Annotated in this window: 47 protein-coding genes (1 of these 47 cut by a window edge); 30 read left to right on the plus strand and 17 right to left on the minus strand. The window is 71.1% G+C overall.

Annotated elements, in window-relative coordinates; all coding sequences use genetic code 11:
- From ACH4MY_RS32415 to ACH4MY_RS32430, 4 genes are all read left to right on the plus strand, one after another.
- On the plus strand, positions 1–1,046 hold the final stretch of the coding sequence (locus ACH4MY_RS32415) for a GNAT family N-acetyltransferase (protein ID WP_398007569.1). It extends 2,062 nt beyond the left edge of the window; only the last 1,046 of its 3,108 coding nucleotides appear in the window; its start codon lies beyond the left edge, outside the window; it ends in the stop codon at positions 1,044–1,046.
- A 40-nt stretch (positions 1,047–1,086) separates the two neighbouring features.
- Positions 1,087–1,683 carry a DUF5998 family protein gene (locus tag ACH4MY_RS32420; RefSeq protein ID WP_030325407.1) on the plus strand — a complete coding sequence of 199 codons (597 nt, stop codon included), beginning with the start codon at positions 1,087–1,089 and terminating at the stop codon, positions 1,681–1,683.
- The gene (locus ACH4MY_RS32425) at positions 1,683–2,888 is read left to right on the plus strand and encodes an alkaline phosphatase family protein (protein WP_398007571.1); all 1,206 of its coding nucleotides are present in this window, start codon (positions 1,683–1,685) and stop codon (positions 2,886–2,888) included. Before ACH4MY_RS32420 ends, ACH4MY_RS32425 begins: the two co-directional genes overlap by 1 nt.
- A gap of 64 nt (positions 2,889–2,952) precedes the next feature.
- A complete protein-coding gene (locus tag ACH4MY_RS32430; RefSeq protein ID WP_398007573.1) occupies positions 2,953–3,603 on the plus strand; it encodes a thymidine kinase in 651 nt (216 codons plus the stop codon).
- A 48-nt stretch (positions 3,604–3,651) separates the two neighbouring features.
- Here ACH4MY_RS32430 and ACH4MY_RS32435 read toward each other — a convergent pair whose 3' ends face one another.
- Positions 3,652–4,341: a TetR/AcrR family transcriptional regulator gene (locus ACH4MY_RS32435; RefSeq protein ID WP_398007575.1), complete on the minus strand. Its 690-nt coding sequence runs from the start codon at positions 4,339–4,341 to the stop codon at positions 3,652–3,654.
- Positions 4,342–4,528: 187 nt separating this feature from the next.
- On the opposite strand from ACH4MY_RS32435, the gene ACH4MY_RS32440 reads away from it, so the two are divergent.
- The 5 genes from ACH4MY_RS32440 to ACH4MY_RS32460 all read left to right on the plus strand — a co-directional run bounded on the left by ACH4MY_RS32440 (position 4,529) and on the right by ACH4MY_RS32460 (position 11,561).
- Positions 4,529–5,443, plus strand: coding sequence for an MBL fold metallo-hydrolase (locus ACH4MY_RS32440; RefSeq protein ID WP_398007577.1), 915 nt, complete (start codon positions 4,529–4,531; stop codon positions 5,441–5,443).
- A gap of 75 nt (positions 5,444–5,518) precedes the next feature.
- Positions 5,519–6,148 carry an isochorismatase family protein gene (locus ACH4MY_RS32445; protein ID WP_398007579.1) on the plus strand — a complete coding sequence of 210 codons (630 nt, stop codon included), beginning with the start codon at positions 5,519–5,521 and terminating at the stop codon, positions 6,146–6,148.
- Positions 6,149–6,404: 256 nt separating this feature from the next.
- Positions 6,405–9,149: a YfhO family protein gene (locus ACH4MY_RS32450; RefSeq protein WP_398007580.1), complete on the plus strand. Its 2,745-nt coding sequence runs from the start codon at positions 6,405–6,407 to the stop codon at positions 9,147–9,149.
- Positions 9,150–9,176: 27 nt separating this feature from the next.
- Entirely contained in the window at positions 9,177–10,142 is a 966-nt protein-coding gene (locus ACH4MY_RS32455; protein WP_398007582.1) for a glycosyltransferase family 2 protein, read from the plus strand.
- A gap of 3 nt (positions 10,143–10,145) precedes the next feature.
- A complete protein-coding gene (locus tag ACH4MY_RS32460; RefSeq protein WP_398007584.1) occupies positions 10,146–11,561 on the plus strand; it encodes a polysialyltransferase family glycosyltransferase in 1,416 nt (471 codons plus the stop codon).
- Between the two features lie 119 nt (positions 11,562–11,680).
- Here ACH4MY_RS32460 and ACH4MY_RS32465 read toward each other — a convergent pair whose 3' ends face one another.
- Positions 11,681–12,454, minus strand: coding sequence for a VOC family protein (locus ACH4MY_RS32465; protein ID WP_398007586.1), 774 nt, complete (start codon positions 12,452–12,454; stop codon positions 11,681–11,683).
- A gap of 176 nt (positions 12,455–12,630) precedes the next feature.
- Here ACH4MY_RS32465 and ACH4MY_RS32470 point away from each other — a divergent pair, with 176 nt between their 5' ends.
- Positions 12,631–13,458 carry a sulfurtransferase gene (locus ACH4MY_RS32470; protein ID WP_398007588.1) on the plus strand — a complete coding sequence of 276 codons (828 nt, stop codon included), beginning with the start codon at positions 12,631–12,633 and terminating at the stop codon, positions 13,456–13,458.
- A 78-nt stretch (positions 13,459–13,536) separates the two neighbouring features.
- On the opposite strand, the gene sepH is transcribed toward ACH4MY_RS32470, so the two are convergent.
- Positions 13,537–14,571, minus strand: a complete 1,035-nt coding sequence (gene sepH / locus ACH4MY_RS32475) for a septation protein SepH (protein WP_327164701.1) — start codon at positions 14,569–14,571, stop codon at positions 13,537–13,539.
- Positions 14,572–15,036: 465 nt separating this feature from the next.
- Between sepH and ACH4MY_RS32480 the strand changes: the two genes are divergently transcribed.
- Positions 15,037–15,975 carry a hypothetical protein gene (locus ACH4MY_RS32480; protein ID WP_398007589.1) on the plus strand — a complete coding sequence of 313 codons (939 nt, stop codon included), beginning with the start codon at positions 15,037–15,039 and terminating at the stop codon, positions 15,973–15,975.
- 3 nt (positions 15,976–15,978) lie between these two features.
- On the opposite strand, the gene ACH4MY_RS32485 is transcribed toward ACH4MY_RS32480, so the two are convergent.
- Together ACH4MY_RS32485 and ACH4MY_RS32490 are read right to left on the minus strand one after the other, a co-directional pair.
- The gene (locus ACH4MY_RS32485) at positions 15,979–17,319 is read right to left on the minus strand and encodes a D-arabinono-1,4-lactone oxidase (protein WP_398007591.1); all 1,341 of its coding nucleotides are present in this window, start codon (positions 17,317–17,319) and stop codon (positions 15,979–15,981) included.
- Positions 17,258–18,523, minus strand: coding sequence for an MFS transporter (locus ACH4MY_RS32490; protein ID WP_398007593.1), 1,266 nt, complete (start codon positions 18,521–18,523; stop codon positions 17,258–17,260). Before ACH4MY_RS32490 ends, ACH4MY_RS32485 begins: the two co-directional genes overlap by 62 nt.
- Positions 18,524–18,698: 175 nt before the next feature.
- Here ACH4MY_RS32490 and ACH4MY_RS32495 point away from each other — a divergent pair, with 175 nt between their 5' ends.
- Positions 18,699–19,826 carry a ferrochelatase gene (locus tag ACH4MY_RS32495; RefSeq protein WP_398007595.1) on the plus strand — a complete coding sequence of 376 codons (1,128 nt, stop codon included), beginning with the start codon at positions 18,699–18,701 and terminating at the stop codon, positions 19,824–19,826.
- 9 nt (positions 19,827–19,835) lie between these two features.
- Positions 19,836–20,636, plus strand: coding sequence for an inositol monophosphatase family protein (locus ACH4MY_RS32500; protein WP_398007597.1), 801 nt, complete (start codon positions 19,836–19,838; stop codon positions 20,634–20,636).
- Between the two features lie 279 nt (positions 20,637–20,915).
- On the opposite strand, the gene ACH4MY_RS32505 is transcribed toward ACH4MY_RS32500, so the two are convergent.
- Positions 20,916–21,089 (minus strand): hypothetical protein, encoded by a 174-nt coding sequence (locus ACH4MY_RS32505; RefSeq protein ID WP_398007599.1) that lies wholly within the window; start codon positions 21,087–21,089, stop codon positions 20,916–20,918.
- 360 nt (positions 21,090–21,449) lie between these two features.
- Here ACH4MY_RS32505 and ACH4MY_RS32510 point away from each other — a divergent pair, with 360 nt between their 5' ends.
- The 4 genes from ACH4MY_RS32510 to ACH4MY_RS32525 all read left to right on the plus strand — a co-directional run bounded on the left by ACH4MY_RS32510 (position 21,450) and on the right by ACH4MY_RS32525 (position 25,113).
- On the plus strand, positions 21,450–22,103 hold the full coding sequence (locus tag ACH4MY_RS32510) for a response regulator transcription factor (RefSeq protein WP_030146958.1): 654 nt from the start codon (positions 21,450–21,452) through the stop codon (positions 22,101–22,103).
- A gap of 4 nt (positions 22,104–22,107) precedes the next feature.
- Entirely contained in the window at positions 22,108–23,346 is a 1,239-nt protein-coding gene (locus ACH4MY_RS32515) for a sensor histidine kinase (protein ID WP_398007601.1), read from the plus strand.
- A 396-nt stretch (positions 23,347–23,742) separates the two neighbouring features.
- Positions 23,743–24,039 (plus strand): DUF4193 domain-containing protein, encoded by a 297-nt coding sequence (locus ACH4MY_RS32520; RefSeq protein WP_003955561.1) that lies wholly within the window; start codon positions 23,743–23,745, stop codon positions 24,037–24,039.
- Between the two features lie 12 nt (positions 24,040–24,051).
- Positions 24,052–25,113, plus strand: a complete 1,062-nt coding sequence (locus ACH4MY_RS32525; RefSeq protein ID WP_398007603.1) for a hypothetical protein — start codon at positions 24,052–24,054, stop codon at positions 25,111–25,113.
- 58 nt (positions 25,114–25,171) lie between these two features.
- Here ACH4MY_RS32525 and ACH4MY_RS32530 read toward each other — a convergent pair whose 3' ends face one another.
- Positions 25,172–25,675 (minus strand): DUF3093 domain-containing protein, encoded by a 504-nt coding sequence (locus ACH4MY_RS32530; RefSeq protein ID WP_398007605.1) that lies wholly within the window; start codon positions 25,673–25,675, stop codon positions 25,172–25,174.
- A 58-nt stretch (positions 25,676–25,733) separates the two neighbouring features.
- On the opposite strand from ACH4MY_RS32530, the gene ACH4MY_RS32535 reads away from it, so the two are divergent.
- The 8 genes from ACH4MY_RS32535 (at position 25,734) to ACH4MY_RS32570 (ending at position 33,168) form a co-directional block, all read left to right on the plus strand.
- Positions 25,734–26,318 (plus strand): PaaI family thioesterase, encoded by a 585-nt coding sequence (locus ACH4MY_RS32535; RefSeq protein ID WP_398007607.1) that lies wholly within the window; start codon positions 25,734–25,736, stop codon positions 26,316–26,318.
- Positions 26,318–26,830, plus strand: coding sequence for a dUTP diphosphatase (gene dut / locus ACH4MY_RS32540; RefSeq protein WP_398007609.1), 513 nt, complete (start codon positions 26,318–26,320; stop codon positions 26,828–26,830). Before ACH4MY_RS32535 ends, dut begins: the two co-directional genes overlap by 1 nt.
- A gap of 1 nt (position 26,831) precedes the next feature.
- A complete protein-coding gene (locus ACH4MY_RS32545) occupies positions 26,832–27,587 on the plus strand; it encodes a DUF3710 domain-containing protein (protein WP_398007611.1) in 756 nt (251 codons plus the stop codon).
- A gap of 213 nt (positions 27,588–27,800) precedes the next feature.
- Positions 27,801–28,469 (plus strand): ABC transporter ATP-binding protein, encoded by a 669-nt coding sequence (locus ACH4MY_RS32550; protein WP_398007653.1) that lies wholly within the window; start codon positions 27,801–27,803, stop codon positions 28,467–28,469.
- 109 nt (positions 28,470–28,578) lie between these two features.
- Positions 28,579–31,125 (plus strand): DUF4118 domain-containing protein, encoded by a 2,547-nt coding sequence (locus ACH4MY_RS32555; protein ID WP_398007613.1) that lies wholly within the window; start codon positions 28,579–28,581, stop codon positions 31,123–31,125.
- Between the two features lie 159 nt (positions 31,126–31,284).
- The gene (locus tag ACH4MY_RS32560) at positions 31,285–31,971 is read left to right on the plus strand and encodes a response regulator (protein ID WP_398007615.1); all 687 of its coding nucleotides are present in this window, start codon (positions 31,285–31,287) and stop codon (positions 31,969–31,971) included.
- A 57-nt stretch (positions 31,972–32,028) separates the two neighbouring features.
- The gene (locus ACH4MY_RS32565) at positions 32,029–32,427 is read left to right on the plus strand and encodes an OB-fold nucleic acid binding domain-containing protein (protein ID WP_073906407.1); all 399 of its coding nucleotides are present in this window, start codon (positions 32,029–32,031) and stop codon (positions 32,425–32,427) included.
- A gap of 3 nt (positions 32,428–32,430) precedes the next feature.
- Positions 32,431–33,168, plus strand: coding sequence for a DUF3159 domain-containing protein (locus ACH4MY_RS32570; RefSeq protein ID WP_398007617.1), 738 nt, complete (start codon positions 32,431–32,433; stop codon positions 33,166–33,168).
- 104 nt (positions 33,169–33,272) lie between these two features.
- On the opposite strand, the gene ACH4MY_RS32575 is transcribed toward ACH4MY_RS32570, so the two are convergent.
- Positions 33,273–33,950 carry a potassium channel family protein gene (locus ACH4MY_RS32575; RefSeq protein WP_398007619.1) on the minus strand — a complete coding sequence of 226 codons (678 nt, stop codon included), beginning with the start codon at positions 33,948–33,950 and terminating at the stop codon, positions 33,273–33,275.
- Complete coding sequence (locus ACH4MY_RS32580; RefSeq protein ID WP_189832557.1) at positions 33,950–34,618, minus strand: TrkA family potassium uptake protein; 669 nt, start codon at positions 34,616–34,618, stop codon at positions 33,950–33,952. Before ACH4MY_RS32580 ends, ACH4MY_RS32575 begins: the two co-directional genes overlap by 1 nt.
- A 234-nt stretch (positions 34,619–34,852) precedes the next feature.
- On the opposite strand from ACH4MY_RS32580, the gene ACH4MY_RS32585 reads away from it, so the two are divergent.
- From ACH4MY_RS32585 to ACH4MY_RS32595, 3 genes are all read left to right on the plus strand, one after another.
- A complete protein-coding gene (locus tag ACH4MY_RS32585) occupies positions 34,853–36,904 on the plus strand; it encodes an APC family permease (protein WP_398007621.1) in 2,052 nt (683 codons plus the stop codon).
- 72 nt (positions 36,905–36,976) lie between these two features.
- A complete protein-coding gene (locus ACH4MY_RS32590; protein WP_398007623.1) occupies positions 36,977–38,305 on the plus strand; it encodes a class I SAM-dependent RNA methyltransferase in 1,329 nt (442 codons plus the stop codon).
- 665 nt (positions 38,306–38,970) lie between these two features.
- Positions 38,971–41,088, plus strand: a complete 2,118-nt coding sequence (locus tag ACH4MY_RS32595; protein ID WP_398007655.1) for a DUF2075 domain-containing protein — start codon at positions 38,971–38,973, stop codon at positions 41,086–41,088.
- A 57-nt stretch (positions 41,089–41,145) separates the two neighbouring features.
- Here the strand turns inward: ACH4MY_RS32595 and ACH4MY_RS32600 are convergent, their stop codons facing one another.
- The 4 genes from ACH4MY_RS32600 to brxD all read right to left on the minus strand — a co-directional run bounded on the left by ACH4MY_RS32600 (position 41,146) and on the right by brxD (position 47,104).
- The gene (locus ACH4MY_RS32600) at positions 41,146–41,274 is read right to left on the minus strand and encodes a DUF6408 family protein (RefSeq protein WP_222517947.1); all 129 of its coding nucleotides are present in this window, start codon (positions 41,272–41,274) and stop codon (positions 41,146–41,148) included.
- 267 nt (positions 41,275–41,541) lie between these two features.
- Positions 41,542–43,413, minus strand: coding sequence for a DNA/RNA helicase domain-containing protein (locus ACH4MY_RS32605; protein WP_398007625.1), 1,872 nt, complete (start codon positions 43,411–43,413; stop codon positions 41,542–41,544).
- A gap of 146 nt (positions 43,414–43,559) precedes the next feature.
- Positions 43,560–45,770 (minus strand): DEAD/DEAH box helicase, encoded by a 2,211-nt coding sequence (locus ACH4MY_RS32610; RefSeq protein WP_398007627.1) that lies wholly within the window; start codon positions 45,768–45,770, stop codon positions 43,560–43,562.
- Entirely contained in the window at positions 45,770–47,104 is a 1,335-nt protein-coding gene (gene brxD, locus ACH4MY_RS32615; protein WP_398007629.1) for a BREX system ATP-binding protein BrxD, read from the minus strand. Before brxD ends, ACH4MY_RS32610 begins: the two co-directional genes overlap by 1 nt.
- A 149-nt stretch (positions 47,105–47,253) precedes the next feature.
- Between brxD and ACH4MY_RS32620 the strand changes: the two genes are divergently transcribed.
- Positions 47,254–49,077: a DUF262 domain-containing protein gene (locus tag ACH4MY_RS32620; protein WP_398007631.1), complete on the plus strand. Its 1,824-nt coding sequence runs from the start codon at positions 47,254–47,256 to the stop codon at positions 49,075–49,077.
- Positions 49,074–50,120 (plus strand): CBS domain-containing protein, encoded by a 1,047-nt coding sequence (locus tag ACH4MY_RS32625; protein ID WP_189852662.1) that lies wholly within the window; start codon positions 49,074–49,076, stop codon positions 50,118–50,120. The genes ACH4MY_RS32620 and ACH4MY_RS32625 overlap by 4 nt, the downstream gene beginning before the upstream one ends.
- A gap of 9 nt (positions 50,121–50,129) precedes the next feature.
- Here the strand turns inward: ACH4MY_RS32625 and pglZ are convergent, their stop codons facing one another.
- The 4 genes from pglZ to ACH4MY_RS32645 form a co-directional block, all read right to left on the minus strand.
- On the minus strand, positions 50,130–53,024 hold the full coding sequence (gene pglZ, locus ACH4MY_RS32630; RefSeq protein WP_398007633.1) for a BREX-2 system phosphatase PglZ: 2,895 nt from the start codon (positions 53,022–53,024) through the stop codon (positions 50,130–50,132).
- Positions 53,021–56,917: a phage resistance protein gene (locus tag ACH4MY_RS32635; protein ID WP_398007635.1), complete on the minus strand. Its 3,897-nt coding sequence runs from the start codon at positions 56,915–56,917 to the stop codon at positions 53,021–53,023. The genes pglZ and ACH4MY_RS32635 overlap by 4 nt, the downstream gene beginning before the upstream one ends.
- 181 nt (positions 56,918–57,098) lie before the next feature.
- Entirely contained in the window at positions 57,099–57,341 is a 243-nt protein-coding gene (locus ACH4MY_RS32640) for a hypothetical protein (RefSeq protein ID WP_398007637.1), read from the minus strand.
- Positions 57,338–57,568, minus strand: a complete 231-nt coding sequence (locus ACH4MY_RS32645) for a hypothetical protein (RefSeq protein ID WP_384907509.1) — start codon at positions 57,566–57,568, stop codon at positions 57,338–57,340. Before ACH4MY_RS32645 ends, ACH4MY_RS32640 begins: the two co-directional genes overlap by 4 nt.
- Positions 57,569–57,671 lie beyond the last annotated feature (103 nt).

A 57,671-nucleotide genomic window follows, 5' to 3' on the forward strand; every position in this document is an offset into this window, starting at 1 on the left:
GGCTGGCCCCGGCAGGACCGGTCCCGGCTCCGGCGGCCCCGTCAGCTCCGACCGGACCGGGTACGGCCCTGTCGGGACCGGGTACGGCCCCGACCGCCCCGGACGGGCAAGGCGCGGCCCCGGCCGGACCCGGCCCGACGCCCCCGGCCGAGGACGCTCCGCCGTCCCCGCCCGCCACCATCCCCGCCTACCCCGCCGCCGAGCGTGCCGTGCGGGCCCTGGCCGAGGCCGTGCGGTACGGGCAGTGGCGGCGGCAGGCGGCCGAGCCCGGGCGGGTACCCGAGTACGAGGACATCGACGAGGCCGGGGCCGCCGCGCTCATCGAGCGGGTGCTCGGCCACGACGGGGCCGACCCCCGGGGTGTGACCCTCGACACCGATCAGACCGGAGAGCTGCTCGCGCGGTACGGGATCACCGTCCTGCCGACCCTGCCGGCGCCCACCCCCGACGCGGCCGTCGCGGCCGCCGGCCGGCTCGGCTACCCCGTCGCCCTCAAGACGACCGCGCCCCACCTCCGCCACCGCCCCGACCTCGGCGGTGTCCGGCTCGACCTGGCGTCCGAGGAGCAGCTCCGCACGGCCTACGCCGAGGTCACCGAGGTGCTCGGCAAGCCCGAGGAGCTCCAGCCGGTGGTCCAGGCGATGGTGCCCCGGGGCGTCGACACGGTCGTCCGTTCCGCCATCGACCCGGCCGTCGGCGCCGTCCTCTCCTTCGGTCTCTCGGGCGCCGCGTCCGAGCTGCTCGGCGACACGGCCCACCGACTGGTCCCGGCCACCGACCGGGACGCCGCCGAACTCGTCCGTTCCCTCCGCACCGCCCCGCTGCTCTTCGGCTGGCGCGGCTCCGCCCCCGTCGACACCCCGGCCCTGGAGGAGGTGCTGCTCCGGGTCTCCCGGCTCGTCGACGACCATCCCGAGGTGGTCGCCGTCTCCCTGGAGCCGGTGGTCGTCGCGCCGCGCGGACTCTCCGTGCTCGGCGCCACCGTCCGACTGGCCCCGCCGCCGCCCCGTACCGACCTCGGGCCGCGCAGCCTGCCGAGTTACTGAAGGGCCTGAGGGGGCCCCACCGCCCCGTAGGATGGAGTCCATGGCGAAGACCGGTACGACGACCCAGGGGCTGCGCGCGGCGATCGAGCGCAGCGGCTACTACCCGGCCCTCGTGGCCGAGGCGGTGGAGGCCGCCGTCGGCGGCGAGGCCGTGGCGTCGTACGTGGTTCACCAGGAGACCACCTTCGACGCGAACGAGGTCCGGCGCCACGTCACCGTCCTCGTCCTGACGCCGCACCGCTTCATCGTCAGCCACACCGACGAGCAGGCCGCCGACACCAGCTCCCCGACGCCGTACGCCACGACGTCCACCGAGTCCGTGAAGCTCGACCGGATCTCGTCCGTCGTCGTCAGCCGCGTGGTCGCCAATCCGGAGTCGTACACCCCGGGCACGCTGCCCCGCGAGGTGGTCCTCACCATCGGGTGGGGCGCCGTCTCCCGGATCGACCTGGAGCCCGCCGCCTGCGGCGACGCCAACTGCGACGCCGATCACGGCTACACGGGCAACGCCACCGCCGACGACCTCAGCCTCCGGGTGAGCGAGGCCGGGGACGGTCCGGACACCGTCCGGCAGACCCTCGTCTTCGCCCAGGCCCTCTCCGAAGCGATCGCGGCCACCGCCGCCCCCACCCGCTGATGGTGCAGCCCACGGCCGTAGGTCACGGCTGGCCCGACGACCCGGTCCCGCTCGCCCCGGACACCGCGCCGGTCCCCGAGTACACCTTCGGCTCCCTCGGCGACGTGCTGCCGACGCTGGTCGCCGGGCAGGGCGTGCCCGGGTTCACGCCGCGGATCGCCGAGCTGACCCCGGCCGACCGGAACTGCCTCTTCCTGATCGACGGGCTCGGCTGGGAGCAGATCAAGGCCCACCCGGACGAGGCCCCGTATCTGACCTCGCTCCTCGGCTCCTCACGAGGAGGCACGGGCCGCCCGGTCACCGCCGGCTTCCCCGCCACGACGGCGACCTCACTGGCCTCCGTCGGCACCGGCCGCTACCCCGGCACGCACGGACTGCCCGGCTACACCGTGCGCAACCCCGCGACCGGCGAGCTGATGAACCAGCTGCGCTGGAAGCCGTGGACCTCGCCGCACGTCTGGCAGCCGTACCCCACCGTCTTCCGGCTCGCGCACGAGGCCGGGATCCACACCGCCCAGGTGTCCTCCCCGATCTTCGAGCAGACCCCGCTCACCAAGGTCGCGCTCAGCGGCGGAACGTTTCACGGGCGGCTCTCCGGCGAGGAGCGGATGGACTTCGCCGCCGAACAGCTCGCCGCGGGCGACCGTTCGCTGGTCTACACGTACTACAGCGAGCTCGACGGCGCCGGACACCGCTTCGGCATCGACTCCGACGCCTGGCGCGGTCAGCTGATGTTCGTCGACCGGCTCGTGCAGCGGCTCGCCGAGCAGCTGCCGCCCCGCTCGGCCCTCTACGTCACGGCCGACCACGGCATGGTGGACATCCCCTTCGACGAGCAGCACCGCATCGACTTCGACGAGGACTGGGAGCTGCGCGCCGGCGTCGCCCTCCTCGGCGGCGAGGGGCGTGCCCGGCACGTCTACGCCGTGCCCGGCGCCGAGGCGGACGTCCTCACCTGCTGGCGCGAGGTGATCGGCGAGCAGTTCTGGGTGGCGAGCCGCGACGAGGCCATCTCGCTCGGCTGGTTCGGCGACGAGGTCGACGAGCGGGTGTACGGCCGGATCGGCGACGTCGTCGCCGCGGCCCACGACGACGTGGCCATCACCGCCTCCGTCAACGAGCCCCACGAGTCCGCGATGGTCGGCATGCACGGGTCCATGACCGCGGCGGAGCAGCTCGTCCCGCTGCTCGAAGTCCGGTCCTGAGACTCCGTCCCGCGCCCTCCCGACACCTTCGCCCTCCCACGACCTGAAAGGTCCCCGACCCGTCATGCCCGAGCTGGTCTTCTTCTCCGGAACCATGGACTGCGGGAAGAGCACCCTGGCGCTCCAGATTGCCCACAACCGCGATGCGCGGGGGCTCCAGGGCGTGATCTTCACCCGTGACGACCGGGCGGGCGAGGGCAAGCTGTCCTCCCGGCTCGGCCTGGTGACGGAGGCCGTCGAGGCCCCACGGGACATGGACGTCTACGGGTACCTCGTCGCCCAGCTCTCCCAGGGCGGCAAGGCCGACTACGTGATCGTGGACGAGGCGCAGTTCCTCACGCCGGAGCAGATCGACCAGCTCGCGCGGATCGTCGACGACCTCGGTCTCGACGTCTTCGCCTTCGGCATCACCACCGACTTCCGGACCAAGCTCTTCCCCGGCTCGCAGCGGCTGATCGAGCTGGCGGACCGCATCGAGCAGCTCCAGGTGGAGGCGCTGTGCTGGTGCGGGGCGCGGGCCACGCACAACGCGCGCACGGTGGGCGGCGAGATGGTCGTCGAGGGTGAGCAGGTCGTCGTCGGTGACGTGAACCGTCCTGCCGAGGAGATCGGCTACGAGGTGCTCTGCCGGCGCCATCACCGTCGGCGGATGACCTCGGCCTCCGCCCGGGCCGGTGTCCTCTCCCCGGACGTCCTCCCCGTCAACCACGCCTGACGCCGCCGACGCCCCCCGACTCCGTCGGAGGGTGGGCTCGGGGGTGGATTACGCCTCCGAGGGTCCGGCCGGTGTCCGGAGCGCGCGGGTCAGCTCGTCGAGGGCGGCGCCGCTGAGCGGCGCCGTTCCGGTGAGCGTGCCGACCAGCGCCTGGGCGAGGACGGTCGCCCCGCCGATCCGGGTGTCCTCCCGCTCGTCGCCGGTGACCTTCCCGATCACGGCGTCCCGTACCGACCACGAGATGTCCGGGGCCCCGAACAGCGCGGGGAAGGACAGCGCCATCATGCACACGCCGACATTGGCGGAGAGGATCGACTGGCCCGCGAGTTCCGGGGCCGTCCGCAGGCGCCCGGCGTCGCGGCAGCGCTCCACGGCCGTCAGGAGGATGGCCTGCGCCTCCTTGATGGCCTGCGGCTTGGCGTCGCCGGTCGGCGTGAACATCAGGCGGTAGAGGTACGGATTGCGCAGCGCGAACGCGACATGGCTGTCCCAGGCCGTGCGCAGGTCCGCCACCGGGTCCTCGGTGAGCGGGTTCCGCCGCTTCTCGGTGAGGAAGCGCTCGAAGCCGATGTCGGCCACGGCAGTGAGCAGCCCCTGCTTGTCGCCGAACTGCCGGTAGATCTCGGGCATGCCGACCTTCGCCCGGTCGCAGATGGCCCGGGTCGAGATCGCCAGTGCGTCCTTGGTGGCGAGCAGTTCCTCGGTGGCTTCCAGGATGCGCTCTCGTGCCGTCGACATGAGGCCCACGGTATCAGCGCTAACACCACGGACCTGGGCGAATCCCCTGCGGGGTCCCGTCGGGGGGGAGCCTCACCCGCCGTTGTGTTATCGATGATTACGAGCTGTGTTAGCGTTGCAAACGCCTGGGGGGTCGGCGGCCCCCCGAGGCGTGTCCGACCATTCCCGACGAGAGCTGGTGTTCCCCATGAACCGTTCGACGTTCCCGCGCGGCGCCTCGGCCGTCGCCGCGGCCACCGCGAGCCTGGCCCTCCTGGCCGGCTGCGGCAGCGGCTGCGGCAGCGGCGACGGCCGAGGCGACGAGGAGGGGAAGGCCGCCGCCCCGGCGTTCACCGCCACGCACGTCGGCGGGCCGACCACGATCCTGGAGATCGGCGGTCTGCGCCTCCTGCTGGACCCGACCTTCGACGCGCCGAAGAAGTACAGGAGCGGCCTGGAGAAGAACCGCGCCCCCGCCCTCGGCGTCGACGGGATCGGAAGGATCGACGCCGTGCTGCTCTCGCACGACCAGCACGACGACAACCTCGACGACACGGGCCGTGCCCTGCTCGACGACATCCCCGTCGTGCTCTCCACGCCGGGCGCCCGCAAGCGTCTCGGCGACCACGTCACCGGTATGAGGAGCTGGGACTCCCGGGAGCTGAGGACCGCCGACGGAACCGTCCGGGTCACCGCCGTACCCGCCCTGCACGGCCCCGACGGCGTGGACCGCGGCGCGGACGGCGAGGTCACCGGCTTCGTCCTCAGCGGCAAGGGCGTCCCCACCACCTACATCTCCGGCGACAACGCCTCCGTCGCGGTCGCCGGGAAGGTCGGCGACCGGATCGAGAAGGAGATCGGCCCCGTCGACACGGCCGTCCTCTTCGCCGGTGCCGCCCGCACCCCCGCGATCCTCGGCAACGCGCCGCTGACGCTGACCTCGGAGAACGCGGCCCGGGTGGCCGAGGCCCTCGGCCCCCGCAAGGTCGTCGCGGTGCACACCGACAGCTGGAACATCTACTCCGAGGACATGCCGTCCCTCGTGAAGGCGTTCCGGAGCCGGGGCATCGACGCGAAGCTCGTCGACCTCACGCCGGACGGCACCCCGAAAAGCCTCTCGTGACGCGCCCCGTCACCGCCGGCACACCCCCTCGCCACCTGCCGCGCACCCCCTGAACTCCCCGTGAAAGGAACCGCCATGACCGCCTCCACCACCCTCCGTGAAGTGATCGGCCTTCCCCAGGAGCTGCCGCGCCTGGCCGAGTCGACCCTGATCATGATCGACTTCCAGAACACCTACCGCACCGGCGTGATGAAGCTCGACGGGGCCGAGGAAGCCGTGGCCGCCGCCGCACGGCTGCTCGCCGCGGCCCGTGCCGCCGGGGCCCCCGTCGTCCACATCGTCAACGACGGCGGCGAGGGCACCCCGTACGACATCCGGGCCGAGATCGGCGCGATCAGCGACGAAGTCGCCCCGGCCGAGGGCGAGAAGGTCGTCGTCAAGCAGTTCCCCGACGCCTTCCACGCCACGGACCTCGAAGAGACCCTCAAGGACCTCGGCGCCGGCACGGACCTGGTCGTCGCCGGATTCATGACGCACATGTGCGTCCTCTTCACCGCGCAGGGCGCCTTCCACCGCGGCTACCGCCCGACCGTGGTCGCCGAGGCCACCGCGACCCGCGCCCTTCCGGCCCCGGACGGCACCGTCCTCCCGTCCGAGGCGCTGCGCGCCGCGAGCCTGACGACGGTCTGCGACCTCTTCGGCACCGTGGCCCGTACGGTCGACGAGCTCCTCGCCCAGGCGCCGACGGCGACAACGGCCGGCTGACCCGCCTCCCTCGGGCCGGGCGACCGGCGCACCCGGCCGAACGGCCCGCACGCGAGCGGCCACCCGGGCCGCGGCCACCTGGGCTGCGGCCACCCGGGCCGCGGCCTCCCCGCCCCGTGACACCGGGAGTTCACCCGAGGTGTGCCGGAAGACCGCCTGCCGATCGGTTGCGGGTCGCCCGCCTCGGCGGTAATGGCGGTCGGCCCGTGGCGCGTCACCCGGGCGTTCCCCGCTCCGTACGCCCCCAGGAGGACGTGTGCCCCCCGCCGCCGAGACCATGGTCGACGAGGTCGACGGCGAGGAGGGGGCGGGCGGTGCGCCGGCCCGGCCCGGCTCCCCGGTGCGTGCCCTGCGTTCCCCGGCCGTCGCCGGTCCGCTCGCCGCGGCCCTGCTCACCGGCGTACTCCTCTGCCTCGCCGGCCGGCTCTCCCGCAGCTACCCCTTCGGGCCGGTGACCAGGAACATCGTCGACCTGGGCCAGCAGTACCTGCCGTTCCACGCCTACTGGCGCGCGTTCCTCCTCGGTGAGACCCACGGGGACGCCTTCCTCAACTGGAACTCGGGCTTCGGCTCCAACTTCCTCGGGGACATCGGCACCTATCTGAGCAGCCCCTTCGACCTGCTCGTGGTGCTCTTCCCGGCGGACCGGATCGAGCTCGCCCTGTACGTCGTCACCGCCGCCAAGATCACCGCGGCAGCCGCGGCGATGGCGCTCCTGCTCCTGCGGCTGCGCCCCGGCCCCTGGCCGGTCGCCGCCGTGCTCGGCACCGCGTACGCCCTCTCCGGCTGGACCTTCAACTTCGGTGCCACCGTCCCGATGTGGCTCGACGGGCTCGTCGCCTTCCCGCTGCTCTGCCTGGTGGGGGAGTGGGCCCGCACCGGGCGCCGCCCCGTCCTCGGCCCCCTCGTCGTCGCCCTGGCCTGGACCGCGAACTTCTACACGGCGTACATGGCCACCGTCGGCGCCGCCGTCGTCCTCGTCGTACGGCTCCTCACCGCCGAGGAGTCGGCAACCGCCCGTCGGCGGCTCGCCGGGGCGCTGCGTGCCGCCCGGAGCGTGCTCATCGGCATCGGGCTCGCCGCACCGCTCGTCGTGGTCGTCTTCCTCGCCACCAAGGTCGCCGATCCCACCCCCGAGACCACCTTCGCGCCCGCCGCCTGGACGGACGTCCTCGCCCGGTTCCTGCCCGCCACGGCGAGCGTGGCCAGCCCCGCCCTCTTCATCGGTACGCCCGCACTCGCCCTCGCCCTCACGCTGCCGTTCAACCGGGCCGTCGCCCCGCGCGTCCGGGCCGGCTGGTCGGCGGCGATCGTCCTGGTGACGCTCTCCCTCCAGTGGGAGCCGACCCATCTGCTCTGGCACGCGGGAGCCTCGCCCAACGGCATTCCGTACCGTCAGACCTTCGTCCTGTGCGGCCTGTCGGTCGCCGGCGCGTGGTTCTCGGCGGCGCGGGGCGTGCCCCGTCCGGCGGCGCTCCTCGCGGGCGGCGCGCTGCTCGGACTCCTGGCGTGGGCGGCCCGGGGGAGCGTCGACATCGACCCCTGGACGTATCCGGCGTTCGGCGTGGCCGCGGTCCTGGTGCTCGCCGCAGCCCTCCTCGCCCTCCTCGCCCGCCCGGGTGACCGGGGGACCCCTCCGGACCACCGCGAGGACACCGCACCCGAAGGACCCGCGGACAAGGCCCGCGTGCGGTCCACCGCGCGCCTCCTGCCCACCGGAATCCGGTCCACCGCGCGCGTGCCGCCCACCGCGGGCCGGCGCATCGCGCGCGTACTCCCCGTCCTGGCCGTCGTCCTGTTCGTCGCCGCGCAGGCCGGCGAGGCGGCCGTCACCGGGAAGCGGATCGAGGAGCAGCAGCGCGCCGAGGTCTCCTGGTCGCCCCGGATCGGCCCCTGGCACGAGGCCGTGGCCGCGGAGGCGGCCCGCGCGGACGCCTGGCCCCGGCACCGTACGGACCCCGGGGAGGTCCCCGGCGGCAACGACGTCCTGCTCGTCGGCGGACAGGGTCCCGACTACTACAGCAGCCTCACCGCCGAGGCGACCTCCCGCACCCTGGACTCCCTGGGCTTCGGCCACTACGCCAAGGGCCGTCACCCGGTCACCCTCGACAATCCGGTGACCGACGCGCTCTTCTCCATCGGCACCAGGATCCGCTCGCACCCCACGGAGCCCGTACGCCAGGACGCCCTGCCGCGGGCCACCGTCTCCGTCGCCACCACACCCGTACCGCAGCTCGTCACCGTCCGTCCGCCGAAACGGCCGGCCACGCACCCCGGGGACTCCGCCTTCGCCCGGCAGGAACGCCTGCTCGGTGCCGACGTCTACGTGCTGCCGGCCGTTTCCCGTGACGGAAGGACCCTCGCCGCCCGCTGCCCGGCGGGCTCCCAGGTCTGGTTCTGGGCCCCCGAGTACCGGGGCGGGGCGACGCAGGCGGGGGAGCCGACCGTGGACTTCGAGGGCAGGCCGCCCGCCGTCCGCGCTCCCCTGCGCACCCTCGGCACCGTGCCCGGGTCGGGCGAGGTGCGGATCGAGCTCAGCCCCGAGGGCAAGCCGCGGCTGCCCCGTCAGCCGCTCGGTTGCCTGCTCCGGGACCGGCTCGACTCCGCCGTACGGCAGTTGACCGCGACCGGGGCCGTCGAGGTCCGCGCCACCGGACACACCGTCACGGCCGTACTGCCCCCGGGCAGCACGGGGACCGCCGTGCTCGCCGTTCCCCGCATCTCCGGCTGGCGCTGTGCGGCCGGTGACGCGGAGCCCCGCCCCGCACGCGCGTACGAGGGCCTTGTCGCGGTCCCGCTGGACGGGCGGGCGAGTACGGTCACGTGCTCCTTCCGGCCCCCGGGGCTCAAGCTCGGCGGGGCGGCCGGCCTGGCCGCGCTCCTCGCCCTGGTCGCGACGGGGACTTTCCGCGGGGGACGGCAAGAGTTCACCCGGAGTGCACGCGCGGATCGTTCGTCCGGAAAAGTGGGCCGTTACCGTACCCGCCGTAGCGGCGTTTAATTGTTCGATTCAGTGTGGGGATTCCGAGTGCCGAAACTGTCCGTCGTCGTACCGTTCCACAATGTCGGGGCATACGCGCCCGACACCCTGCGCAGCCTCGCGAACAACGCGGACCCGGAATTCGAGTTCCTGCTGATCGACGACTGCTCGACGGACGACACCCCGGAAATCCTCGACCGCTGGCGCGACCGCCTCCCCAACGCCACCGTCATCCGGCACGAGACGAACCGCGGTGTCGCCCAGGCGCGCAACACGGGAATCGACGCCGCGCGCGGGGAGTACCTCACCTTCCTCGACGGCGACGACTGGTACGCGCCCGGGCACCTGAGTGCCACCGTGGCCGGGATCGACCGTCTGGGCTGCGATTTCGCCCGTACCGACCATGTCCTCTCGGAGGGCCGGAAGCGGAACATCCGATACGCCCCGGCGAAGCGGCGCGACACCGTCATGGACCCCCGGGACGGAATCTCGCCCGCCGGCATGGTGACGATGGTGGACTATCCGTTCGTCCCTTTCGGCATTTACAGTTCCCGTCTCTTCGAGAACGGCGCCTCGCGTTTCGAGGTCTCCCTCAGAACGGCCGAGGACCGCCTCTGGATCTGGCGACTCCACCTCAAGGCCCGGACCTTCGCGGCGCTTTCCCTGCACGGTGTGTTCTACCGGCGAGGTGTCACCACCTCGCTCACCCAGATCACCGACAACCGGCAGCTCGACTTCATCCCGTCGTACGACCTCCTGATCGACGAGGTCTCCCGGGACGCCGAGGCGGACCGGTTCCTCCCGAAGGCGGTCCGCACCTACTGCGCGATGATCGCTTTCCACATGGGCAAGGTCGACCTGTACGAGCCCGCCGTCGCCAAGCGGCTCCGCGCGGACGTCGGCGACGCACTGCACCGGATGCCGCAGCAGGTCCTCGACGAGACCCTGGCCACCATGGACACCCCCCGCAGCACCCTCCTCCGGAGCCTGCGCGACACCGTAAGGACCGCCTGACCCATGGCCCCCGCCCCCGACCGCGTCACGGCACCGATGCCCGTCCCCGCCACGGCACCGGCGTCCGGCCCCCACGCCGACGGCCGCCCGGTCCAGATCTTCCAGGTGTCCACCCTCTACGGCGCCGCCACCCTCGCGGCCTCCCTGGACGCCGGACAGTTCGGCCCCCGCGAGGACGCCCGCAGGCTCCTGCTGATCTCGCGCAACGCGGAGATCCCGGAGACCGCGCCGCGCCTGGAGGCCATGACCGGCTACGAGCGGATCGCCGGCCGCTTCGACGGCGTCCTCGACTGGAACGAGACGATCCACCCGTACCACCCCGCCGCCTGGGCCCCCCGGCCCGAGGAGGCGCCGCTCTGGCAGCGCGTCCTGCGCACCGCGTGGGGCCTCGGGACCGCCCCGGTCGAGCTGATCGTCGAATCCATCCAGGTCAACCCGGCCAAGGCACTGGCCGGCGCCTTCCCCGAGAGCGGCCTCCACGTCTACGCGGACGGCCTGATGAGCTACGGCCCCACCCGCTCCGACCTCGCCCAGTCGATCGCCTGCCGGATCCGCCGGGTCCTCCACCTCGACCTGGTGCCGGGCCTGCGGCCCCTCCTCCTGAGCGAGTACGGGGTCGAGTCCCAGCTCGTCCCCGACAGCGCCTTCCGCGCGGTCCTCGCCGAGATCGCCGAGGAGGCGGCAGACGACCCGGACATCACCCGGGCCGCCGCCGCCAGGCCCACGGCCCTGCTCCTCGGCCAGTACCTCGCCGCCCTCGGCCTGCTGACCGCCGAGGAGGAGGAGGAACTGCACGTACGGATGCTGCGGGGAGCGGTGGCGGCCGGACACCGCTCGGTGGTCTTCAAGCCCCACCCGAGCGCGCCCCCCAGCTACTCGGGGGTCCTCCACCAGGAGGCGGAACGGTCCGGCGTCCGGCTCACCGTCCTCGACGGACCGCTGCTCGCCGAGACCTTCTACGAGCGGTGCAGGCCCCGGCTGGTCGTCGGCTGCTTCTCCACGGCGATGCTCACCGCCGCCGTCTACTACGGGGTCCCCGTCGCGCGCGTGGGGACCGTCGAGGTCCTCGAACGGCTCACCCCCTTCGAGAACAGCAACCGCGTCCCGCTCACCGTCGTCGACCACCTGATCGCGGATCTGGAGCGGGGCGAGGAGCCCGCGGTCCCCGGAACGGCACCGGACTCGCTCACGCCGCTGGTCCGCGCCGTCGGCTACTGCATGCGGCACAAGAGCCACCCGGGGATGCGGGAGGAGGCCACCCGCTACCTGGCGGCGCACGCCGCCGATCCCGGGACCGCGCACCACTTCTCCGTCGAACGGCTGACCCTGCTCGGTCTGCCGGGCGGAGCGGCGACCCCGGCGCGGAACGGTGCCGCGTCCCGGCTCCGCCGCGGCCTCGTACGGTCCCTCAGGGGCTGAGCGGGCCCCGCCGCCGGGCCGGCCGATGATCCTGGGCCGGTGGTCCCTCGGCCGGGGGGGTCTGGGCCGGGCTGGTCGCCGGGCCCGTGATCCGTGGGCCGGTGGTCCGTACGACGACGTCAGGAGTCGGCGGACCTGACGAGGGTGAAGACCGCGCCCTCCGGGTCCGTCACCAGGGCGAGCCGCCCCGCCGTCGCGTCCCGCGGCGGGCGCAGCACATGGCCGCCGAGCCGCAGCACGAGCCGGGCCGCCGCGTCCGTGTCGTCCACCTCGAAGTACGTCATCCAGTGCGGGCCCCGGTCCCGGGGCAGCTCCGTGCCGACGCCGTGCAGGGAGGCCACCGGGAGCCCGTCCACATGGAGCGTGGCGTAGTCGTGGTCGGCGGACACGACCGGCTCCACCTCGTAGCCGAAGACCGTCCGGTAGAACTTGCCGACCGAGGAGGTCTCGTAGGTGAGGAGCTCGTTCCACACCGCGGTCCCGGGCGGGCCGGCGGTCGCCGTGCCGTGGTGCGCCTCCGCCTGCCAGATGCCGAAGACCGCGCCCACCGGGTCGGAGCAGACCGCCATCCGGCCGGCCTCGCCCGCGTCCAGCGGGCCCACGGCCACGGTGCCGCCGCAGCAGCGGATGGTCTCGGCCGTCTCGTCGGCGTCGGCGGTGGCCAGATACGGGGTCCAGGCGACCGGGAGATGCCGGTCGGGCGGCAGCTGGCCGATGCCCGCCACCTCCCTGCCGTTGAGCAGGGCGCGTACATACGGGCCGAGATGCTGCGGACCGGGCTCGAACTCCCAGCCGAAGAGTGCGTTGTAGAACTCCTGATGGGCGTCAAGCCCGTGCACCATCAAGCTCACCCAGCAGGGTGTGCCGGGTGTGCGCCGAGTCGCCTCGGTCATCGTGACTCTCTCCTCGGACCGTCGTCGTGCCCGTCCCCCTGTCCGATGGTGTCACCGACGGGGCCGCGGCGCGCCCCGGTCGCACCAACGAGTGACGCGGTCACACGGCGTCGACGCGGGGGGGGGGACGCCGGGTCCTGCCCCCGCGGCCGTGCGGCTGCGCGAGGATGGCACCCATGAAGCCCATCATCTCCGCAAGCGAACTGCTGAGCGAGTCGGCCGGGGCCCGGCCGCCGGTCCTCCTGGACGTCCGCTGGACCCTGGGCGGGCCGCCCGGCCGGCCCGTGTACGAGGCCGGCCACCTCCCCGGCGCGGTCTACGTCGACCTGGACGCGGAGCTCGCGGGCCCGCCCGGCGCCGGCGGACGGCACCCGCTGCCCGACCCGGAGGCCTTCGGGGCCGCGATGCGCAGGGCGGGCGTCTCGGCGGACACCCCGGTCGTGGTCTACGACGGGGGCCTCGGCTGGGGCGCGGCCCGTGCCTGGTGGCTGCTCCGCTGGGCGGGCCACCGGGACGTGCGCGTCCTGGACGGGGGCCTTGCCGCCTGGCGGGGGGAGCTGACCGAGAAGGTCCCGGCGCCGGAGCCGGGCGATTTCCGGCCGGAGCCGGGCGGCCTCGGACTGCTCGACGCGGACGCGGCGGCGGCGTTCGCCCGCTCGGGGCTGCTCCTGGACGCGCGGGCGGCCGAGCGCTACCGGGGGGACGTGGAGCCGATCGACCGGGTCGGCGGGCACATCCCGGGTGCGGTCTCGGCCCCGACGACCGAGAACGTCGACGCCGAGGGGCGCTTTCTGGCCGCCGACGCCCTGCGGGACCGCTTCACGGGTCTCGGCGCGGCCGAGGAGACCCCGGTCGCGGTCTACTGCGGCTCCGGTGTCTCCGGTGCCCATGAGGTGCTCGCCCTGGAGATCGCCGGCATCCCGGCAGCCCTCTACGCGGGCTCCTGGTCGGAGTGGTCCACCGACTCCGCCCGGCCGGTGGCGACGGGCCCTGACCCGCGGTAGCGGGGCGGGGGAGCGTACGAGAAGGGGCCCGCGCCGATCCGGCACGGGCCCCTCTCCGTGAAGCCACGGCGTCCGCCGTCAGTCCTGCTTCTTCCGTCGCGTGCCGAAGACGATCTCGTCCCAGCTGGGCACCGCCGCACGACGGCCCGGACGGACCCCGTCCGCCTCGGCCTGCCGGTCCGTGGTGCCGGTGAGACGGTCCCGGTGGCCCGAGACCGCGCGCGGCATCAGGACGTCGGCGTACGCGGACCCCGCACCGGCCGACGCGGCGGGCGCCGGCGGCTCCTCCGCCTCCGCCTCCTCGCCGGGCTCGGTGTCCGGGGGCTCGGGCACGACCATGTCGCCGCGGAAGCTCGGCACGGCCTCCAGAAGGCTGGTCAGGGAGTCCCGCTCCTCCTCCGGCTCGGCGGGCGCGGACGCCCGCTCCAGCTGGCGGTGGTCGAGCTGACGGTCCAGGGCGCGGTCGAGCGGCCTGTCCCGGGGCAGCCGGGCGATGCGCGGCACGAAGGGGAAGCTCGGCTCCGGAGCCGCGGCGATCGTGTCGTCCGTCTCGCCGATCAGGGCACGGGCCTCGTCGTCCACGGCCTGGACGAGCCGCCGCGGCGGGTCGTACGTCCAGCTCGCCGTGTGGACCTCGCCCGCGACGCGGTAGACGAGCAGCACCTCCCAGGTGCCGTCGTCACGACGCCAGGAGTCCCACTGCACGGTGTCCTTCTCGGCGCCGCGCAGCAGCAGTCGCTCCTGCACCGCCTCGCCGAGCTGGGGGCCGCTGTTCTCGCCGGGCCTGCGGACCGGGGTCTTGCGGGCCCGCTCCGCCATGAAGGCACGCTCGGCGAGCACGGGGCCCTCGAAGCGGCGCACGCGGTCGACGGGGATGCCTGCGAGCTGGGCGACCTCCTCGGCGGAGGCACCGGCCCTTATACGGGCCTGGATGTCACGGGGGCGGAGGTGGCTCTCCACCTCGATCTCGATCTGGCCGAGGCGCGCGCGGTCGTTGCGCACGGCGGCACGGAGCCGCTCGTCGATCGGAAGTGTGTACTCCGTGCTGTCAGCAGCCTTCAGCACCAGTCGTGTGCCGTCGTTGGAGACGGCCACGACACGCAGTTCGGGCATGGGGACCTCCCGGGTGGTGCCTGCCGACGTCACGTGCGTCGCTGCTTCCGCTAGTCGAGTGTGGCCTGCCCGGGTGCAGCCTGCCACTACCTTGCCGAGTTGCCCGGCGTGTCGGGCGTGGACCCTGGAACGCCGTTATGACACGGTTACCTGTTGGCTACCCGGAGTGACAGGCCGTCACTCTGCGCAGTCGGTCTCCGTGCGATGCCGAGGCGCCGCCGGTTCGAGCGCCGTCTCCGGCCCCCTCCCGTTGATCCCGGGCACCCGTGAAGGCGTCCGGACCCAGGGTTCGTCAATGTACTCCATTCGGGCCACCTGGGTGGACCGGCGCGCCGCCCAACTTCTCGGGCGGTACGGGAGTTGAGTGTCCGCGATCTTCCCCCGTACGTGTCGCTCTTCACAGAAACAGCAGAAACGGAACTATTCGCTTCGCCCGTTTGTCCCTTCTGGGTGCAAGGCGAACGGATGAACCAGCAGAGGCTGGAGCAGGGGTTGGAGATGCGCCACAGGCCGGAAACCGACACGAACGAGCCGGAGGAGACGGAGGGCGGGAAGAGAAGGATCGACCTGAGCGTGGCTCAGGTCTCGGGCAGCGCCCTGGCCGCGGTCATCGCCGCCAAACTCGCCTCCACCCTCGGCGTGTACGGCACGATCCTGGGCGCCGGTGTGATCAGTGTCATCGCCACCTGCGGCGGCCCGCTGTTCCAGCACCTCTTCCGGCGCACCGGTGAGCAGGTGCGCGACGTGACCGTCGCCGCCAAGCCGAAGGCCCGTCAGGTACCGCTCGCCCCCGGCCCGGGGGACGACCGCACCCTGATGCTCGGCACGCTCCGGGCGCCCGCCCCACCGGCCGGGGAGCACGACGGGGAGTTCGGCGCGGCGACCACCCACGGCACCCGGGTCCGGGGCTGGAAGCGTCCCGTGATCGCCGCCGCCCTGGTCTTCGGCGTCACGATGGGCGGCATCACCGCCTACGAGCTGGTCTCGGGGCAGGACTTCAGCGGCAAGCAGGGGACCACCACCTTCGGCTCCGTCGTCCGGGGCGGCGGAAGTCCGGCGCGGGACACGCCGCCGGCCGGGGAGAAGGACTCCGCGCCCGCGCCCTCCGGGTCCGTCGACGGGGAGGGCCGCCCGGAGGGCGGCACCGGGGTTCCCCCGACGGGCGGCAGCGCGACCCCGGATGAAGAGGGTGGCGGGCAGAACGGCACCGGCACCCCTTCGCCGGAGCCGACCCCGTCCGAGTCCACCGGCGGAGAGCCGGCGCCCATCCCGACCCCGACCGGGCCGACGACGGAACCGACCGCCCCGACCCAGGGCCCGACCACGGGGACGGACGGGCCGGAGACCCCGCCGTCCCCGACCCCGGCCGGAGCCGCGGACGGCGGCGAGGCGGCGGCCGAGTGACGGTCAGTCGCCCAGGACGCGGCGCAGATAGTCGTTGGCGAAGAGCCGGTCAGGGTCGAGCCGGTCGCGCAGCGCCGTGAACTCGGCGAAGCGCGGGTAGACCTCGGAGAAGTAGGCGGCGTCACGGGTGTTGACCTTGCCCCAGTGGGGGCGGCCCCCGTGCGCCGTCATGATGCGCTCCACCGCGGTGAAGTACCCGTGGTGGGGCGTCCCCTTGTAGAGGTGGACGGCGATGTACGCGGTCTCCCGCCCCGAGGCCGTGGACAGCGCGATGTCGTCCGCGGGGGCCGTCCGCACCTCCACCGGGAAGCTCACCTTGAGCGGCGAGCGCTCGACCATCGCCTTGACCTCGCGCAGCGCGGCGACCGCGGCCTCCCGCGGCAGCGCGTACTCCATCTCCAGGAAGCGCACCCGGCGCGGCGAGGTGAAGACCTTGTACGGGATGTCGGTGTACGTACGGGCCGACAGGGCCCGGCTGGAGAGCTTGGCGATCGACGGGATGGCCGGCGGCACCGTGCGGCCCAGGGAGCAGGCCACCTGGAACAGGCCGTTGGAGAGGAGCTCGTCCTCGATCCAGCCGCTGACCCGGCCGGGAGGAGCGGCGGGGCCCGCGCTGCGGTTGTTGCGCTTGGTGTTGCAGTTGTCCGTGTGGGGGAACCAGTAGAACTCGAAGTGCTCGTTCTCCGCGTGCAGCGCGTCGAACTCCGAGGTGACCCGGTCGAAGGTCATCGGCTCCTCGCGCGCGGTGAGCAGGAAGACCGGCTCCACCGCGAAGGTGATCGCCGTGACCACACCGAGGGCGCCGAGCCCGATCCGGGCGGCCGCGAAGACCTCCGGGTTCTCCTTCTCCGAACACACGAGCAGTTCGCCCGAGGCGGTCACCAGCTCCAGCTCGCGGATCTGCGCGGCTATCGAGGCCGAGTCGCGGCCCGTGCCGTGCGTCCCGGTGGAGGTGGCCCCGGCGACCGTCTGCTCCATGATGTCGCCCATGTTCGTGAGCGACAGGCCCTCCCGGGCCAGCGCCACGTTGAGCCGCTTCAGCGGGGTGCCCGACTCGACCGTCACGGTCATCGCCTCGCGGTCGATCCGCCGGATCCCGGTCAGCAGACCCGGCCGGATCAGCACGCCGTCGGTGGCCGCGATCGAGGTGAAGGAGTGGCCGGTGCCGACCGTCTTCACCCGCAGCCCGTCCTCGGCCGCCCGGCGCACCGCCTTGGCGAGCTCCTCGGCCGAGGCCGGGCTCACCTCCCGCACGGGGCGGGAGGTCACGTTCCCCGCCCAGTTACGCCACGGGCTGTTCGCCGTCCTGGTGCTCCCCGACCCCGCTGTTGTCGTCCCGCTCACGCTGCCCCTCCCGGTTCGGCGCCGGCCTGCGCAGCCGGCGGTGTCCGAGGAGACCCACCGCGACCGCGAGCGCACCCGAGACGACGGGCACCACGTACCCCGCCTCGGCCCCCGACGCGTCGACCACCCAGCCGGCGGCCGAGGAGCCGAGCGCCACGCCGATCGCGAGCCCGGTACCCGTCCAGGTCATGCCCTCGGTCAGCTTGGTGCGCGGTACGTGCGCTTCGACGAGGGCCATCGTGGTCACCATCGTCGGTGCGATGGACAGGCCCGCGACAAAGAGCGCCACGGCCAGCAACGGCAAGTTCCCGGCCAGTAGGAGGGGGATCATACTCACGGCCATCGCGCAGACGCCCAGGAGCCAGCGACGGGACGGCTCGCCCTTGAGGTGGAGCAGTCCGAAGACGGCGCCGGCCAGACAGGATCCGAGCGCGTAGACGGCCAGAACGAGACTGGCGGCCGCCTTGTGTCCCTGCTCCTCGGCGAAGGCCACGGTCACCACGTCGACCGAGCCGAAGATGGCGCCGGTGGCGACGAAGGCGAGGGCCAGGACCTGGAGGCCGGGGGAGCGGAGCGCGGAGACGCTCCGGTCGTCGCCCTGATGGGGATGGGGGACCGGCTCGGTGGCGCGCTGCGCGGTCAACCAGAAGACGCCGACGGTGAGGAACACCCCGGCGAACAGGGGTCCGGCCTCGGGGAACCAGGTCGTCGACAGACCGATCGAGATGATCGGGCCGAAGATGAAGCACACCTCGTCGACGATCGACTCCCAGGAGTACGCCGTGTGCAGGCGCCGCTCGTCGCCCCGGTAGATCTCGGCCCAGCGGGCCCGGGTCATGGCGCCGACGCTCGGCACACAGCCGATCACGGCGGTGAAGACGAAGAGGGTCCAGTCCGGGGCCTTCTGCTGCACGCAGACGAGGAGCCCGGCGGCCGCCACGAGCGAGACCAGCGTCACCGGGCGCAGCACCCGCCGCTGCCCGTGCCGGTCGACCAGGCGCGAGACCAGCGGGCCGAGGACCGCGGCGGACATCGCGAGCGTCGCCGAGAGCGCGCCGGCGAGCCCGTAACGGCCGGTGACCTGCGAGATCATGGTGACGATGCCGATGCCCATCATGGACAGGGGCATCCGGCCGAAGAGCCCGGCGACGGAGAACGCGGTGGTGCCGGGCGCCTTGAAAATCGCACGGTAGGGACTGGGCAAGGGGCTCTCCGGATCTCCGTGCTTCGGAGCGGGCTCCGCGCGACGAGTCAACACGTGTAATTAATAGCTAAAGCCTACGGTGTTGAAGTCGATGGGGCATCCCCCATTTTTCGGACGAGCGGCGACGGACGGGCCGCGCCGTTCGACCTCGGGGGCGGGTGGGAGGATCGGTGCCATGTCCGATCAGCACGATCCCGCCCCGTACGACGCCCTGCTGCTGCTCTCGTTCGGCGGCCCCGAGGGCCCGGACGACGTGGTCCCGTTCCTGGAGAACGTGACGCGCGGCCGAGGCATCCCGAAGGAACGGCTCAAGGAAGTGGGGCAGCACTACTTCCTCTTCGGCGGCGTCTCCCCGATCAACGACCAGAACCGCGCGCTCCTCGACGCGCTGCGGACGGACTTCGCGGGTGCCGGCCTGAGGATGCCCGTCTACTGGGGAAACCGGAACTGGGCCCCGTACCTCACCGACACCCTCCGCGAGATGATCACCGACGGCCGACGTCATATCGCCGTCCTCACCACCAGCGCGTACGCCTCCTACTCCGGCTGCCGCCAGTACCGCGAGAACCTCGCCGACGCCCTCGCCACCCTGGAGGCGGAGGGGCTCCCGCTGCCCCGGGTCGACAAGCTCCGGCACTACTTCAACCACCCCGGCTTCGTCGAGCCCATGGTCGAGGGCGTCCTCGCCTCCCTCGCCGAGCTCGACCCGTCCGTACGCGACGGCGCCCACCTCGCCTTCACCACCCACTCCATCCCGGACTCCGCGGCCGACACCTCCGGACCGGTCACCGAGCACGGCGACGGCGGGGCCTACGTCCGTCAGCACCTCGACGTGGCACGGGTGATCGTCGACGCGGTCCGCGAGCGGACCGGGACCGACCACGCCTGGGAGCTCGTCTACCAGTCCCGCAGCGGCGCCCCCCACATCCCGTGGCTGGAGCCGGACATCTGCGACCACCTGGAGACGCTGCACGGCGCCGGGACGCCCGCCGTCGTCATGGTCCCCATCGGCTTCGTCTCCGACCACATGGAAGTCCTCTACGACCTCGACACCGAGGCCGCGGCCAAGGCCGCCGAACTCGGCCTGCCCGTCCGGCGCTCGGCCACCGTCGGCGCCGACCCGCGCTTCGCCGGCGCCGTCCGCGAGCTCGTCCTGGAACGGGCCGCGCGTGAGCGGGGAACCCGGGCCGAGCGGTGCGCCCTGGGCGCGCTCGGGCCCTCCCACGACCTGTGCCCGATCGGCTGCTGCCCGGCCAGGGCGGAGCGTCCGGCGGCAGCCGGCGCCGACAGCCCGTACGCGTAAGGAGATCCCGTGACCGACCCGCTTCTCGCGGAACTGCTCGACCTCGCCCTGGAGGCCGCCCGGCGGGCCGGAGCGCTGCTGCGCGACGGCAGGCCGGACGACCTGGCCGTGGCGGACACCAAGACGAGTCCCATCGACGTCGTCACCGAGATGGACATCGCCGCCGAGAAGCTGATCACCGGCTTCCTCGCCGAGCACCGCCCGCAGGACGGCCTCCTCGGCGAGGAGGGCGCGTCCAGCCCCGGCACCAGCGGAGTCCGCTGGATCATCGACCCGCTCGACGGCACCGTGAACTACCTCTACGGGCTGCCCACCTGGGCGGTCTCGATCGCCGCCGAACGGGACGGCGAGACCGTCGTCGGCGTCGTGGACGCCCCCATGCGGGGCGAGGTGTACCGGGCCGTCCTCGGCGGCGGCGCGTTCGTGGGCGACCGGCGCCTCGCCGTCCGCCCCTCGCCCTCCCTCGACCAGGCCCTCGTCGGCACCGGCTTCGGATACGTCAAGACCAGGCGCGAGGCTCAGGCGGCCGTCGTCCAGCGGGTGATCCCGCAGGTCCGTGACATCCGTCGCGGCGGCTCGGCCGCCATCGACCTCTGCGACGTCGCGGCCGGCCGTCTCGACGCCTACTACGAGCGGGGCCTCAACCCCTGGGACCTCGCCGCGGGCGCCCTGATCGCCCGCGAGGCGGGCGGGCTGACCGGGGGGCGCCCGGGGAAGCCGGAGTCGGGCGAACTGACGCTGGCGGCCTCTCCGGGCCTCTTCGGGCCGCTCCAGGAGATCCTGGAGGACCTGGGCGCCTGGCGCGGCTAGGGTCTGTCGTCACATTCCCGTCGTCGCCCGCAGGGCGGCCCTGCGGCGTCTGGTGCGTGCTCTCGGCGTGCCGGGGGGAAGTGCTCGTACTGGACGTACTCGCGCTTTCGCCCGGTGCGGCGAGAGTGCGTGCCAGGCGTCGCGGGGCAGACGGGAATCTGACGACAGGCCCTAGCGGCCGTGTGGCGGACGTGCGAGGGCCCCGGTGCCGGGACGGCGCCGGGGCCCTCGCACGTGTGCGGGTCGGGCGGGTGGTTCGGTCGTGCGGGTCGGAACGGGTCAGACGCGCGGCGCGGCGACCTCCACGCCGTGCTCGGCCGCGAGCCGGTGCAGGTCTTCCAGCTCCGCCTGCTCCACCTCCGCCAGGTAGTCGTCGCCCGTCTCACGAGCCCGCGTGAGGTCCGTCTGCGTGGTCCTGATGCGGTGCAGCAGGCCTGCGGTGAAAGCGTCCATCGTGCGCCCCCTCGTCATGGGTCCGGTGGCACGGGGGTGTGCCGAGGGTGGGTGGATCACGCACTGCGGTCTCTGGGGGACAGAGCGCTATGTGGCGCGCCACATACAGGGCGTGATCACGGGGTGTGCAGTCGTCCTCCCCAGCCCCTTCCTCAGAGAAACCTCAACTGGCCCGTGAATCCGGTGAATTCTTCGCTTCCGGCCGCGCGCCCCCGTGCGCCACCCACCCGCCCTCGGGCCCGGCACCGCCGTCTTACAGCCGGTTTACGCGCGTACGGGGCAGGATGGACACGCACAGTCAGTGCTCAGATTTTCAGCCGGTCCCCTTGGGACCGAAGCTCAACGGGAAGGATGTACGACGTGCGCGTACTCGTCGTCGAGGACGAGCAGCTGCTCGCCGATGCGGTGGCCACCGGACTGCGCCGGGAGGCCATGGCCGTCGACGTCGTGTACGACGGCGCCGCGGCCCTGGAGCGGGTGGGAGTCAACGACTACGACGTCGTCGTCCTCGACCGCGACCTGCCCCTCGTCCACGGGGACGACGTCTGCCGCAAGATCGTGGAGCTGGGCATGCCCACCCGCGTCCTGATGCTCACCGCGTCCGGCGACGTCAGCGACCGCGTCGAGGGCCTGGAGCTCGGCGCGGACGACTACCTCCCCAAGCCCTTCGCCTTCACCGAGCTCACCGCGCGCGTGCGGGCCCTCGGCCGCCGGACGAGCGTGCCCCTGCCGCCCGTCCTGGAGCGGGCCGGCATCAAGCTCGACCCGAACCGCCGCGAGGTCTTCCGCGAGGGCAAGGAGGTCCAGCTCGCGCCGAAGGAGTTCGCCGTCCTGGAGGTCCTCATGCGCAGCGAGGGCGCCGTCGTCTCGGCCGAGCAGCTCCTGGAGAAGGCCTGGGACGAGAACACCGACCCGTTCACCAACGTCGTGCGCGTCACGGTCATGACCCTGCGCCGCAAGCTCGGCGAGCCGCCGGTCATCGTCACCGTCCCCGGCTCCGGGTACCGGATCTGACCTGATGCCCACGACCTCCACGTCCCACCCCCAGGCGCCGCCGAAGCCGACCTGGGACCCCAGGGACCCGGTCCGGCCGCTGCTGCGACCGACCATCCGGATACGGCTCACACTGCTGTACGGCGGGATGTTCCTGATCGCGGGCATCCTGCTGCTCTCGATCATCTATCTCTTCACCGCGCAGGCGCTCGGCGACAGCGCGGCCCAGCTGCCCTTCAAGATCGTCAAGGGTGAGGTCCAGCCCACCACCTCGTGGTGCGTCCTGCCCAACACGGGCACCGGCGAGCAGTTCAACGACGCGGTCTCCGTCTGCCTCCGGCACCAGAGCGACCTGGCCCTGGACGACCTCCTGCGCCGCTCGCTCTTCGCCCTGCTCGGGCTGAGCATCATCGCCTTCGCCTTCGGGTACGCCATGGCGGGCCGCGTGCTCTCGCCGCTCGGCCGGATCACGCGTACCGCCCGGCAGGTGGCCGGCTCCGACCTCTCCCGGCGGATCGAGCTGGACGGCCCCGACGACGAGCTCAAGGAGCTCGCCGACACCTTCGACGAGATGCTGGACCGCCTGGAGCGGGCCTTCACCGCCCAGCAGCGGTTCGTCGCGAACGCCTCGCACGAGCTGCGGACCCCGCTCGCGATCAACCGCACCCTCCTGGAGGTCCACCTCTCGGACCCCGGGGCACCGGTGGAGCTCCAGCAGCTCGGCAAGACCCTGCTGGCCACCAACGAGCGCAGCGAGCAGCTCGTGGAGGGCCTGCTGCTGCTGGCCCGGAGCGACAACCAGATCATCGAGCGCAAACCCGTCGACCTGGCCGAGGTCGCCTCGCGGGGCGTCGACCAGGTGCACGCCGAGGCCGAGGCCAAGGGCGTCGAGATCCGGGGCGAGCGCGAGCCCGCGGTCGTCCAGGGCAACGGCGTCCTGCTGGAGCGGATCGCGCTGAATCTTCTGCAGAACGCCGTCAGGTACAACGTGACGGAGGGAGGATGGGTGGAGGTCACCACCGCGACCGAGCACGGCCAGGCGGTTCTGGTCGTCTCGAACACGGGTCCCGTGGTCCCCGCGTACGAGATCGACAACCTCTTCGAGCCCTTCCGACGGCTCCGGCAGGAGCGGACCGGCAGCGACAAGGGCGTCGGTCTCGGCCTGTCGATCGCCCGATCCGTGGCTCGCGCCCACGGCGGCCGTATCATCGCGGAGCCCCGCGAGGGCGGTGGTCTCGTGATGCGTGTCACTCTGCCGATCTGACACACTGCACGAGCCGACCCGGTTCCGTTCGCTTTGCGCGGAATTCCGTGGACCCGATTCTGAGACGCTCATGTGTGATCGATCACAGGAGAGGGTGTCCGGACCTCCACTCTCCGTGACGGAGAAATCCCTCAAAAAACCAGGAAAAGTCCGGGTTTCCGAGGCTCGTAATGACGGGAAGTACACGGGGTGGCGCCTGTGAGGGTCGCCCGTAGGACCGTGTACGGTCCGGTTCGCCACCCGAAGCCGATCACTCGCGAGAGGACGGGGCGGGTGTCGATTGAGTAACAGACCTTGATGTGAGGCAAAATCTCCGCCTCAGGTCGGGCACAAGTCCGACCTCTCACGCGTTACGTGCGCTGGAGACACCGCAACCACCCAGAGGGGGAGAGCGACATGGCAACGGATTACGACACCCCACGCAAGACCGATGACGACGTCGATTCGGACAGCCTTGAGGAACTGAAGGCCCGCCGGAACGACAAGTCGACCTCGACCGTCGATGTCGACGAGTTCGAGGCGGCCGAAGGCCTGGAGCTTCCCGGCGCAGACCTCTCGAACGAGGAGCTGGCCGTCCGGGTCCTGCCCAAGCAGGCCGATGAGTTCACCTGCATGAGCTGCTTCCTCGTGCACCACCGCAGCCAGCTGGCCAGGGAGAAGAACGGTCAGCCCATCTGCCGCGACTGCGACTGAGGTCGCTCGGTCGTGGCAGGCGACACACCGTCCCGGAAGCGGCGTCTGAGGCTCCCTGGGAGCCCCCGGACGTACAAGGGCGGCTCAGGCCCGGCAGAGGGCGCCCAGCGGGCCCCTGAAGCCGAGCACACCGCCTCCCCGCCCTCCCTCGGCGTACGTGACGACGAGCGAGGCCTCCCGGCCTCGCTCGAGGCGGTCACCGAGCCGGACCCGGCGCACCTGCCGGTGGAGGGGGGAGCGGGGCGGAGCGACGTGCTGGACGAGGCGAGGAGCGACGAGACACAGCAGGGCGGGCGCTTCGGCGCCGTCAGGCGTCTCGCCAATCCCGCGCGCGCCCAGCTCGACAAGATCAAGATCGATTCCGACCGGATCGACGCCGTCCGGCGCGGCGTCGCGCAGGGCATCCGTCAGGGCGTGAAGCGCGGCGGAGAGAGCGCCAAGGCCGGCATCGGCCACCTGGCCGACCGGTTGATCGACCTCGCCCCGCGGATCCCCGTCCGCGATCTGGCGACCCTGCGCAAACAGTTCCCCGGGCTCGGGCCCGAGGAGCTCGCCGACAAGCTCGTCATGGGCGCGGCGAACGCGAGTTCGACCGTGGGCGCGAGCATCGGCGCCGCCGCCATGCTCCCCGTACCCCCGGCCATGCCGGCGGAGCTCGCGGCCGAGATCACCGGCGTCGCCGCCGTGGAACTCAAACTCGTCGCCGAACTGCACGAGGTGTACGGGCTGCGGCCGCCCGGCAGGCTCCCCCAGCGCTCGACGGCCTATCTGACCTCCTGGGCCGAGGAGCGGGGCATCGACCCCACCAAACCCACCACCGTCAACGCCGCACTCGGCGGACAGCTCAAGCGCGAGCTGCGCCAGCAGATCATGAAGCGCATGGTGCGCAACCTGCCGAACCTCATGCCCTTCATGGTGGGCGCGGCCGTCGGCGCGGTCATGAACCGCCGCGACACCAAGAAGCTCGCCGCGCACATCCGCAAGGACCTGCGCCACCGCCAGATCCCCTGGGACGCCCTCGGCGAGCTGCCCCCGCTGGAGCAGCCGGAGAACCCCAAGGAGCTGGGCTTCTAGAGGCCGCGGCGCACGACGAGGCGCGTCCGGGGCCCGGACGCACCCGCGGCCACCGGACTCAGTCCTCGGCGCCCGCGCGCACGGCGTCCAGCGCCGCCGCCAGGGCCTCCGGCTCGCGGCTGGACAGGTACACGTACGGCGTCGGGTCCGAGGGGTCCGTCACCTCGATCCTCACCGCCCGGGTCACATAGCTGCGCATCAGCATGAAAGCGCGCGGGTCGGCCTTGTGCATGCGCCAGGCGCGCGCCTCCTCCGCGTCGAGCACCTCGGCCGCCCCCAGGGCCGAGACCGGAATCCGCGCGTCGCCCGCCACGAGCGAACCGGCCACCACCCGGATCCGGGCGGAGCCGTACGAGGAGACCGCCGCCCCGGCGAGCACCGCCGCCACGATCAGACCGCCCAGCATCGGGACCGTACCCAGCGGGAACATGACCAGACCGCCGGAGATTCCGAGCAGGCCCGCGATGACCCACCACGAGCGGGGCGCCGTCAGCCGCTCGTCGAAGTGCGGCGCGGCGGAGGGCGCGGGAGAGGGAGCGGGAGACGATGCGGAAGGCTGCATACGTCCAAGCTTGGCACGGCGCGACCAGGGCACTGTCGCGCGGGTAAGGTCTGCGCCTGTGACTGCAACATCTGCCGCCCTCACCCCGCCGGCCGACGCCATACCGCCGGTACGCCACCCCGACGCGCCGGCTCCCGGCGAGCTGCTCGGCGCACACTACGAGTACTGCTTCGGGTGCGGCGGCGGGCAGCCCCACGGCCTCCATCTGGAGGCGCGCGCGGGCGAGGGCGTGACCGTCACCGCCGAGTTCACGGTGACCCCCGACCATCAGGGCGCCCCCGGCCTCGCGCACGGCGGCGTGCTCGCCACCGCGCTCGACGAGACCCTCGGATCCCTGAACTGGCTGCTGCGGGTCATCGCCGTGACCGGACGGCTGGAGACCGACTTCGTCCGGCCCGTCCCGGTGGGCACCGTGCTCCATCTGGAGGCCGAGGTCACCGCCGTGCACGGCCGCAAGATCTTCTCGACCGCCGTCGGCCGGATCGGCGGGGCCGAGGGCCCCGTCGCCGTCCGCGCCGACGCCCTCTTCGTCGAGGTCAAGGTCGACCACTTCATCGACAACGGCCGCCCGGAGGAGATCCAGGCCGCCATGTCCGACCCCGACCAGGTCCGGCGCGCCCGCGCCTTCGAGGTGAACCCCTGATGCGCAACCCTGTCGACGTACTGATCCGGCGAGTGGACCCGGACGTGCCGCTCCCCGCCTACGGGCACCCCGGCGACGCCGGGGCGGACCTCGTGACCACCGAGGCCGCCGAGCTCGCCCCCGGGGAGCGCGCCGTGCTGCCCACCGGGGTCTCCATCGCCCTCCCGGACGGGTACGCGGCCTTCGTGCACCCGCGCTCGGGACTCGCCGCCCGCTGTGGAGTGGCGCTCGTGAATGCCCCGGGGACGGTGGATGCCGGGTACCGTGGAGAGATCAAGGTGATCGTGGTCAATCTCGACCCGCGCGAGACCGTGCGGTTCGAAAGATTCGACCGGATTGCCCAACTTGTCGTCCAACAGGTCGAGAAGGTGCGCTTCCACGAGGTGGCGGAGCTTCCCGGCTCGGCGCGGGCCGAGGGGGGCTTCGGGTCCACCGGCGGTCATGCCGCCGTGGACGGCACAACGGGTGGGAATCGATACGCTTCGGTCGTATCCGACCGGGAAGGACAGTGACGTGTTCGGACGTCGCAAGAAGAGCGGTGCCGCAGAGGACGCGGCGGGCGAGGCCGAGCAGGTCGTCGACGCGGTGGACGGCGAGGACGCGGCCCCGCGCCGCGTGAACCTTCCGCCGGCGCCCCGGCCCGACGGACCCTGGGACATCTCCGAGGTCGGCAAGCCCGAGGACGGCCGCGTCGACCTGGGCGGTGTCTTCGTGCCCGGAGTCGAGGGCATGGAGCTGCGGGTGGAGGTGGCGGGCGACGCGATCGTCGCGGCCACCGTCGTCCTGCGCGACAGCGCCGTACAGCTGCAGGCCTTCGCCGCACCCAAGAACGAGGGCATCTGGGGCGAGGTCCGCGACGAGATCGCCACGGGCATCGTCCAGCAGGGCGGGGTCATCGACGAGGTCGAGGGCCCGCTGGGCTGGGAGCTGCGCGCCCAGGTCCCCGTGCAGCTGCCGGACGGCAACCGCGGCGTGCAGCTGGTCCGCTTCGTGGGTGTCGACGGACCCCGCTGGTTCCTGCGCGGAGTGATCTCCGGGCAGGGCGCGGTCCAGCCCGAGGCCGCCGGCCTCCTGGAGCAGATCGTCCGGGACACCGTGGTCGTCCGCGGCGAGGGCCCGATGGCCCCCCGTGACCCGATCGTCCTCAAGCTGCCGAACGACGCCCAGATGGTGCCGGACGGCGTGCAGCAGGAGGAGCAGGAGAACTCCCGCTTCTCCGGCGGCATGGGCCAGCTCCAGCGCGGCCCGGAGATCTCCGAGATCCGCTAGCACCCGCCTACGGCCGATGGGCCGCTTTCCGTACCTCTCGTACGGGAAGCGGCCCATCGGCCGTTTTCCACAGGTTCCGCCCTCCGGCTCTGGTCCTCGGGCCCGGCCGCGGACCATACTGGCGGGCACGTGTTCGAGGAGGGGGATCCCAGGGTGAGTGAGAGCAGCACGAGGTCCGCGACGGCCGTCGTCGAGGACCCGGCCGGCCCGCCGATGGTCCGCGTGGAGAACCTGCGCCGGTCGTACGGCACGGGCGAAGCCGCCGTCCACGCCCTGCGCGGGGTCTCCTTCGACATCCCGCGCGGCGAGCTCGTCGCGCTCAAGGGCCGCTCGGGCTCCGGCAAGACCACCCTGCTCAACCTCGTGGGCGGACTCGACAGCGCCGACGGGGGCTCGATCGTCATCGACGGCATCGACCTCTCCACGCTCGGCGAGAACGGACTCCTGGAGCTGCGCCGCGACCGGATCGGCTTCATCTTCCAGTCCTTCGGACTCCTCCCGATCCTGTCCGCCGCCGAGAACGTCGGCGTACCCATGCGGCTGCGCAAGGCGGACCCGAAGGAGCGCGAGGAGCGGGTGTCCCTGCTCCTGGGCCTGGTCGGCCTGGCCGACCACGCGAACCAGCGGCCCGGCGAGCTCTCCGGCGGCCAGCAGCAGCGCGTCGCCATCGCCCGCGCCCTCGCCAACAAGCCGGCGCTGCTGATAGCCGACGAGCCGACCGGCCAGCTCGACGCGGAGACCGGGCTCGCCGTCATGCAGCTGCTGCGCGCGGTGGTGCGCAGCGAGGGCTGCACGGCCCTCGTCGCCACCCACGACCCGCAGCTCCTGGGTCTGGCGGACCGGGTCCTGGAGCTCAGCGACGGCGAGATCATCGAGCACTGACGAGGCGCGACGGGTGCGCGGCGGGTCTCGACATCAGAATCACGTCAAGACCGCCGGGCCCCTCTCACCGCGTGCGGAATGTCCGATTGGCTGGACGTATGGTCGTCCCATGGGACGCGGCAAGCTTCGGATATACCTCGGCGCTGCGCCGGGTGTCGGCAAGACCTACGCCATGCTCTCCGAGGCACACCGCCGGGTGGAGCGCGGCACCGACTGCGTCGTGGCGTTCGTGGAGCACCACGGACGACCGCGCACCGAGGTCATGCTGCACGGCCTGGAGCAGGTGCCGCGCCGCACCCTGGAGTACCGGGGCGCGGCCTTCACCGAGATGGACATCGACGCCGTCCTGGCCCGGCGGCCCGCCGTCGCCCTCGTCGACGAGCTCGCCCACACGAACGTCCCGGGCTCCCGCAACTCCAAGCGGTGGCAGGACGTCGCCGAGCTGCTCGCGGCCGGCATCGACGTCGTGTCGACCGTCAACATCCAGCATCTGGAGTCGCTGGGCGACGTGGTCGAGGCGATCACGGGCGTACGGCAGCAGGAGACCGTGCCCGACGAGGTCGTCCGACGGGCGGACCAGATCGAGCTGGTCGACATGTCCCCGGAGGCCCTGCGGCGCCGGATGGCCCACGGCAACGTCTACACCTCCGACAAGGTCGACGCGGCCCTCTCCAACTACTTCCGCCCCGGCAACCTCACCGCGCTGCGCGAACTCGCCCTCCTCTGGACCGCCGACCGGGTCGACGAGTACCTCCAGCAGTACCGCGGCGAGCACAACATCCGCTCCACCTGGCAGGCCCGCGAGCGCATCGTCGTCGGTCTGACCGGCGGGCCCGAGGGCCGCACCCTCATACGGCGCGCCACCCGGCTCGCCGAGAAGGGCGCGGGCGGCGAGGTCCTCGCCGTCTACATCGCCCGCAGCGACGGGCTCACCGCGGCCTCCCCCAAGGAGCTGGCCGTCCAGCGCACCCTCGTCGAGGACCTCGGCGGCACGTTCCACCACGTCATCGGCGACGACGTCCCCTCCGCGCTCCTCGAATTCGCCCGCGGGGTCAACGCCACCCAGATCGTCCTCGGCTCCAGCCGCCGCCGCACCTGGCAGTACATCCTCGGCCCCGGCGTCGGCCAGACCGTGGCCCGTGACTCCGGGACCGACCTCGACGTCCACATCGTCACCCACGGCGAGGTCGCCAAGGGACGCGGACTCCCGGTCGCCCGCGGCGCCCGCCTCGGCCGCTCCCGGATCATCGGCGGCTGGGTGGTCGGCGTCGCGGGCCCCCTCCTCCTCGCCCTCCTCCTCACCCATGTCGACGCCGACCTCGGTCTCGCCAACGACATGCTGCTCTTCCTGGCCCTGACCGTCACGGCGGCCCTGCTCGGCGGATTCCCGCCGGCGCTGGCCTCCGCCGCGGCCGGCTCCCTCCTCCTCAACTGGTTCTTCACCCCGCCCGTCCACCGGCTCACCGTCGCCGACCCCAAGAACATCGTCGCCATCGCCGTCTTCCTCGGCGTCGCCATGTCGGTCGCCTCGGTGGTGGACCTCGCCGCCCGGCGCACCCACCAGGCGGCCCGGCTGCGCGCCGAGTCCGAGGTGCTCTCGTACCTCGCCGGCAGTGTGCTGCGGGGCGAGACGAGCCTCGACGCCCTCCTCGAACGCGTTCGCGAGACCTTCTCCATGGAGTCCGTCGCCCTGCTGGAGCGGGATCACGAGGTCGAGCCGTGGACCCGGGCGGCGAGCGTCGGACCCCACCCCGCCGCCCGGCCCGAGGAGGCGGACGTGGACATGCCGGTCGGCGACCATCTGGCCCTCGCCCTCTCCGGCCGGGTGCTGCCCGCCGAGGACCGGCGGGTCCTCGGCGCCTTCGCCGCCCAGGCCGCCGTCGTCCTCGACCGCCAGCGGCTCGTGGGCGAGGCGGAGGAGGCCCGGAAGCTGGCCGAGGGCAACAAGATCCGCACCTCCCTGCTCGCCGCCGTCAGCCACGACCTGCGGACCCCGCTCGCGAGCATCAAGGCCTCCGTCTCCTCCCTCCGCTCCGACGACGTCGAATGGTCCGAGCAGGACCGCGCCGAGCTTCTGGAAGGCATCGAGGCGGGCGCCGACCGGCTCGACCACCTCGTCGGCAACCTCCTCGACATGTCCCGCCTCCAGACCGGCACCGTCACACCACTGATCCGCACCGTCGACCTCGACGAGGTCGTTCCCATGGCCCTCGGGGGAGTCCCCGACGGCAGCGCCGAGCTCGACATCCCCGAGACGCTGCCCATGGTCGAGGTCGACAAGGGTCTCCTGGAGCGGGCCGTCGCCAACATCGTCGAGAACGCCGTCAAGTACAGCCCCGGGGGCATGCCCGTCGCCGTCGCCGCCAGCACCCTGGGGGACCGCGTGGAGCTCCGGGTCGTGGACCGCGGTCCCGGCGTGCCCGACGAGGCCAAGGACGGCATCTTCGAGCCGTTCCAGCGCTTCGGCGACGCCCCGCGCGGCTCCGGGGTCGGTCTCGGCCTCGCGGTGGCCCGCGGCTTCGTCGAGGCCATGGGAGGGACGCTGGGAGCCGAGGACACCCCGGGCGGCGGGCTGACCATGGTGCTCACCCTCAGGGCGGCGCGTGGCGGCCCGCCGGCCCCGGCGCCCGACCTCCCGGCGCACGCCGTGACCTGACCCCGGCCCTTCCCGTACCGCACCACCGCCCCCTCCCTACCGCACCACTGCCCCTCCGTACGGCACCACCGCCCCCGCCACCGCCCCCGACCCGTCCCCTCCCGTACTCTCCTCATCCCCCCGCCCGCACGGGCGACCGAAGAAGGAAGGCCCCCCTCCATGACCCGGGTTCTCGTGGTCGACGACGAGCCGCAGATCGTCCGCGCGCTGGTGATCAACCTCAAGGCGCGGAAGTACGAGGTCGACTCCGCGCCCGACGGCGCCACCGCCCTCCGGCTCGCCGCCGAACGCCACCCCGACGTCGTCGTCCTCGACCTCGGCCTGCCCGACATGGACGGCGTCGAGGTCATCAAGGGCCTGCGCGGCTGGACGCGCGTGCCGATCCTGGTCCTCTCGGCCCGGCAGACCTCCGACGAGAAGGTCGAGGCACTCGACGCGGGCGCCGACGACTACGTCACCAAACCCTTCGGCATGGACGAGCTCCTCGCCCGGCTCCGCGCCGCCGTCCGCCGCGCCGAACCGGTCGGCGGGGCCGAGGACGGGGTCGTGGTCGTCGAGACCGAGGGCTTCACCGTCGACCTCGCGGCCAAGAAGGTCCACCGCGACGGCCGCGACGTCCGGCTCACCCCCACCGAGTGGCACCTCCTCGAGGTCCTCGTCCGCAACAGCGGCCGCCTGGTCAGCCAGAAGCAGCTGCTCCAGGAGGTCTGGGGACCCTCGTACGGCACCGAGACCAACTACCTGCGGGTGTACATGGCGCAGCTGCGGCGCAAGCTGGAGGCCGACCCGTCGCACCCGCGCCACTTCGTCACCGAACCGGGCATGGGCTACCGCTTCGAACGGTGAGCGGATGCGCGGTCAGGGCCCGCTCTCGGTGAGAGCGGTGGCCGGTACGCTTTCTGTATGAGTGCTGCACCACGTACAGAGAAGCCGGCCGGTCGGTTCCGCCGGATGCTCGACCGGCTCTCCTCCTCCCCGGAGGACCTGGAGTCGGAGGAGCTCCAGGAGGACGCCGAAGCGTCGGGGTGCACGCGTATCTGCGACTGCTCCGACCGCCAGATAGTCAAGGTGACTGGTACCTTGCGCACGGTCACGCTGCGTCCCCGGGCCGGTGTGCCCGCGCTGGAGGCCGAACTCTTCGACGGCACGGCACCGCTCGACGTCGTGTGGCTCGGCCGGCGCTCCATCGTGGGCATCGAGCCGGGCCGCAAGCTGATCGCCTCCGGCCGGATCTCCATGAGCCACGGCCGGCGGGTCCTCTTCAACCCCAAATACGAGCTCCGACCGCTCGGACAGGAGTAGCCGGTGACGTCCCTCGACAAGCCGACCACCACGGACCAGGACGCCCAGGCCTCGAAGGAGGTCACCGAGGCCGCGCTGTTCGAGGCCTTCGGTGGCCTGCGGGGCATGGTCGAGACGGTCCTCCCGGGGCTGTTGTTCGTCACGATCTTCACGATCAACAAGGACCTGCACATCTCGGCGATCGCCGCGCTCGCGGTCTCGCTGGTCCTGGTCGCCGTCCGGCTCATCCGTCGGGACACCGTCAAGCACGCGTTCAGCGGTGTCTTCGGTGTCGCCTTCGGCGTGGTCTTCGCGATGATGACGGGCAACGCCAAGGACTTCTATCTGCCCGGCATGCTGTACACCCTGGGTCTCGCCCTCGCGTACCTCGTCACCGCGGCCGCCGGGGTCCCCCTGATCGGCCTGATCCTCGGCCCGGTCTTCAAGGAGAACCTCTCCTGGCGCACCCGCAACCCCGGCCGGAAGAAGGCGTACACGAAGGCCAGCCTGGCCTGGGGCCTGATCCTGCTCGGCAAGTGCGCGATCCTCTTCCCGATGTACTGGTGGGCCGACACGACCAAGTTCGGCTGGGTGCTCGTCGCGCTGAAGATCCCGCCGTTCCTGCTCGCGGTCTACCTCACCTGGGTGTTCCTCGCGAAGGCTCCGCCGCCGATCGACGTCTTCGCCGAGATGGAGGCCGAGGAGCTCGCCGAGAAGGAGCGCAAGGCGGCCGCCGCCGCGCAGAGCCACCCCGAGGCCTGAGCGAGCGGCCCGAGGCCCGAGCTTCTCGGCGCGGCCTTCGGACGGTACGCGGGAGGGCCCGGACCTGTTCGTCAGGTCCGGGCCCTCCCACGTACCACCCGTGCTCAGGACTCGGTGGGCTCGCGGCGGACCTGCAACAGGTCCTCCAGCTGCTCCTCGCGGGCCTGCGCGGCCACGAACAGCAGCTCGTCGCCGGCCTCCAGGGTCTCCTCGGCACTCGGCGTCAGCACCCGCGAGCCGCGGATGATCGTCACGAGCGAGGTGTCCTGCGGCCAGTCCACGTCCCCGACCGCGGTGCCGGCGACCGCCGACTCCGGCGGGAGGGTCAGCTCGACCAGGTTCGCGTCGCCGTGGCTGAAGCGGAGCAGCCGGACGAGGTCGCCGACGCTCACCGCCTCCTCCACCAGCGCCGACATCAGGCGCGGGGTCGAGACGGCCACGTCCACGCCCCAGGCCTCGTTGAACAGCCACTCGTTCTTCGGGTTGTTCACCCGGGCGACGACCCGCGGCACGCCGTACTCGGTCTTGGCGAGCAGCGAGACGACGAGGTTCACCTTGTCGTCGCCGGTCGCCGCGATCACCACGTTGCAGCGCTGGAGCGCCGCCTCGTCGAGCGAGGTGATCTCACAGGCGTCGGCCAGCAGCCACTCCGCCTGCGGCACCCGCTCCACCGAGATGGCGGTCGGCGCCTTGTCGATGAGCAGGACCTCGTGCCCGTTCTCCAGGAGCTCGCCCGCGATGGAACGGCCCACCGCACCCGCGCCCGCAATAGCGACACGCATCAGTGACCGCCCTCCTCGGGACCCTCGGCGAAGGCCTCCTCGACCTTCGCGATCTCGTCCGTACGCATCATCACGTGCACCAGGTCACCTTCCTGGAGCACCGTCTGCGAGGTGGGCAGAATCGCTTCGCCCAGCCGGGTGAGGAACGCGACACGGACACCGGTCTCCTCCTGGAGCCGGCTCACCTTGTGACCGATCCAGGCGGGAGTCGTGTGCACCTCCGCGAGCTGCACACCCCCGCTCGGGTCGCGCCACAGCGGCTCCGCGCCGGAGGGCAGCAGCCGGCGCAGCATCTGGTCGGCGGTCCAGCGGACCGTCGCGACCGTCGGGATGCCGAGGCGCTGGTAGACCTCGGCGCGACGCGGGTCGTAGATCCGCGCCGCCACGTTCTCGATGCCGAACATCTCGCGCGCGACCCGCGCGGCGATGATGTTCGAGTTGTCGCCGCTGCTCACCGCGGCGAAGGCGCCCGCGTCCTCGATGCCGGCCTCACGCAGCGTGTCCTGGTCGAAGCCCACGCCCGTGACGCGCCGACCGCCGAAACCCGACCCCAGACGACGAAAAGCCGTCGGGTCCTGGTCCACGACCGCGACGGTGTGCCCCTGCTGCTCCAGGGTCTGCGCGAGAGCGGCTCCCACTCGCCCGCAGCCCATGATGACGATGTGCACGTCCCCTTACCCCGCACTCCTGATCGCCCTACTGACCTGCGAAAACACCCTGCTCACAACTTTCCTCACCCGATGCGCCCGGGTCGCGGCGGGCGACACCCTGACGGGTCACCCGGTCCGAGCTTATGCGGCAACGCTGGCCGGGACCGCATCCGAGGTGGTACTGAGGGAGATTCGGTGCCTATCGGGGGTGCCGGTGCGCGTGGCTCTTTTCGAACGCTTACGATCCTCTCCGTGTCCAAACTGACCGACGTGCCCAAACGGATCCTGATCGGGCGGGCCCTGCGCAGCGACAAGCTCGGAGAGACCCTGCTCTCCAAGCGGATCGCCCTCCCCGTCTTCGCCTCCGACCCGCTGTCCTCGGTGGCGTACGCACCGGGCGAGGTGCTGCTCGTCCTCTCCGTCGCCGGCCTTTCGGCCTACCACTTCAGCCCGTGGATCGCGCTCGCGGTCGTCGTCCTGATGTTCACGGTCGTCGCGTCGTACCGGCAGAACGTCCACGCGTACCCGAGCGGCGGCGGCGACTACGAGGTCGCCAACACCAACCTCGGGCCGAGGGCCGGACTCACCGTCGCGAGCGCCCTGCTCGTCGACTACGTCCTGACCGTCGCCGTGTCGATCTCCTCGGGCATCGAGAACCTCGGCTCGGCGATCCCCTTCGTCGTCGAGCACAAGGTGGCCTGCGCGGTCGGCGTGATCGTGCTGCTCACCGTGATGAACCTGCGCGGAGTGAAGGAGTCGGGCTCGCTCTTCGCGATCCCGACGTACGTCTTCGTCGCCGGCGTCTTCATCATGATCGCCTGGGGCGCGTACAAGGGGATCGTCCTCGACGAGACCATGAAGGCGCCCACCGCCGACTACGAGATCAAGCCCGAGCACCAGGGACTCGCCGGCTTCGCGCTCGTGTTCCTGCTGCTGCGCGCGTTCTCCTCCGGCTGTGCCGCGCTCACCGGCGTCGAGGCCATCTCCAACGGTGTCCCCGCCTTCCGCAAGCCGAAGTCGAAGAACGCCGCCACCACGCTCGCCCTCATGGGCGGCCTGGCCGTCACCATGTTCTGCGGCATCATCTTCCTCGCCATGGCCACCGACGTCCGGATGGCCGAGAAGCCCGCCGAGGACCTGCTCGTCAACGGCGTGCCGGTCGGCGAGGGCTACGTCCAGGACCCGGTGATCTCACAGGTCGCGGCCGCCGTCTTCGGCGACGGAACGTTCTTCTTCGTCCTCCTCGCCGCAGCCACCGCGCTCGTCCTCTTCCTCGCCGCCAACACCGCGTACAACGGCTTCCCGCTCCTCGGCTCGATCCTCGCCCAGGACCGCTACCTGCCCCGCCAGCTGCACACCCGCGGCGACCGCCTCACCTTCTCCAACGGCATCGTGCTCCTCGCCGGCGCCGCCGCCCTGCTCGTCTGGGTCTACGGAGCGGACTCGACCCGGCTGATCCAGCTGTACATCGTCGGTGTCTTCGTCTCCTTCACGCTCAGCCAGATCGGCATGGTCCGGCACTGGAACCGGCACCTGAAGACGGAGCGCGACCCGGCCAAGCGCCGCCACATGATCCGCTCCCGCGCGATCAACGCCTTCGGCGCCTTCTTCACCGGCCTCGTCCTCGTCGTCGTCCTGGCCACCAAGTTCACCCACGGCGCCTGGGTCGCCCTGCTCGGCATGGTGATCTTCTACGGGACGATGAGCGCGATCCGTAAGCACTACGACTCCGTCGCCGCGGAGATCGCCGCCGCCGAGGAACGCCCCGACGAGTACGTACGCCCCTCCCGGGTCCGCTCCATCGTCCTCGTCTCCAAGCTCCACAAGCCCACCCTGCGCGCCCTGGCCTACGCCAAGCTCATGCACGCGCACGAGCTGGAGGCGCTGACCGTCAACGTCGACCCGGTCGAGACGAAGGCGCTCAGGGAGGAGTGGGAGCGGCGCGGCATCAACGTCCCGCTCAAGATCCTCGACTCGCCGTACCGCGAGATCACCCGCCCGGTGATCGAGTACGTCAAGGGCATCCGCCGCGAGAGCCCCCGCGACGCCGTCTCCGTCTACATCCCGGAGTACGTCGTCGGGCACTGGTACGAGCACCTGCTCCACAACCAGTCCGCACTCCGCCTCAAGGGCAGGCTGCTCTTCACCCCCGGCGTCATGGTGACCTCCGTCCCGTACCAGCTCCAGTCCTCCGAGGTCGCGAAGAAGCGGGCCCGCAAGCGCCAGGACTGGACCGCGCCGGGCTCGGTCCGCCGCGGACCGGTGGAGAAGCGCCAGAAGGAACCGACCTCAAAGAGCAACTAGACTGGTGGGCTGCCGTCCGAACGGCAGCCCACGGTCACCTCCCCAGTTCCTCCCCCTTGGAGTCTCCCCACCATGCAGAACACCCCTGTTTCGTCGTTGGTCGGGGAAGAGTACGAGGTCGAGGTCGGACCGGTCGCCCACGGCGGCCACTGCATCGCCCGCACCGAAGCGGGCCGCGTCCTCTTCGTCCGCCACGCCCTGCCCGGCGAGAAGGTCGTCGCCCGCGTCACCGAGGGCGAGGAGACCTCCCGCTTCCTGCGCGCCGACGCGATCACGATCCTCGACCCGTCCAAGGACCGCGTCGAGGCCCCCTGCCCCTTCGCGGGCCCGGGCAAGTGCGGCGGCTGCGACTGGCAGCACGCCAAGCCCGGCGCCCAGCGCCGCCTCAAGGGCGAGGTCATCGCCGAGCAGCTCCTGCGGCTCGCCGGACTGACCCCCGAGGAGGCAGGCTGGGACGGCACCGTCATGCCGGCCGAGGGCGACAAGCTCCCGCCGGGCGAGGTCCCGCAGTGGCGCACCCGCGTCCAGTACACGATCGACGCCGAGGGGAACGCGGGCCTGCGCAAGCACCGCTCGCACGAGGTCGAGGTCATCGACCACTGCATGATCGCGGCACAGGGCGTCTCGGAGCTGGGCATCGAGAAGCAGGACTGGCCGAACATGGCCTCGGTCGAGGCCATCGCCGCCTCCGGCTCGAACGACCGCCAGGTCATCCTGACCCCGAAGCCCGGCGGCCGGCTCCCCCTGGTGGAGCTGGACAAGCCGGTCTCCGTCCTCCGCGTCGACGAGAAGGACGGCGGAGTCCACCGCGTCCACGGCCGCGCCTTCGTCCGCGAGCGCGCCGACGAGCGCACCTACCGCGTCGGCAACGGCGGCTTCTGGCAGGTCCACCCGAAGGCCGCGCAGACCCTCATGCTCGCCGTCATGCAGGGCCTCACCCCCCGCAAGGGCGAGACGGCCCTCGACCTCTACTGCGGCGTCGGCCTCTTCGCGGGCGCCCTCGCCGACCGCGTCGGCGACCAGGGCGCGGTCCTCGGCGTCGAGTCGGGCAAGCGCGCGGTGGAGGACGCCCGCCACAACCTCGCGGGCTTCCCGCGCGTCCGCATCGAACAGGGCAAGGTCGAATCGGTCCTCCCGCGCACGGGCATCACGGAGGTCGACCTCATCGTCCTCGACCCCCCGCGCGCCGGCGCCGGCAAGCAGACGGTCAACCACCTCGCGGGCCTCGGCGCCCGCCGCATCGCCTACGTCGCCTGCGACCCGGCGGCCCTGGCCCGAGACATCGCCTACTTCGCGGAACGCGGCTACAAGGTCCGCACCCTGCGCGCCTTCGACCTGTTCCCGATGACGCACCACGTGGAGTGCGTGGCGATTCTGGAGCCGGTGAAGAAGGACGCCTGACCTGGGGTTTCTTGGTCTTCGTCAGCTGCTCGACCTGTTTCCGGGCAAGCAACACGTGAAGGTGCGCCGGTCCGCTGAAAGCTACCTGACCTGCAGTTTCAGTACGGGACGTCGTGGTCCTAGCTATCGGCATCAGGGCTCTCCTCGGGCTGCTGACGCTCAATTGGCGCACGTTCTGAAGCCCCATCACGTTGGCCCGGCCGCGTCCACGGACGCGACCGGGCCAACGGCTTGGTCGCCGACCCGCAAGCCACTGGCCCTATGACATCCCGAATGTCAAGCCATGTCCCATGGCTGCTGACGCCCATTCGTTGCCGGGTGGCGGCCTCAGCAGCGGTATCTCAGCGTCACTGACGGGGTCGGCGGAGCCCGCCGGGAACAGCGGTGGGGGAGCTGGCGGCGGTCGCCCGGGAGTTTCCGGTCCGCGCAGTCGGCGCCCCGAGAACGAGCTGACAGTTGCTCGCTCGAGATCTGGGATCCATGACCCGTACTGCGTGATCCAGCCATGATCGACGCAGTTCTCGCAGACAGCCGAGGTGTCGTTCTTCGGTAGGTCGGGCCTTACTAGGATCACTCCAACCGATTGCGGCCCGACGGGCTTCCTGAACAGGACATGCCCCCACCCGCACGAGTCACTCGTGCCCTGGGGGAACCACCTCGTGTCCATGCTCCTGCTGAAACTGGCGGCGGAGGATCTGCTCACTCTGAATTCGCGTCGCAGAATGGTTCCGCACCTTGCTGCCCGATGGCGGCACTTCAGGGGCGCGGACGCCTCGTTGTCGGAACGGTCCGCGTGGGCGGAAAGCCTGGTGAGCCTGGCGAACGACCTGGTCGCGGCGGAGCGCGGCAACGTGGAGATGATCGTCGAGTGTGCCGCCACGCTCGACGAGGTGAACCGTTCCGAGAACCCACGCCTCATCGACGTCGTTCTGGTGGGCCGGCACCCGGAACGCAATGTGCCGTCGGTGCAGTTGGTCGAGCTGAAGCGCTGGTCGACGGTGACCAGGGTGGAGCAGGCCACGGCAGACCTGCTCTACGTGCCGGCCATGGACGAAGTGAAGCAGCACCCAGCACTGCAATTGCGCTCGTATTACGAGGCGTTCACGAGTGGCAGGGGCCCATTCCAGCGCTCGGACTTCGAATGCGGAGGTTTCGCCTACCTGCACAACGCCGTGGATGACTCGGTTCGGCCCTTGATCGAAGTGGATGCGCCGACAGGTGCCTACGCCCGCGTGTACACGAGCGACCGGCGCGCACAGCTGCTGTCCGACCTCCAGCGGCACTTCGCCGTTGAAGGCGCGGCCTCAGAGGCCGAGAGGATGCTGCAGAACATGGGGCTGCGCAACACTCCGCTGCTCGACGCGATGATCTGGTCCCGCGGGGCCGATACCGTTTTCACCCTCCGTGGGCGCCAGAAGGCAGTGGCCGACCAGGTCCTGGAATCGGCCGCCAAGGTCCTACCGGATCCCGAGCGTCCCACGTTGGTCCCGGACGAGCAACGGGTGATCTTTCTGGTGACCGGTGGCGCCGGAACGGGAAAGAGCGCGATCGGACTGCAGATCAAAGCGGAGCTGGAGGCACAAGGCCGCACGGTCAACTACGCCAGCGGGAGCAGGGCGTTCAACGGCGCTCTCCAAGAGCACGTCGGATACGGAGACCGGGAGTTCAGGGAGTCGTTCACGTACTTCAGCAATTTCGTCAAACCCCCGGAGCCGCCCCTGGACGTGTTGATCTGCGATGAGGCACACCGACTTCGCGACCGCTCGACGAATCGATTCTGGAAGCCCGAGGACTGGGGCACGGGGCCGCAGGTGGACGAGCTCCTCGCCGCGTCACGACTGACGGTCTTCTTCATGGACGAAGGGCAGTCTGTGAGGCCGAACGAGGTCGGTACCGTACAGCTGATCAAGGAGGCTGCCGCGCGCCACGATGCTCGCCTCGTCGAGGTCGGGCTTCGCGAGCAGTTCCGCTGTGGCGGCAGCGACGCCTACCCTCGCTGGGTGCGCGCCGTGCTCGGTGTGACGGACGAGGAGGCCGAGTGCTGGCGCCCGGACGGTCTGATGCACGTCGAAGTGGCGGACACCCCTGAGGAACTCGAACGGATCATCCGTGCCGAAGCGCTGGCCGGTGCGTCTGCGCGTATGGTGGCCGGCTATTGCTGGCCTTGGACCAAGCCACTCGGCAAGGAGAGGCGGCTGGAGGCCGATGTGCGCATCGGCGAATGGCACCGGCCGTGGAACGCGGACAGCGACACCTTCTGCGCTGACGACGTGCCCCCGTCCAAGATATGGTCCGTTCACGAGAACGGCCTCGGCCAGATCGGTTGTGTCTATACGGCGCAGGGCCTTGAATGGGACTGGTGCGGCGTCATCATGGGCGAGGACATGGTGCGCCGAGACGGCCAATGGGTGTTCCGTCGGGGCAAGGAGCGCAAGGACGAGGAGTCCGACGCCAAGCGAGTGGCTCGACCCGGCTCGTTCGACCCGAAGGTGAAAGCGGGCAGTGTCGACGACGAGGAATTCGCCCGACTCGTCCGCCACGCCTATCACGTGCTGATGACCCGGGCCAGCCGGGCAACAGTGCTCTATTCCACAGACGAGGAGACCCGGGCCTACCTCAAGGAACTCGTCGGACCGGTCGAGATCCACGCGTTGCGTCCTACGTGGGAGAATCTGCCTGCGGAGGCGCGCAAGCCGCACCTGCCCCGCCCCAGTAGGGGAAGACGTGGAAAGAGGAATCGGAAGGCGCGCAAGTCGCAGGGGCCCGATCTGACGCTGTTCTGAACGCGCTTTCGCGTTCGGTGTGAGTGGCGGGCTCACCGGGCCCGCCACCCGCCCGCTCTAGAAGAGCAGACCCGCAATCGACAGCAAGGCCGTCACCACAAGATTGGTGACGACTCCGACGGCGATCTCGATCAGGATCTCGCGGATCCGTTCACGACGCGCAGGCTTGTACTCGACCGAGGTCATGGCCGCTCCAATGCAGTGAGATCGGAATGGCAGGGGGACGCCCTGCGGGCATCCACGCTCGCGTCGTGTGTCGCCACACGACGGGCACAACCATTCGTCGCTCACGGGTCATTGGGGCAGGCGTACCGACCCTTGCCTCGTACCCTCCGGGAAGGTGCGCAGCGCGATCATGCTATCTCGCGGCCCGGCCCGCGCGTCGTGGTTTTCGCAGTGCTCCAGTGGCCGAGAGCGCCCTGATTTCCGCGGCGCCTCGAAAGCGGTTGGTGTTCAAGGCGTCGGAGGGATCAGCGCGCGGAGCTTCTCGCGGGTCTCGGGATCCGTCGAGTAGACGACCGTCCCGATCATGCCCCGGGTGAGGAGCACCTTGTAGGTGTTGCGCACGAGGCGATCCACGTCGTCGTCCGATGTCGCCTTCGTGAACGAGGGGTCCTTCGACGCTGTGCGGTCCACCACCCAGTGGTCGGTCCGCCAGACGAGGTCCGGGCCCATGATGACACCCGACCAGTCGTACTCGAAGCCCTGCGCGGTGTACACACATCCGACCTGCCCGAACCCCTCGGGGGCGGTGGCCCACAGTGGCGCCGGCGGTGCGCCGAGCAGGGCTCGGTCACCGTAGAGGTTCCACGGCTTGGCCCAGTCACCGATGACCACGTCGGTGGGCAGTGCGTTCGTACGGGAAGTGATCTTCGTCGTCCACTTCCAGCAGTAGCCCGCGGACATGCGGGCGCCGTAGCCTTGCGCCCGTTGAGCGGCCAGGAAGCCTTCGAGCTCCTGCGGGGTGTCGACGGTCAGCAAACGCACCTTGTCGTCCGGCTCCCACACGGTGGGAGATTGACCTTCGAGCCCCAGAAGGTCGACGACCCACCGCACGTACGCGTCGCTGCCACCGCATCGGAACTGACTGTCCAGTTTCACCACGGTGCATGCGAGCCCCAGTGCGGCGGCTGCTTCCCGAATCTGCTCCTCCGTCCCCATCTCGCCCGGCCGGACCACCTGGTGCTGGTCCAGCAGGAAGACCGGAACCCGAGCCGCTGCCATCAGCTCCGCCACCTGCGCTCGGCCCGTGCGGAGTGTCGCCTTCGTGTAGCGGTTGGCGGAGGTCTTGCGCAGGCGGTGCGCCTCGTCGCAGACAAGGACGTCGAGATCGTTGGGCTCGGCCTCCATGAAGCTGTTGAAATAGCGGAAGAGCCGCTGCACTTCGGGCTTGCGGGTGCCGGCGATCTTGCGCATCGTCTTGGTGAACGATTGGGAGCCGGTGGCGTGCAGGGCGGGCACCCCGCGCCGGTAGAGGTCTCCGAGGAGAGACAGGGCGATCACACTCTTGCCGGAGCCCGGCCCCCCGGTCACCACGACGACCTGTTTGCGATCCGCTTGTCGCGCCCGCCGCACTGCGGCCATGACCGTCTCGTACGCGAGCCGCTGTTCGTCGAGCAGGACGAACTGTTCCCGGTCGCGCACCTCTTCGGCAGCGACGGCCATCAGCTGCCTCGACGGCCGGACCTTGGCCTGCAGCAAGGCATCGGCCGCATCTGCACCGGGCTTCGCGGCCAGACGCGAACGCAGGTAGCTCAGGAAGGCGCCGCGCTGATCACCGGTGAACATCCGGCCGCGATCGTCTTCTGCGACATGGCGCAGGCCCGCCACTTTGGACTCCGTCGCGTTGTGCAGGTATGCCACGCCGACGACCGACTTCGGATCGTTCTCCAGAGCCCCGTTGAACGAGACCAGGTAGTCGCAGTAGCCGCGCACCTGCTCGATCGGGTTGAGGATCGGATCGTCGTATGCGTCGATGTGGCAGAGCAGTGGATCCTCCGGCTCGGGGTGGGCTTCGCTCCACTGCTTCAGTTCGACCACCACGTACGACGCCTCGCCGGTGGCCGGATGGACGCCGGCCAGTATCACGTCAGCGCGCTTGCTGGTCAGCGGCAGCCCGTACTCCAGCAGCATCTCGACTTCGCCGAGCCCGGCTTCCACGAGCACGTTGGTGAGTGCCGGGATGCTGCGCTCCCAAGCCCGAACCTCCGCCGGCTGGGGCCGGTGACGGTGCTGGTGCAGGAAGTTCTCCGTCAGGAGCCGCGCCAATCGGCCCTCGACGTGGGTGCGGGTGGCCAGTGACGCCGCAGACTCACGGAACAGCAAGAGAACGCCCCCAGGCAGCACGAAGTAGCTCGTGCGGGTGGGGGCATGTCCTGGTTCCGCGGATGCGGAGCGGAAGCCTGTCGGGCCGCTGAGTCTGTCGTGGCCATTCTAGAACAGGCAGTGGATCAAGAGCCTGGCCTCAAGTTTCAACTGGTGGAGACGGTGTGGAACCGTACGGTGTCGTGCAAGGCCGCTCGTGCGCCGTCGAAGTCGGCCAGTCGCGCGGCAACGGTGGCCACCGCGAGACGCTGGGGGAGCGCTGCTGAGAACTTCAGGCCGTGTACGGCTCGGTGATCGACATCAGGCAACACCAGCGCGTTTCCGCCGTCGGCATCCGCACGCGCCACTCGCCACATGTCGGGTGTCAGGTCTTCCCTCAGCCGCACGTAGCAGTCCGTCGGTCGTTGAACGGGGTCACTGATCGACGGAAGGGTGGCGGCCAGTGTCGCGTTCGCCCGGTAGCCGGCCCACGTCCACCAACGCACATCCGTTCCCAGGCGGGTGATCAGGGAGCCGTCAGCATCCGCGATCTGCGGAGCATCCTCCTCACGCCACTCGGTCAGGCACGCCTCAGCCCGACGGGTGAGAGAAACCAAGGGGTCTGCTCCGAGAAGTACGTCGCGCATCGAGCGGGTCAAGGCGTACGAGAGACCGGCGAGGGACCCGCCCGTCCATTTGGCGACGCCGCCACCGTCGGCCGGCTCGACGAAGGCCCGCTTGCGCGCCCAGTCGATGAACGTCACTTGCCAGCTGCGTCCGCCGAGCAGCAACCGGCGCGGGCCCGGCCGTTCCTCCGTCAGCACGGAAGGGTCCGTCTGGCCGATCTCGGTACGACCGGACAGAACCGTGAACTGCGGGGGAGCGGTGAAGGAAGCGGTCAATTCGATGAAGTGACGCCGGCCGAAGCGCCGCTCCGCCTCGGGACCGATGAAGAGCATGCCGGCGTCCTCGTCGAGGAACCCTTCGTTCACCAGGTGTCGCAGGATGGGGGCCGCTGACCGGTCGAACGGGGCCAGCCCGTTCCACATTCCTTGCCACGTCTGGTCACCGATGCGGTGCTGCTGGAGCGTGGCGGCGAGCAGCTGCTGCGCCACGAGGTGGCGAGGTTCTGGAGGCGGTGTTACCGGTTCGACCCAGCCGCGGCCCCAGAGCAGCAGGAGGGCGGCGGCTTGCAGCAGGGTGTCCTTGCCTGTGGCGAGGAAGAGGCAGTTGCGAGTGGTTCCCGAGCGCCTGCCGGTACGGCCGATGCGTTGGAGGAACGAGGCCACGGTGCGGGGCGAGTCGATCTGGATGACGCGGTCCAGGTCGCCGACGTCGATGCCCAGTTCCAGTGTGGAGGTGGAGACGATGACGCAGTCTCGTGCCTCTGCGAAGGCCTGTTCCGACCGGGCTCTTTCCTCGGCCGAGAGCGAGGCGTGCGAGAGGAACACCGTCACTTCGCGCGCCCGCAGGGCGGCTCCCAGCTCCTCCACCTGTCGTCTGGACTCGCAGAACACCAGCCGCTTCTCTCCGCGGTGCAAGGCTGCGATCAGCTTGGACGCGTTGTCGAGCGACCCTACGTAGTCCAGCTCCACCTCGCCTGGAGGCCGGAGGTTCCCGGCCGTGGGGGCGGCGGTCGGGGCGGCAGCCGGGGTGAGGGTGAGGTCGGGGGCGACGACCCGCCCCGGGCGTTTGCCTGCACCGGAACCTTGGAGCCAGGTGAGGAGCTGTTGAGGGTTCCCGACAGTTGCGGAGAGACCGACCCGCTGAATGGGGCGTCCCGTGACCTGCTCCAGACGTTCCAGCACCGCGAGCAGGTGCCAGCCTCGGTCGTCGCCCGCGAACGCGTGCACCTCGTCCACCACGACTGTCCGGACCCCGCCCAGGAGGTGCGCGTGGTCGGTCTTGACTCCGATGAGCATGGCCTCAAGGGACTCAGGAGTGGTGAGGAGGATGTCGGGTGTGTCCGTACGGATGCGCCTGCGCTGAGACTCCTTGGTGTCGCCGTGCCACAGCTCGGCTCGGCGGCCGAGCCACTGAGCGTAGGAGTCGACGCGGACGACCAGGTTGTTGAGGAGTGCTTTGAGCGGGCACAGGTAGAGAACGGACGTTCCGGACCAGCGCTCGTGGGACATGGCCGACAGGATGGGCAGGCATGCTGCCTCGGTTTTGCCGCCCGCGGTGGGCGCGAGCAGTACGGCGTCCTCGCCGTCCATGAGTGGGTCGATCGAGGCCCGTTGCAGAGGCCGGAGGTCGGGCCAACCGAGCGTGTTCACGACATGGTGGAGGATGACGGGGTCGAGTCGGTCGACGGGGTCCGTGCCTCCCCGGTGGGCGCCGGCATGGGCGGACCCTCCACCCGCTTCGTCTCCACTCATCACACGTCCAGGTCGATGTCGTCGGCCGAGCCGGATGCCGCGTGATTGCGCTCCACGTCCGTGAGCTCGTTGCTCGTCACGGTCAGTCGGTAGTGCCGGCGGGGGTCGAAGTCCTCGAACTGGTCGACACGGTCCAGGACGTCACCGACCAGCTTCTTGAGGAACAGCCGCGGCGCAACCCCTGCCTTCCCCCCGAGGGCTCCGCCCACCGCGCGGGCGAGGTCGGCAACGTACGCATCGTCGACGAGTGACTTCACGCGGTCCGGCGAAGCGGCACCTTCCGCGTAGAGGTCTCGAATGGTCATTCCGAGGCCGACCAACGACTCCTGTGTGAAGCCAGGCAGCCGCACTTGCACCGCACGTGGGTTGTCGAAGCGCGGGTCGGTGGTGAAATCGGTGGCGAGGCGCTGGGCGAGAGGAGCGAGCCGCTGAACCCCCTGCTGGCCGTCGTAGAACGCCGGTGTTCCGGTGATCAGGAGATAGAGGCCGGGGAACCGGCCGGAGTGCACCTCGTCGATGAGCTGTCGAAGGGCGTTCAACGCCTTGTCCCGCGCATCCGAACGGACGCGCTGCAGGGTCTCGACCTCGTCCAGGACGACGAACAGGCCGTTGTGCCCGGAGTCGCGCAGTACGGTCAGGAGGCCTTGCAGAAAGCCGAAGGCCCCGAAGTGATCGAGGTCCCCGCGGACTCCGGCGGAGCGTCGGGCTGCCGCTGCCACGTGTGGCTGGCCGCCCAGCCACGCCAGGACGGCCGCTGCCGTCGCCTCGTCGCCCCCGGCGAGGGCTGACTTGTAGCCGCGCAGTGCCGTGGCGAACGACGGCGCGTGCCGGGACACCTCGGTCAATCGTGCCGTCAGTAGCTTCTCCACCGCCTGCGGGAGATCTTCCTCCTCCGCGCCGTCAGCGAGGGCGTCCTCTTCCAGGGTGTAGAACCATGCGTCCACGACCGGCCGGAGCGCGCTCGGGGGGAAGCTCGCGGTGGTCAGCCGCTCGGTGAGGCGCCGGTAGACGGTCTCCAGCTTGTGGAGGGGGGTCTCCGTCTCGGAGATCTGAATCTCCGCCAACGCGAAGCCCCTCCGCTTGGCCCGTTCACCCAGCCACCGGGTGAAGAAGGTCTTGCCCGACCCGTACTCACCTCGGACGGCCTTGAACACCGACGAACCGGAGGCGACCGTGTCGAGCTCGGCATCGAGTGCTGCCTCGAACCGGTCCAGGCCGGTGGCCAGGAGGTCGAGCCCGCTTTCGGGGACGGCGCCTCGACGCAGGGCGTCGATCACCGCACGGCGACGCGCCGCACTGGCCGGGGAGGGACGGGAGGAAGCAGCGGTACTCACGTCACCAGTGTCCCATTCCAGTGGCGCCGGGCGGTTGGCCGAAGTCGACTACTGGTGCGGCCGATCTCGTTGACCGGCATGTCACGTGATTGGTCTAATCGCCGCTCGCGTGAAGAAAGCGCAGCACTGCGAGGGTGGGGAACAGGCACGTGGCCGGACTCGACAATGTGAAACTCAAGACGCTCCTGGCAGATGTGGCGTCAGGCTCTCTTCAACTCCCCGACTTCCAACGGGACTGGAAGTGGGACGACGATCGAATTCGCGCCATTGTCGCGACGGTGACGCTCGACTACCCCCTGGGCGTGGTGATGACGCTGGAGACAGGGGGCGACTCACCCTTCCGCGCCCGAGCCCTCACCGGCGCGCAGGTGGCGGAGGACGTGGCGCCCGGCCTGCTGCTCCTCGACGGACAGCAGCGTCTCACCTCGCTGTTCCAAGCTCTGTTCCAGGACAGTCCCGTCGAGACCACTGATGCGCGTGGCAACCCTGTCAGGCGCTGGTACTACGTGGACATCAAGAACGCCATCGGCTCGCCCGCGGACCGCGACGAGGCCATCGTGTCCGTGCCGGAGGACAAGGTCCAGCGGTCCAACTTCGCCCGGAACGTCGTTCATGACCTGACCACCGCCGAAGGCGAGTGCGCTGCAGGCCTCTTCCCCCTCAGCATCGTCTTCGACACCGCGAAGGTGAATGCCTGGCGACGAGCGTACGAGAAGATGGACGACGGCCATTTCGACCGGTGGAGCCGCTTCGAGGAGCAGGTTCTCGAACCCGTGCGCTCCTTCCAGGTGCCCATGATCAAACTGGCCGCCTCCACGTCCATGGACGCCGTGTGCGCCGTCTTCGAGCGAGTGAACACAGGGGGTGTGCCCCTCAACGTCTTCGAGCTCCTGACGGCGACCTACGCCGGTGACCGGGCCTACCGCGAGCGGACCGGCGACTACTACCAGCTGCCGCACGTCTGGCGGGCGATCAAGGAGGATCTGGCCGGCCGCCATCCCGTGTTCGGACGGCTCGAGGCGGGCATCGACGACGGACTGAGCAGCAGCGACTTCCTGCAGGCCGTGGCGCTGGTGCGCACGTGGTCCAGGAAGCAGGACGGGCAGGGCACCGGCGTCTCCTGCAAACGCCGTGACCTCCTTGAGCTGCCCCTGGCGGACTTCGAGTCGCTCGCGCCGCGGCTCGCCAAGGCGTTCGCATGGGCGGGCGCCTTCCTCGAGAGGCAGTGCATCGTGCGCGCTGCCGAGCTGCCCTACCGCACCCAGTTGGTACCGCTCGCCGCGGTCAGGGCGATCCTCGGGGAGGCGACCGACACGCTCGGTGCGGAAGACATGATCACGCAGTGGTACTGGTGCGGCGTGCTCGGTGAGATGTACGGCGGCTCCACCGAGACCCGCTTCACGCGGGACGTCGAACAGCTGGTGGCATGGGTCCGGCGTGAGGGGCCCGCCCCGGAGACCGTCGCCGACGCCTACTTCTTCCCGGAGCGGCTGGACACGCTCACCACGCGGAACAGTGCTGCCTACAAGGGAATCTATGCGCTGCTCATCAAACAGGGGGCTGTGGACTGGCACTACACGGAGACGCCGCTGAAGCCCGGCCTGATGGACGAGTACGGCGTAGACGTCCGACACATCTTCCCCCGCGCCTGGGTGCGCCGGCAGTACGACGGGGCCAAGACCTCCCCAGCCAACTCCATCGTCAACAAGACACCGCTGTCTCTGCGCGCGGCGCAGGCCCTCACCGGCGCACCCGCTACCTATCTCGACTCACTCGCCGCTGCCTCCGACATGCGCCGTGAGTGGTTCGACGACGTCATCGCGACGCATCTGATCGATCCGTACTTCCTGAGGACGAACGATTACGAGGCGTTCTACACGGCACGGGCCAAGCAGCTCGAGGACATGGTGTACGCAGCCATGGGCAAGCGGACGATCCTGCGCGACATGACCGACGGCAAGGTGGTCAAGTGAGCCAGAAGCCGAGCACCGAAGACCTTCTCGCGCTCAAGGGCACAGAGATCCCCCTCCGGGAACTGCTGGACCTGTTCGACGTGCGGGTGCGTCGGCCGTGGAACGTGCACGACATCGCGCAAGCACTGACCGACGCAGGGCTCGCCACTCTGCCGGACTTCGCCAACTGCGCTCCGGGCGAGCGGGTCCAGATCGTCGCCTTCGCCACTGCCGCGCAGGTCACGCCCGAGCCCGACGACGCGGACGATGCAGAGAGGGATCCGCTTCCGTCGGCCGCGCTGCCGCAGCGGCTCCGGATCGGTGACCTGCCCTCCGCACGGGGCGGGGTGCGATGCGTGTCCATCACTTCGGAGCTCTCTCAAGCGACGTACCTGATGCGCCAACGCGGGTACGCCCAGATCCCCGTCACGACGGGCATGACGACCCTGCACGGAGTGATCACCTGGCGTTCCCTGGCCCTCATGTACGAGGTGGGTAAGGAGAGCAGCCTGGAGAACGCCATGCAGCAGGAGTCACTGCCGGTGGCCGACGCGCGGCAGGAGTTCTTCGCGTGCCTGCCCATGCTCTCGGAGCACGGCTACCTTCTGGTCCGAGGCGAGGACGGAAGTCTGTCCGGCATCGTGACCCAGGCCCATGTGGTCCACCGCTTCGAGAGCGCTGCCCGCCCCTTCTTCCTGCTCGGCGAGATCGAATCGCTCCTGCGCCGGTGGCTGGGAGCCAAGCTCGACGAAGAAGCGATCAGGGCGGTTCAGACGAACAAGAAGGCCGAGCACCGCTCCGGGAGGGTCGAGGATCTGACGTTCGGCGACTACGTCTATCTCCTCGACGGGGAGCAGAAGAAGCAGACCATGGCCCAACAGGCGGACCTCAACTGGGCCGCGCTCCAGTGCGAGTCCCTGGACCGCGGCCAGTTCGTCCGTCATCTGCAGCGTGTGAAGGACGTTCGGAACCGCATCGCTCATTTCGATGCGGAGCCTTTGCCTCTCGCGTCGATGCGGGAGCTGACGGCCTTCACCACCCTGCTGCGGGACTACGTCGGCTGACCCACCGCTTCACACCCCGAACTGCAGCTGCAGCAGACTCCTGTCGAGACGGAGCGTCCGTCCGTCCGGCAGGGTCTGCAGGACCTGAACTCCGTCGTAGTTGAGGAGCTGCCGCAGCACCGCGGCGAAGCCGTCCGCGCGGGTGGCCGGGTAGTCGACGCGCTGCGCCACAGCCGTCACGGGCAGGGTGCCTCCGGCCTCCAGGAGTGCCCGGATCGCCTTCTCCAGCTTGTCCAGGGGCGGCTTGCGGGCCAGTAGTCCGACCTGGTCCTGGAACGCCTCGGACGCGAGCAGTGCCGTGATCAGCGCATCGTCCGGCGCGACCAGCACGGGTGTGACCAGGGCGCCCTCGTGTTCGGCCGCCGGAACCAGAGCGACGTCGAAGAGGGAGTCGTGCGTCTGGGCCAGTTCGGCCTGCGCCTTCGTCGGCTTGTGCCGGTTCTGCTTCTCCGGACGGGCAGCAGCCGACGCCGAGACCGGAACTGCGTTCTGGAGGGGCGTGTGCCCGTCGAGCAACCACCATGCCGGACGCTGATCACCCAGCTCTCGCCAACCGCCGGGCGGAGTGGCGCCGAAGGGCAGGAAAGCGAGTACGGGGATGGTGAACTCACGCAGGGCCGCGCCGCCGTGATAGCCGGCCTTGAGCGAGGTGTAGCGGGAGTCGGCGTCCCAGAGGGCGACGATCGAGCCGCCCGGCTCGGGCCAGACCACGCGGGGGCCCGACAGGGCGACCTCCGTGGCTTCCAGGGGGCCGCCGGGGGAGCGGTGGCGGGCGGATTCCGGGGAACCGGCATCCACCTTGACCCCGCGCCGGTCCACGACGTGGCCGTGGTCGCTGGTGAGGATCACCGCCATGCCCTGAGCCGCGGCGACCCGCAGCAGATCGCGCAGCCGCCCTATCTCGTCGAGGTGCCAGGCCCCGTCACCGAGCTTCTGCTCCTTCGCGAGCCGGTCGTCGATGGTGTTCAGTACGACCGCGACGTGCGTGCGCCCGTCAGCGAGGGCCTCCGTGAGTGCCGGACCGAACGTGTCCCCTGAGCCGTCGGCGCGCAGATCGTCCTTGTGGAAGACCGCGGCCGGCTCCCCGCCCCAGAAGGCGTGGGCGGGGAACAGCTTCTTCTCCTCCGCCTGTGTGCCCTTCAGCAGTCGGCCCGCGAACAGGGACGTCCGGCAGACGGCCGTCAGCGTGGGCAGAGCCGCGGCCATCGCGCGACGGCGGGGTGCGCCTTCGTCCAGTGGATCGAACTCGGCCCATGAGGCCCGCAGTTCCTCTCCAAGCTCACTGGCGATCGCGGCGCTCATCCCGTCCAGGACCAGCAGGAGCACGCGGCGGTCGGCCCCGCCCCGTACGACCGGCTTCACCACGCGGTCGAGGAAGGTCTCCACGGTCAGCATCGTGCCGGGTCGGGTGCCGGCAGCGGTCCATCCGGCCAAGGCACGAGCGAAGTCACCGTCGATCTCGTGACGCTTGCGGCGCACCTGACGGCCGAGCGTGTCGTACGCCGATTTCAGGTCGGGGTCCGGGTCGCCGCCCGCTTCGATGTGCTCGAGCGCCCGGTCCACCCACCCGGTTTCGGTGATGTGGCGTTGCAGGGCATCGGCCACCGTGTCCGAGGTGACGGCCGGGTCACCGGCCAGCCACTGGGCCAGCCGCCGACCCATCCGGGCCCGTTCCACCCGGGCCCGGGCCTCCGGCCCGTCAGCCTGCCTGTGCTCGCCCAGGGTGCGTACGGCGTCCGCGACGGCCTGGGGCTCCCCGGCGGCCAGAGCCCGGCCCACTGCTGCGAAACGTGCTTCGAGGCCCGAGGCCAGCAGCGCGCTGGCCTTGGCGGCATCCTCCGCGCCGAACTGGCGGACCAGCGCGGAGGCCCGGTCCAGGACGGTGTCACTGAGTCGGCGGGCCTCGCGCACCGCCTCCGCATCGCCGCCGGCGCGGGACGCGGAGGCCAGCAGCGCGGCAACGTACTCCTCGGAGGCGATCCCGAACCGGGACACGACGAGGTCGAGCTCCTCACCCTTGGCGAGGGGCTGCTCGCCCAACCACCGTTCGGCTCGCCCGCGAGCCCGGTAGACGGCGGCATCCGGCTCACAGTGGACCCACAGCGCGGCGCAGACGAGCCCGAAGGCCACCGCGTCGGGGCCGTGTTCGGCCTCGACCAGCGCGAGGAGTGCCCGTCCGGCGTGACCCGCCTGGTCCTCCTCGCCGAGGAACGCTGACAACCCCTCCCGCTCCGGACGGCGGAGCTTCAGCAGGAGTTCGGGCCCGCCGGCGGTCAAGGACCAGCCGAACAACGTCTGCGGGTCCAGGGTGTCGCCGGCCGGGGCCCGGCCCGAGGACTCCGCCTCGCTGTCGTACCGGCCCAGCCGCAACCTGCGCAGGGCCAGGAAGGTGAGGGCGGTGCGCCGGGAGAGCATGCCGCCGGCGACGGGAGGCCAGCCGCCCTTCGGCGGGGTGGCGTCCAACAGTGCCTCAGCGGCCCAGTTGGAATCCTTGAGCCGGGGATCGACCTGCTGGGCGCGGAACGCGTCGCGGACCACGTCCCAGCTGTCGACGGTGTCGACGCGCTTCTTGTGCGCGCGCGCCAGGATGGCGGGATCCAGCTCGTTCTGCTCGCGGTCGGTGAGGACGACGAGTACGGCCGGTCCGGGCACCGTGCCTCCGAGATGGTCCAGCAGCAGCTCGTGCACGGCCAGTGGCGACGGCGCGGCTGCGATGCGGGCCGTCAGCCCGTCCCCCCAGGAAGGCTCGGCCGGACCCTCCCACTGCGGTGCCGAGCGCAACAGCACGGCACGGCGCCGGTCGTTGCCGCTCAGGGACGCGGTGAGGGAGCTCTGGGACGACAGGTACTGGGTGACGGTCGCGAGGTTCAGGCGCACGGCGACGGCGGGGGAGGCGACGCTCATCGGCCGACCACCCGCCACGTGATCTCCACGGTGACGCCGGGCTCGGCAGCGGCCAGCTCGGCCAGCTCCGCCTGGAGCTCGGCCACCGCGTGCGAGGCCGTCGTCGTACGCACCCCGCTCGTGCGCTGCTTCCGGGCAGGTGTGGACGGCTCCGTCGGAGACCCCTCGTAGGGAATCCGCGGATCGCTGGTCTTCGTGTCCAGCGGAACATCGGCGGGGCCCTGAGGGCCGGGGCTCGGGGCCACCGGCGGCGGGGAGACCGCACGGTTCCGCTTGAGCAGAGCCAGCACCTCGCGCTGGGTGCGGACGAGGGCTTCCTCCAGCTTGTCCGTCCGCTGCTGGTCGCTGCGGGCGACGTTGCGCAGGGAGTCGAGGAGCGCTTCGCCCTCGGGGCCTTCGGCCGAGGCCAGCTCCAGAGTGCTCCAGGAGGTCGCGGCGAGCGCTTCGGCCACCTTCCGGGCCTGCTTGACCGAGGTCCCGTACTGTTCGGCGGTCATCGCGCCGAGGTCGAAACGGGCGAGGGCCTCCACCGTCTTCTTCGCTCCGGCCGCTCCCTGGCCGGCTGTGCCGGTCAGGGCCTTGAGCAGTTCCACGGCCCGCCGGGCGAGTGCGAGGCGCCCGGTCTCGGCGGTCTGGTCGAGGTGCAGGAAACCGGCGTGCTCGTCCAGCCGCTCGGCCAGCTCGGCGGCGGCCTCCTGAACTCCGCGGGCCTGCTCGGTGATCTGCCGGGCGAACTGGTTGACGATGCGTCCGCGCAGCAGGGTGGGCGCCGGCTGCCCGAAGACGGCCGCGAAGCGCTGCCTGGCGGACTCCCAGTCCTCGGGGGAGGGCAGCGGCTGGCTGCGCAGGGCGTCGCGGTCCTTGATCTGCGCCAGCTCGGGAGCCGGGTCGAGCGGCATGCCCTCGCGCACCCAGACCCGGTCGTCCATCTCGGCGAAGGCCGCCACGACGAGCCGCCCGAGGAAGTCCGGCAGCCCGCGCGGGGCCGGCTTGTCGGTCCAGTCGGTGAGCGTGATCAGGGTGAGGTCGCCGGTGGCGCCGTTCTCGCGGGCGAGCTGGCGGAAGTGGTCGGCCCAGTACGGGGACAGCTCGAAGTACGCCTCCTTCTGCTGCCCGAGACGCAGCGGCCCGGCGATCCGCTTCATCAGGGCCCGGTCGCCGGCCGGAACCTCGGCGCGGCCGTCGCGTGCTTCGGCCGCGGCACGGACGTGCGTGAAGACCTTCTTGGCGTCGGAGGCCTTGACGACCGTGCCGGTCTGGTCGGGGTCGAAGTCCGGGTGGTCCGGGAACTGCGTCGCCAGCAGCTTGCCGGCGATGTGCCGGATGCCGTCGCGCAGCGACTGGCCGAAGGAGAGGGTGAGCCCGTCGACCTCGCGCAGCGATTCCAGGTGGTCGCCGAAGCCCAGCTCCACGTCCGTGGGCTTCTTCTCGGCGAGCCCGTACGCCTGCTTGAAGGCCGCCTTGACGGTCTTGAGCAGGGACTCGCGCTGGGTCTCCAGGAGCCCCTTGGCCCGGGCACGGTTGTCTGCGTTCAGGTGGCCGGCGTACTGGCTGTCGAAGCGCTGGTCGTCGGCGAGGGCCTTGTCGATGACGACGAGGCGGCAGAAGTCCCCGTACCGCTGGCTGGAGAGGTGGGTGGGAAGCCAGGCGACGGTGCGCGACCGCTCGCCCTGCTGCTTCTCGCGCAGGCGCCGGATGCGGTTGGCGTCCTCGACGGGGCCGTACTCGCCGTCGTCGAAGGGGAGGTCGACGGCGATGCGCCAGCGGCCGTCCTCGCGGGGCATCAGGTCGTGGTCGGGCAGCTCGTCCTCGTCCGCCATGTTTCCGAAGATGACCTCGACGGAGCGGTTCGTGCCGCGCCAGACGAACTGCAGCTCTTCGACCAACTGGCCGTGGCTGACGTCGAGTTCCTCGGCGAGCAGTCGCTTGGCGAGGGCGAGGCGGTTGCCCGGGTTGTTGTTGACGTTGGCGTTCGCGATGACCGAGTCGACATCGACGCCGGAGAGCTCCAGGCGGACGCCCGGGTTGGTGTCGGTGCCGGTCTCCTTGATCTCCGGGAAGCGGCCGGCCCAGTCGGCGACCTTGTTCTTCAGGATGCCGTACTCGCGGCCGGGGATCGGGGCGACGACCGAGCCGTAGTTGAGCGCGGACAGCCTGCGGATCGTCAGGTCGGCGAGGGCCGGCACGCTCGGCGCGAGGGCGGAGAGCAGGAGGGTGCCGATGATCCGGTTGTCGCCGACGAAGGTCTTCACCCGGCCGCGCAGAGCAGGGTCGGTGATGCTGTCGGGGCGCTGCGTGTACTGCTCGACGTCCTCCTCCGACACGTTGTACGTGGCGAGGAGGAACGGGCGCAGCTTCGTTCGGTACAGCTTGTCGGCGGCCTCGAAGACGACCTTGAGGCTGTCGGTGAACGGCTTGTCGCCGCCCGCGGTGATCAGCGGGTACAGGTCGCCGACCGGGATCAGGTCACCCAGGCGCAGCTCGTGGCGGTGGTCGGCGAGGAGCTGGCCCATCAGCTTCATGCCGGTGCGGTTGCGCTGGAGCGCGGAGGAGACGTGGACGAGGGTGTCCATGAAGGCGGGGGAGAAGGGGTAGGTGAGCCGGAAGCTCTCCTCGTCGGCGCCGACGCCGTCGGCCCCGCGGTCGGAACCGAGGAGGGTGTCCCACACCTCCTGGCGGACCTTACGGGTCTTCTCGAACTCGGCCGTGATGAGCGCGGCGGCCTCGGTGTCCTTGGGCTGGAGGAGGCGGGCGTGGGCGACCTGGGGGAGGTTGCGGTCCTCCAGGGTGATCTTGTCGAACCGGCCGGACGCCTGGTTGAGGGTGTCCTGGATGGAGGACTCGGCGGCCCCGGACAGCTCCTCGCCGACCAGCTCGCGCAGGTCGCGCTGGCGGGCGATGAAGGACACGATCGGGATGGCGCGGCGGGCGTCGGCGCCCTCCACGAAGTTGGTGATCTTGCCGGCCTCGCGACCCACGAACTTCTGGTCGTGGATGAGGGTGGCCAGCCAGAGGATCAGCTCGTCGAGGAAGAGGATCAGGCCGTCGTACCCGAGGGACTTGGCGTGCTCGGCGATGACGGACAGGCCGGCGTCGAGCGAGATGAAGCCGTGCTCGTTCTCGTGCGCGTTCTGGGTGAAGCCGGGCAGGAGGTTCGTGCTCGCGTCCTGGACCAGGCGGGCGCGCAGTTCCACGGGAGTGGAAGGGGCGACGAGGTTGAGCGCGTACCCCGACTCGTGGATCTCCTCGGCGGCGAGCGCGGTGTCGAGGAGGGCGGAGGTCCAGGCGAAGGACTCGCCCCACTCGTCGTCCTCGTCCGCCTCCCCGCCGACCGCGCCCAGGCCCTTGATGACGGCCTCGTCGCCCATCCGCTCGCGCATGGCGTGGATGTCGGCGAAGAGGGAGTCGGTGCGGTAGACCCGGGGGGTCGGCGCCTCGGGGTGGAGCTTCTTGACGTGACTCACGTACGTGCCGAGGACCCGCTGCTCCAGGGCCTTCGCGCCGAGCATGTGGTACGGCACGAGCAGGAACTTCTTGCCGTCGGTGGTGAGCCACTCGTGCTTGGTCAGCACGGAGTCGAAGTCGGAGCGGCGGTGGGCGGCCGGGCTGCCGCTGAGCAGGGCGTGCAGCACGGCCATGAAGTGCGACTTACCGGAACCGAAGGAACCGTGGAGGTACGCGGCCTTGGAGGTGTGCCCGTCGAGGGAGGCCTTGATGAGGCCGAGGGCCTCGTCGAAGTTCTCCAGCAGCCGTTCCGTGACGACGTAGTCCTTGAGCGCGAGCTCGGCACCCTCGGGGGTGGTGGCCTCGGAGAGCTGAAGGACGAAGTCGGACGTGGAGATCGACTCCTTGATGTTGATCACATCGCGGAGGAGGGGCGGCTGCTGGGCCATTGCGCGTCTCGCTCACCTTCTGACGGCCGTCGCCGTCGCTGTCCGTGCCGGTACCGGGACAAGTTCCTCGGGACATTGTCCGGCATCATCGCTGGTTACGGGGCTGATGGCCGGAAATCTCCCGCGGATCAGGATGGCATCGGGCACTGACAACGACGGGCCGAGGGGGCGAGAGGCCGGCTCACCCGCTCGGACGGGGCTTGCGGCTGCGAGCGTTCACCTCCGCGAGGCGGGCACGGAGGGCTTCGGGTGGGCTGAGGGGCTCGGTGTCTTCCGGGTCCGCGTCCCATTCCCGGCCGCCGGCGAGGGGGCGGAGCCGGAGGTACGGGCCGAGGTGGTCGGTGACGATGCCGAGGCGGTTGTGGTGGGTGTCGCGGACCATCTCGCCGAGGGCGGGGCGGCCGGGGTGACGTTCGGCCGTCACCGGGAGGCGCCCCGCGTGATCACTTCCGCGAGGGCGTGCGCCACGGGCGCCGAGCAGAGCCCGAGGTGGACGAGGGCGTAGCGGGACTCGTCGGCCCAGGGGGTACGGACATCCATGGCGGGCAACTGGATGCCGGCCCGGGTGAGAGCGGCGGCGAGGGCGTCGCGGGCGTCCAGGGCTTCCTTGATCTTGCGCTGGTTGGGGGTGGTGGGGCGGGAGGTGGGCATGGCGGACTCCTTCGGCTGGCCGTGCTCTGGTTTCCCGGACCGGAGGGTGTGGGGTGGATTACGGTGCGTAGCCCGGGCACTACGAGCATGGATCCCGCAGGAG

This window comes from Streptomyces sp. NPDC017246 (genome assembly GCF_044331325.1).
Classification (GTDB): Bacteria; Actinomycetota; Actinomycetes; order Streptomycetales; family Streptomycetaceae; genus Streptomyces.

Coding starts and splice junctions, on each gene's coding strand:
- ACH4MY_RS32420 (WP_030325407.1), top strand. CDS start 1,087: ATGGCGAAGACCGGTACGACGACCCAGGGGCTGCGCGCGGCGATCGAG.
- ACH4MY_RS32425 (WP_398007571.1), top strand. CDS start 1,683: ATGGTGCAGCCCACGGCCGTAGGTCACGGCTGGCCCGACGACCCGGTC.
- ACH4MY_RS32430 (WP_398007573.1), top strand. CDS start 2,953: ATGCCCGAGCTGGTCTTCTTCTCCGGAACCATGGACTGCGGGAAGAGC.
- ACH4MY_RS32435 (WP_398007575.1), bottom strand. CDS start 4,341: ATGTCGACGGCACGAGAGCGCATCCTGGAAGCCACCGAGGAACTGCTC.
- ACH4MY_RS32440 (WP_398007577.1), top strand. CDS start 4,529: ATGAACCGTTCGACGTTCCCGCGCGGCGCCTCGGCCGTCGCCGCGGCC.
- ACH4MY_RS32445 (WP_398007579.1), top strand. CDS start 5,519: ATGACCGCCTCCACCACCCTCCGTGAAGTGATCGGCCTTCCCCAGGAG.
- ACH4MY_RS32460 (WP_398007584.1), top strand. CDS start 10,146: ATGGCCCCCGCCCCCGACCGCGTCACGGCACCGATGCCCGTCCCCGCC.
- ACH4MY_RS32465 (WP_398007586.1), bottom strand. CDS start 12,454: ATGACCGAGGCGACTCGGCGCACACCCGGCACACCCTGCTGGGTGAGC.
- ACH4MY_RS32470 (WP_398007588.1), top strand. CDS start 12,631: ATGAAGCCCATCATCTCCGCAAGCGAACTGCTGAGCGAGTCGGCCGGG.
- sepH (WP_327164701.1), bottom strand. CDS start 14,571: ATGCCCGAACTGCGTGTCGTGGCCGTCTCCAACGACGGCACACGACTG.
- ACH4MY_RS32480 (WP_398007589.1), top strand. CDS start 15,037: ATGAACCAGCAGAGGCTGGAGCAGGGGTTGGAGATGCGCCACAGGCCG.
- ACH4MY_RS32495 (WP_398007595.1), top strand. CDS start 18,699: ATGTCCGATCAGCACGATCCCGCCCCGTACGACGCCCTGCTGCTGCTC.
- ACH4MY_RS32505 (WP_398007599.1), bottom strand. CDS start 21,089: ATGGACGCTTTCACCGCAGGCCTGCTGCACCGCATCAGGACCACGCAG.
- ACH4MY_RS32515 (WP_398007601.1), top strand. CDS start 22,108: ATGCCCACGACCTCCACGTCCCACCCCCAGGCGCCGCCGAAGCCGACC.
- ACH4MY_RS32520 (WP_003955561.1), top strand. CDS start 23,743: ATGGCAACGGATTACGACACCCCACGCAAGACCGATGACGACGTCGAT.
- ACH4MY_RS32530 (WP_398007605.1), bottom strand. CDS start 25,675: ATGCAGCCTTCCGCATCGTCTCCCGCTCCCTCTCCCGCGCCCTCCGCC.
- dut (WP_398007609.1), top strand. CDS start 26,318: ATGCGCAACCCTGTCGACGTACTGATCCGGCGAGTGGACCCGGACGTG.
- ACH4MY_RS32550 (WP_398007653.1), top strand. CDS start 27,801: ATGGTCCGCGTGGAGAACCTGCGCCGGTCGTACGGCACGGGCGAAGCC.
- ACH4MY_RS32555 (WP_398007613.1), top strand. CDS start 28,579: ATGGGACGCGGCAAGCTTCGGATATACCTCGGCGCTGCGCCGGGTGTC.
- ACH4MY_RS32560 (WP_398007615.1), top strand. CDS start 31,285: ATGACCCGGGTTCTCGTGGTCGACGACGAGCCGCAGATCGTCCGCGCG.
- ACH4MY_RS32565 (WP_073906407.1), top strand. CDS start 32,029: ATGAGTGCTGCACCACGTACAGAGAAGCCGGCCGGTCGGTTCCGCCGG.
- ACH4MY_RS32575 (WP_398007619.1), bottom strand. CDS start 33,950: ATGCGTGTCGCTATTGCGGGCGCGGGTGCGGTGGGCCGTTCCATCGCG.
- ACH4MY_RS32590 (WP_398007623.1), top strand. CDS start 36,977: ATGCAGAACACCCCTGTTTCGTCGTTGGTCGGGGAAGAGTACGAGGTC.
- ACH4MY_RS32595 (WP_398007655.1), top strand. CDS start 38,971: ATGCTCCTGCTGAAACTGGCGGCGGAGGATCTGCTCACTCTGAATTCG.
- ACH4MY_RS32600 (WP_222517947.1), bottom strand. CDS start 41,274: ATGACCTCGGTCGAGTACAAGCCTGCGCGTCGTGAACGGATCCGCGAG.
- ACH4MY_RS32610 (WP_398007627.1), bottom strand. CDS start 45,770: ATGAGTGGAGACGAAGCGGGTGGAGGGTCCGCCCATGCCGGCGCCCAC.
- pglZ (WP_398007633.1), bottom strand. CDS start 53,024: ATGAGCGTCGCCTCCCCCGCCGTCGCCGTGCGCCTGAACCTCGCGACC.
- ACH4MY_RS32635 (WP_398007635.1), bottom strand. CDS start 56,917: ATGGCCCAGCAGCCGCCCCTCCTCCGCGATGTGATCAACATCAAGGAG.
- ACH4MY_RS32645 (WP_384907509.1), bottom strand. CDS start 57,568: ATGCCCACCTCCCGCCCCACCACCCCCAACCAGCGCAAGATCAAGGAA.